This window comes from Hyphomonas sp. BRH_c22 (assembly GCF_000961795.1).
GTDB lineage: Bacteria > Pseudomonadota > Alphaproteobacteria > Caulobacterales > Hyphomonadaceae > Hyphomonas.
The window spans coordinates 1-57671 of the sequence record NZ_LADU01000049.1 but is presented as its reverse complement, the minus strand read 5'-3'; the positions used below and the strand labels follow the sequence as shown (position 1 = coordinate 57671).

44 protein-coding genes (1 of these 44 running past the window's edge) are annotated in these 57671 nt (G+C 60.4%); 19 read left to right on the top strand and 25 right to left on the bottom strand.

Annotated elements, in window-relative coordinates:
• On the top strand, positions 1-2182 hold the 3' portion of the coding sequence (locus tag VR74_RS06385; protein ID WP_045695269.1) for a TonB-dependent receptor. It extends 167 nt beyond the left edge of the window; only the last 2182 of its 2349 coding nucleotides appear in the window; its start codon lies off the left edge, out of view; the stop codon is at positions 2180-2182.
• Between the two features lie 62 nt (positions 2183-2244).
• Here the strand turns inward: VR74_RS06385 and VR74_RS06380 are convergent, their stop codons facing one another.
• The gene (locus tag VR74_RS06380; RefSeq protein WP_045695268.1) at positions 2245-2904 is read right to left on the bottom strand and encodes a TetR/AcrR family transcriptional regulator; all 660 of its coding nucleotides are present in this window, start codon (positions 2902-2904) and stop codon (positions 2245-2247) included.
• 245 nt (positions 2905-3149) lie between these two features.
• Between VR74_RS06380 and VR74_RS06375 the strand changes: the two genes are divergently transcribed.
• Positions 3150-4448: an MFS transporter gene (locus VR74_RS06375; protein WP_045695266.1), complete on the top strand. Its 1299-nt coding sequence runs from the start codon at positions 3150-3152 to the stop codon at positions 4446-4448.
• 7 nt (positions 4449-4455) lie between these two features.
• On the opposite strand, the gene VR74_RS06370 is transcribed toward VR74_RS06375, so the two are convergent.
• Genes VR74_RS06370 through VR74_RS06360 form a run of 3 tightly spaced genes read right to left on the bottom strand, consistent with a single transcriptional unit; the run spans position 4456 to position 10222 of the window.
• Entirely contained in the window at positions 4456-5856 is a 1401-nt protein-coding gene (locus VR74_RS06370) for a TolC family protein (protein ID WP_045695265.1), read from the bottom strand.
• The gene (locus VR74_RS06365) at positions 5853-8999 is read right to left on the bottom strand and encodes an efflux RND transporter permease subunit (RefSeq protein WP_045695263.1); all 3147 of its coding nucleotides are present in this window, start codon (positions 8997-8999) and stop codon (positions 5853-5855) included. The genes VR74_RS06370 and VR74_RS06365 overlap by 4 nt, the downstream gene beginning before the upstream one ends.
• Positions 9000-9019: 20 nt before the next feature.
• Complete coding sequence (locus tag VR74_RS06360) at positions 9020-10222, bottom strand: efflux RND transporter periplasmic adaptor subunit (protein WP_299949742.1); 1203 nt, start codon at positions 10220-10222, stop codon at positions 9020-9022.
• A 118-nt stretch (positions 10223-10340) separates the two neighbouring features.
• On the opposite strand from VR74_RS06360, the gene VR74_RS06355 reads away from it, so the two are divergent.
• Entirely contained in the window at positions 10341-10931 is a 591-nt protein-coding gene (locus VR74_RS06355) for a TetR/AcrR family transcriptional regulator (protein WP_045695262.1), read from the top strand.
• A 69-nt stretch (positions 10932-11000) separates the two neighbouring features.
• Positions 11001-11879 (top strand): alpha/beta hydrolase, encoded by an 879-nt coding sequence (locus VR74_RS06350; protein WP_299949740.1) that lies wholly within the window; start codon positions 11001-11003, stop codon positions 11877-11879.
• A 94-nt stretch (positions 11880-11973) separates the two neighbouring features.
• Here VR74_RS06350 and VR74_RS06345 read toward each other — a convergent pair whose 3' ends face one another.
• The 10 genes from VR74_RS06345 to VR74_RS06300 form a co-directional block, all read right to left on the bottom strand.
• The gene (locus tag VR74_RS06345) at positions 11974-12765 is read right to left on the bottom strand and encodes an SDR family oxidoreductase (protein WP_045695259.1); all 792 of its coding nucleotides are present in this window, start codon (positions 12763-12765) and stop codon (positions 11974-11976) included.
• Between the two features lie 22 nt (positions 12766-12787).
• Complete coding sequence (locus VR74_RS06340; RefSeq protein WP_045695258.1) at positions 12788-13597, bottom strand: crotonase/enoyl-CoA hydratase family protein; 810 nt, start codon at positions 13595-13597, stop codon at positions 12788-12790.
• Between the two features lie 64 nt (positions 13598-13661).
• The gene (locus VR74_RS06335; RefSeq protein WP_045695257.1) at positions 13662-14825 is read right to left on the bottom strand and encodes an acyl-CoA dehydrogenase; all 1164 of its coding nucleotides are present in this window, start codon (positions 14823-14825) and stop codon (positions 13662-13664) included.
• 22 nt (positions 14826-14847) lie between these two features.
• Entirely contained in the window at positions 14848-16653 is a 1806-nt protein-coding gene (locus VR74_RS06330; RefSeq protein WP_045695255.1) for an NAD(P)/FAD-dependent oxidoreductase, read from the bottom strand.
• Positions 16654-16810: 157 nt separating this feature from the next.
• The gene (locus VR74_RS06325; RefSeq protein ID WP_299949738.1) at positions 16811-17566 is read right to left on the bottom strand and encodes a TIGR00730 family Rossman fold protein; all 756 of its coding nucleotides are present in this window, start codon (positions 17564-17566) and stop codon (positions 16811-16813) included.
• A 67-nt stretch (positions 17567-17633) separates the two neighbouring features.
• Positions 17634-19838, bottom strand: coding sequence for a Tex family protein (locus VR74_RS06320; protein ID WP_045695252.1), 2205 nt, complete (start codon positions 19836-19838; stop codon positions 17634-17636).
• A 114-nt stretch (positions 19839-19952) separates the two neighbouring features.
• Positions 19953-20813 carry an SUMF1/EgtB/PvdO family nonheme iron enzyme gene (locus VR74_RS06315; RefSeq protein WP_299949736.1) on the bottom strand — a complete coding sequence of 287 codons (861 nt, stop codon included), beginning with the start codon at positions 20811-20813 and terminating at the stop codon, positions 19953-19955.
• Between the two features lie 56 nt (positions 20814-20869).
• Positions 20870-21355: a MarR family transcriptional regulator gene (locus VR74_RS06310; RefSeq protein ID WP_045695250.1), complete on the bottom strand. Its 486-nt coding sequence runs from the start codon at positions 21353-21355 to the stop codon at positions 20870-20872.
• Positions 21352-23361 (bottom strand): tetratricopeptide repeat-containing sulfotransferase family protein, encoded by a 2010-nt coding sequence (locus VR74_RS06305; protein ID WP_045695249.1) that lies wholly within the window; start codon positions 23359-23361, stop codon positions 21352-21354. Before VR74_RS06305 ends, VR74_RS06310 begins: the two co-directional genes overlap by 4 nt.
• 81 nt (positions 23362-23442) lie before the next feature.
• Entirely contained in the window at positions 23443-26022 is a 2580-nt protein-coding gene (locus VR74_RS06300; RefSeq protein WP_045695247.1) for a TonB-dependent receptor, read from the bottom strand.
• Between the two features lie 265 nt (positions 26023-26287).
• Here VR74_RS06300 and VR74_RS06295 point away from each other — a divergent pair, with 265 nt between their 5' ends.
• Entirely contained in the window at positions 26288-27940 is a 1653-nt protein-coding gene (locus VR74_RS06295; protein WP_299949734.1) for a BCCT family transporter, read from the top strand.
• Between the two features lie 15 nt (positions 27941-27955).
• Here VR74_RS06295 and VR74_RS06290 read toward each other — a convergent pair whose 3' ends face one another.
• The 5 genes from VR74_RS06290 to VR74_RS06270 all read right to left on the bottom strand — a co-directional run bounded on the left by VR74_RS06290 (position 27956) and on the right by VR74_RS06270 (position 35078).
• The gene (locus VR74_RS06290) at positions 27956-28393 is read right to left on the bottom strand and encodes a host attachment family protein (RefSeq protein ID WP_045695246.1); all 438 of its coding nucleotides are present in this window, start codon (positions 28391-28393) and stop codon (positions 27956-27958) included.
• A gap of 79 nt (positions 28394-28472) precedes the next feature.
• Positions 28473-29762, bottom strand: coding sequence for a 3-hydroxyacyl-CoA dehydrogenase (locus tag VR74_RS06285; RefSeq protein WP_299949733.1), 1290 nt, complete (start codon positions 29760-29762; stop codon positions 28473-28475).
• 119 nt (positions 29763-29881) lie between these two features.
• Positions 29882-30955 (bottom strand): GGDEF domain-containing protein, encoded by a 1074-nt coding sequence (locus VR74_RS06280; protein ID WP_299949730.1) that lies wholly within the window; start codon positions 30953-30955, stop codon positions 29882-29884.
• A 95-nt stretch (positions 30956-31050) separates the two neighbouring features.
• Positions 31051-33009 carry a beta-galactosidase gene (locus VR74_RS06275; protein WP_045695243.1) on the bottom strand — a complete coding sequence of 653 codons (1959 nt, stop codon included), beginning with the start codon at positions 33007-33009 and terminating at the stop codon, positions 31051-31053.
• Entirely contained in the window at positions 33006-35078 is a 2073-nt protein-coding gene (locus tag VR74_RS06270) for an alpha-galactosidase (RefSeq protein WP_299949728.1), read from the bottom strand. Before VR74_RS06270 ends, VR74_RS06275 begins: the two co-directional genes overlap by 4 nt.
• Positions 35079-35196: 118 nt before the next feature.
• Between VR74_RS06270 and VR74_RS06265 the strand changes: the two genes are divergently transcribed.
• The 6 genes from VR74_RS06265 to VR74_RS06240 all read left to right on the top strand — a co-directional run bounded on the left by VR74_RS06265 (position 35197) and on the right by VR74_RS06240 (position 41433).
• Complete coding sequence (locus VR74_RS06265) at positions 35197-36276, top strand: hypothetical protein (RefSeq protein ID WP_299949726.1); 1080 nt, start codon at positions 35197-35199, stop codon at positions 36274-36276.
• Complete coding sequence (galK, locus tag VR74_RS06260) at positions 36273-37307, top strand: galactokinase (protein ID WP_045695241.1); 1035 nt, start codon at positions 36273-36275, stop codon at positions 37305-37307. Before VR74_RS06265 ends, galK begins: the two co-directional genes overlap by 4 nt.
• 6 nt (positions 37308-37313) lie before the next feature.
• A complete protein-coding gene (locus VR74_RS06255) occupies positions 37314-38201 on the top strand; it encodes an aldose 1-epimerase (RefSeq protein WP_299949724.1) in 888 nt (295 codons plus the stop codon).
• Positions 38202-38470: 269 nt separating this feature from the next.
• Entirely contained in the window at positions 38471-40000 is a 1530-nt protein-coding gene (locus VR74_RS06250; protein ID WP_045695239.1) for a cryptochrome/photolyase family protein, read from the top strand.
• Positions 40000-40173 (top strand): DUF2256 domain-containing protein, encoded by a 174-nt coding sequence (locus VR74_RS06245; RefSeq protein WP_045695238.1) that lies wholly within the window; start codon positions 40000-40002, stop codon positions 40171-40173. The genes VR74_RS06250 and VR74_RS06245 overlap by 1 nt, the downstream gene beginning before the upstream one ends.
• Positions 40174-40431: 258 nt before the next feature.
• Positions 40432-41433 carry an HWE histidine kinase domain-containing protein gene (locus VR74_RS06240; protein WP_045695236.1) on the top strand — a complete coding sequence of 334 codons (1002 nt, stop codon included), beginning with the start codon at positions 40432-40434 and terminating at the stop codon, positions 41431-41433.
• Positions 41434-41675: 242 nt separating this feature from the next.
• Here VR74_RS06240 and VR74_RS06235 read toward each other — a convergent pair whose 3' ends face one another.
• From VR74_RS06235 to VR74_RS06215, 5 genes are all read right to left on the bottom strand, one after another.
• Complete coding sequence (locus tag VR74_RS06235; RefSeq protein WP_045695235.1) at positions 41676-43049, bottom strand: hypothetical protein; 1374 nt, start codon at positions 43047-43049, stop codon at positions 41676-41678.
• A gap of 10 nt (positions 43050-43059) precedes the next feature.
• Positions 43060-43491, bottom strand: coding sequence for a hypothetical protein (locus tag VR74_RS06230; protein WP_299949722.1), 432 nt, complete (start codon positions 43489-43491; stop codon positions 43060-43062).
• Positions 43492-43616: 125 nt separating this feature from the next.
• Complete coding sequence (locus VR74_RS06225; protein ID WP_045695232.1) at positions 43617-44108, bottom strand: tellurite resistance TerB family protein; 492 nt, start codon at positions 44106-44108, stop codon at positions 43617-43619.
• Positions 44109-44173: 65 nt separating this feature from the next.
• On the bottom strand, positions 44174-44794 hold the full coding sequence (locus VR74_RS06220; RefSeq protein ID WP_299949720.1) for a hypothetical protein: 621 nt from the start codon (positions 44792-44794) through the stop codon (positions 44174-44176).
• Positions 44795-44821: 27 nt separating this feature from the next.
• Positions 44822-46897, bottom strand: coding sequence for a hypothetical protein (locus VR74_RS06215; RefSeq protein ID WP_045695229.1), 2076 nt, complete (start codon positions 46895-46897; stop codon positions 44822-44824).
• A 390-nt stretch (positions 46898-47287) separates the two neighbouring features.
• Here VR74_RS06215 and VR74_RS06210 point away from each other — a divergent pair, with 390 nt between their 5' ends.
• From VR74_RS06210 to VR74_RS20595, 4 genes are all read left to right on the top strand, one after another.
• Complete coding sequence (locus tag VR74_RS06210) at positions 47288-48652, top strand: MBL fold metallo-hydrolase (RefSeq protein ID WP_045695228.1); 1365 nt, start codon at positions 47288-47290, stop codon at positions 48650-48652.
• Complete coding sequence (locus VR74_RS06205) at positions 48652-50172, top strand: thymidine phosphorylase family protein (RefSeq protein ID WP_045695227.1); 1521 nt, start codon at positions 48652-48654, stop codon at positions 50170-50172. Before VR74_RS06210 ends, VR74_RS06205 begins: the two co-directional genes overlap by 1 nt.
• A complete protein-coding gene (locus tag VR74_RS06200) occupies positions 50169-51062 on the top strand; it encodes a ribose-phosphate diphosphokinase (RefSeq protein ID WP_045695226.1) in 894 nt (297 codons plus the stop codon). The genes VR74_RS06205 and VR74_RS06200 overlap by 4 nt, the downstream gene beginning before the upstream one ends.
• Positions 51063-51150: 88 nt before the next feature.
• The gene (locus VR74_RS20595; RefSeq protein WP_299949717.1) at positions 51151-52551 is read left to right on the top strand and encodes a L,D-transpeptidase family protein; all 1401 of its coding nucleotides are present in this window, start codon (positions 51151-51153) and stop codon (positions 52549-52551) included.
• A 1105-nt stretch (positions 52552-53656) separates the two neighbouring features.
• Here VR74_RS20595 and VR74_RS06190 read toward each other — a convergent pair.
• Positions 53657-53911 carry a hypothetical protein gene (locus VR74_RS06190; RefSeq protein WP_045695225.1) on the bottom strand — a complete coding sequence of 85 codons (255 nt, stop codon included), beginning with the start codon at positions 53909-53911 and terminating at the stop codon, positions 53657-53659.
• A 60-nt stretch (positions 53912-53971) separates the two neighbouring features.
• On the opposite strand from VR74_RS06190, the gene VR74_RS06185 reads away from it, so the two are divergent.
• The 4 genes from VR74_RS06185 to VR74_RS06170 all read left to right on the top strand — a co-directional run bounded on the left by VR74_RS06185 (position 53972) and on the right by VR74_RS06170 (position 57220).
• Complete coding sequence (locus VR74_RS06185) at positions 53972-54949, top strand: sodium-dependent bicarbonate transport family permease (protein ID WP_045695224.1); 978 nt, start codon at positions 53972-53974, stop codon at positions 54947-54949.
• A gap of 7 nt (positions 54950-54956) precedes the next feature.
• The gene (locus VR74_RS06180; RefSeq protein ID WP_045695223.1) at positions 54957-55265 is read left to right on the top strand and encodes a DUF190 domain-containing protein; all 309 of its coding nucleotides are present in this window, start codon (positions 54957-54959) and stop codon (positions 55263-55265) included.
• A 389-nt stretch (positions 55266-55654) separates the two neighbouring features.
• Positions 55655-56329, top strand: coding sequence for a delta-class carbonic anhydrase (locus VR74_RS06175; RefSeq protein ID WP_299949715.1), 675 nt, complete (start codon positions 55655-55657; stop codon positions 56327-56329).
• 147 nt (positions 56330-56476) lie between these two features.
• Complete coding sequence (locus tag VR74_RS06170) at positions 56477-57220, top strand: hypothetical protein (protein ID WP_045695220.1); 744 nt, start codon at positions 56477-56479, stop codon at positions 57218-57220.
• The last annotated feature ends 451 nt before the right edge of the window (positions 57221-57671 follow it).

Sequence of the window (57671 nt, the reverse complement as noted above, 5' to 3'; positions counted from 1 at the left end):
CGTTCCATTGTCCGTATCCGCCTTTGATGGCGACCTGCTCTCCCAGCTCGGCGTTTCCGACATTACCGAAGTCGCCAAGGTCGCGCCGAACGTGACCCTTGAAGTGTCGCGCGGCACCAACTCGACCCTCACCGCCTTCATCCGCGGCGTTGGCCAGCAGGATCCGGTCGCCGGTTTCGAAGCCGGTGTCGGCATCTATGTCGACGATGTCTATCTCAACCGTCCACAGTCCGCCGTCCTTGACGTTTTCGATGTCGAGCGCATCGAAGTCCTGCGCGGCCCACAGGGCACGCTCTACGGCCGCAACACAATCGGCGGCGCCGTGAAATACGTCACCCGTTCGCTCTCGGACGTGCCGACCATGAACCTGCGCGCCGCACTTGGCACCTATGGCCAGAAGGAAATCGTCGCATCCGGCAGTGTGCCACTGTCCGACACGTTCCGCGTCGGTGCCGCCGTTGCGGCTCTCTATCGTGATGGCTTCGGTGAAAACATCATCACCGGCCAGGACAATTACAACAAGGACGTGGGTTCGGCCCGCCTGTCGGCAGAGTGGGACGTCACGCCTGACTTCCAGCTGCGCTTCGCCGGTGACTTCACCCGCGACGAATCGAATGCCCGTCAGGGTCACCGTCTGATCCCGGACCAGTTCCCGCCTTTCACCTACCCCGTTCTGGACGACGAGTATGACACGCGCGCCGGCCTCAATGTCGTCGATCAGGAATCAGAGGCCTGGGGTGGTTCGATCACCGCTGAATACGCCGTGTCCGACACGATCACTCTCAAGAACATCCTTGCCTACCGCGAAGACGAGAGCACCTCGCCCATCGACTTTGACAGCCTGCCTGAAGCTGACCTCGACGTTCCCGCGAACTATGCGAACGACCAGTTGTCGGAAGAATTCCAGGTCCTGTATTCCGGGGACCGCCTGAACGGCATCGTCGGCGTCTACTATCTCGATGCCAACGCCTCGACCGTGTTTGACGTTCTGCTCGGCACGACAGGCGACCTGCTCTCCCTGCCTGGCCTGAACGCCCAGACCTTCGGCGATGTCGGCACCAAGACATGGTCAATCTTCGGCGACTTCACCTATGATCTGACCGATCAGCTCAGCATCGCGCTCGGCGCACGCTACACCGAAGACGAGCGCAGCTCGCAAGTCCTGCGCCGCACCTATATCGGCGGCTTCTCCGAATATTTCGGCGGCAACCCGACACTCATCGCCACCACGTCGGACTTCAACGGTTCGGCCACGTTCGACGATTTCAGCCCGCGCGTTTCGGTCAGCTACAAGCCGACCGATTCAAGCAATATCTACGCGACTTATTCCCAAGGCTTCAAGGGCGGCTCGTTCGATCCGCGCGGCCAGACATCGGCTGCGCCGGACCTCGACCTCAGCGGCACGGTGACGGCCGACGAAGTCTTTGAATTCATGCAGTTCGACCCGGAAGAAGTCGACAGCTACGAAATCGGCTACAAGGGTAGCCAGAATGGCGGCGACCTCACCTACAGCATCGCTGGATTCTACTCTGACTACAAAGACATCCAGGTGCCCGGCTCGATTGGTGTCGATACGGATAATGATGGCGTCAACGACACCTTTACCGGCGTGACGACCAATGCCGGCGCGGCAACCATCTGGGGTGTCGAATTTGAAGGCAACGCCATGCTCGCAGAGCAGGTCTTCAACCAGTCCGACCTCTTCAACCTCGGCTGGTCGATCGGCTATGTTGATGCGCAATACGATGAATACGTCGATGCCTTCGGCAATGACGTTGCCGACCAGCGCGTCATCCAGAACACGCCTGACTGGACCGCAAGTGGCCGCCTGTCCTATGACACGCCACTGACAATCCTCGAAAATAATGGCCGCCTTCTGGTCAACACCTTGATCTCCTACCGTGGCGACTCCAGCCAGTTCGAAGCCCCTAACCCGTTCCTCGACCAGGAAGCCTTCACGCTGATTGATGCGGGCCTGCGCTGGGAAACGGAAGGCGGCCGCTGGGGCTTCAGCCTGAATGGCAAGAACCTCACCGACGAACGCTATATCGTCGCTGGCTACAACTTCGTCACGATCAACCCGAACGGCACGTTCACGCCGACGCTCGGTCTGGAAGGTACGCTGACGGCTTTCTATGGTGATCCGCGTACGGTCACGATGGGCGTGGACTACAAGTTCTAGTCTCCGGATAAACGGTTCTCATCAATGGCGGCGTGGCAATACGCCGCCATTTTTCTTGGGCCTCACTTGCCCGGGCGGATCGACTCAAATCCTGCCGTGATGAATCGCACGATATGCTCATACGCGCCGTCCAGGTCATCCGAACGGCAAAGCCCCTTGGACAGCTGGTCAATACGGCCGGTCTCGGCAAAGGTCAGCGTCAGGGCCCCCGAGAAACAATGGTATGACCAGAACAGGGCCTTCTCGTCGACATCGCCAAGGCTCAGCCGCAGGGCATCGATGAACTGGTTGATCAGCGGGTCGAAGAACTGGGTCATCAGCTTGCCGCCCCATTCGGGCGAGTTGTTCACATAGGCGATCAGCGCATAATAATGCTTCCAGCCGGGCTCGCTCACGTGAGACCCCGTCAGCAGCGGGCGCAGATAGGCCCGCACAATCGCTTCGACACTCGCCGGGTTCGGGCGCGCCTCCGACAGCGCATCCTCCAGGGCTTTCAGGCGCCACGCGTTCAGCACTTCAGCCCGGCGCATCAGCACGGCATCGAACAGGTCGCGCTTCTTCCCGAAATGATAATTCGCAAGCGCAACGTCCACCCCGGCTTCGCGGGCAATCGCTCTAAGGTTCACGCCATCATAGCCGTGCTGGGCAAATTGCGCCTCGGCCGCATCAAGGATCGCGGTTCGGCGAAGGGGCTTTGCATCGTCGTGCATTATTGAGGCCATGTATTGTTTCCGTTCGAACGCATGTGCGTCTATTTTTGAATACTACCGTCCCGGACGCATTTGTCTTGCCCCTCATGGAAAAGCAGGCCATATTTCAACACTTGTTGAAGTGGGGATCAACCTCACTCGTTCCGATTCAAGGGGAACCGATAGCTGATCGTCGCGAGACTGTAAGTGTCTCCCATGCCTTTCCGGCTCTTCCCCTTCCTCCGCCAGCTGCGCGCCAGAATACAGGTTCCGAACCCATGTCCACTGCTCCGCCTCTCATCCCCGTAAAGGCCGCCAATACGGGCCGCACCTGGGTCCTCCTCGTGCTGACGCTGGTCTACACGTTCAACCATGTCGACCGGCAGATCCTCGTCATCCTGCTCGAACCGATCAAGACGGAGCTCAACCTCAAGGACAGCCAGCTCGGCATGCTTACCGGCATTGCCTTTGCCGCCTTCTACGCCACGCTGGGCATTCCGGTCGCCATGTGGGCCGACCGCGGCAACCGCCGTAACATCATCGCCCTCGCCCTGACCGTCTGGTCGGGCATGACGGCCCTGTCCGGGCTGTCGCAATCGTATTGGCAGCTCCTCGTCGCCCGCATGGGTGTCGGCGTCGGCGAGGCCGGCGGCACGCCCCCCGCCACCAGCATGATAGCAGACCTCTATCCCCCGCAGGAACGCGCCACGGCGCTCGGCGTCTACACCACAGGCATCGGCCTCGGCGTCATGCTCGGCTTTGCGCTCGGCGGCCTTGTCTACGAGGCCTATGGCTGGCGCATGGCCTTTTTCGTCGCCGGTGTGCCCGGACTGCTGCTAGCGCTCGTCGTGCGCTTCACCGTGCGCGAGCCGGTGCGCGGCCAGTCCGAAGCGCGCCAGGACGACCGCGCCGCGCCCTCCCTGAAGGAAACCCTCACCTTCATCGCCGGCCAGTCATCCTATCTCTGGCTCCTTGCAGGCTGTCTCTTGATCTGTATCTCGGCCAACGCCTTCCTCGTCTTCACCTCCAGCCACCTCCAGCGCACCTACGGGCTCAGCCCCGGCCAGGTCTCGTGGCCGCTCGGCATCCTCATCGGCGGTGTCGGCAGCATTGGCGCCGTGGTCATCGGTCTCGTCTGCGACCGCCTGTCGAAAAAAGACCTGCGCTGGCGTCCGCTCATCATCGCGCTCTGCGCCGCGATCGCCCTGCCCTTTGCCTTCATGTTCCTGCGCGCACCCACCGTCGGCCTGGCCTATGCCTGGAACGTGGTGCCCAGCTTTGTCGGCCTCATCTATGCCAGCATCGCCTACACGGCCTCACAGGAACTGGTACGTCTGCGCATGCGGGCCTTCGCCTCGGCCTTCATGCTGTTCTGCCTGACGCTGATCGGCATCGGCTGCGGCCCGTGGATCGCCGGCGTGCTCAGCGACTATTTCGCCGCACAGGGCGAAACCCAGCCGCTCGCGCGCGCACTGGAGCTGATACTCATCTTCAACGCGCTCAGCATTCTCTGCCTGCTGATGTCCAGCCGCAACTACCGGGCTGACGCGCTGCGTGCCGCCCGGCTCGACTACTAGCCGCTCGCTACTCGGCTGTGCCGCCGACCTGACCGCCACCCAGTGCCCGGAACAGGGCCACCACGTTCAGCGCCCTGTCGCGCTCGGCATCGATCAGGTTCTGGCGCGACTGATAGTCGTTGCGCTGGGCATCCAGCACCGAGAAATAGTCGTCGATCCCGACACGAAACCGTTCCTGCGACAGGTTCAGTGTCACAGACGTATCTTCGACCAGGCGGCGCAGCGCGCCAATCCGGTCATCCACCGTCTGCGCCACGGCCAGCGCATCCGCCGTCTCGCGGAAGGCCGTCTGGATCGACTGCTCATACTGGGCCAGCGCCAGGTCGCGGTTTGCCTTTGACACACCAAGATTTGCCTTGCGGCTGCCGCCATCGAAGATCGGCAATGACACTTGCGGGCCAACACTCCACGTCCCGCCGCCGTCGAAAAGGTCATCCAGGCCCGTGCTGCTGTATCCGGCGCTGCCGGTCAGCGAGATCACGGGAAAATACGCGGCGCGCGCGGCACCGATATTGGCATTGGCCGCCTGAAGCTGGCGCTCTGCCGCCAGAACGTCCGGCCGCGACAGCAGCACATGCGACGGTGCCCCCACGGGCAGATGATCCATCAGCGGAGACGGGCTCAGAACAGCCGCTTCTGCAATATCGGCCGGCAGGTCCGCGCCGACGACAAAACGCAGCGCGTTCAGGTCCTGCCGCACCAGTCCGGTAAACTGCGCGACCTGCGCCTTTGCCGTCTCCACGCTGGCCGAGGCCCGGCGCACATCAATCTCCGTCACCACACCGGAATCGAACAATTCCCGCGTCAGTGACAGCGACGCGCCCTGACTCTCGACCGTTTCCTTCGCCAGCCGCAGGCGCTCCCGGTCGGCGGCAAGGCTCAGCCAGGCCTGCGCAACCGACGAGATCAGCGATATCTTCACGCTGCGCTCACCCTCCACGGTCGACAAGTATGTCTGCAGCGCCGCTTCATTCAGGCTCGCCACCCTTCCGAACAGGTCAAGTTCATAGGCCGTCACGCCCAGCTGCGCCCGCGCGCTGTCCGCCAGCAGGGGCGAACCATTGTCACCATCGAACGATCCGGTTTCTGTCACCGACCCTGCCGCCGATACGCCAGGCAGGCGCGCCGCCCGCGTAATCCCGTACTGCGCTTCAGCAATGGCGATGCGCGCCGTGGCCGCCCGCAAGTCCCGGTTATTCTCCAGCGCCAGCGCGATCAGGCCTTCAAGGGCCTCCGATTGCACAAGCGCCTGCCAGCCGATCACCGGCACGGCGGCCGTCCCGGTGTCGCTCACAGGCAGGGTTTCCGGAACAGGCGCTTCTGCCCGCTCATAGGCCGGCGCGAGATTGACACAGCCAGCCAGCGCCACTGACAGCATCAGCGGGGCAAGGCGAAGGGAAGGCGTCATGATATTGCTCCATCAACAGTCTTGCGCGCCCTGGGCGTGCGGGTCGTCAGTTTGCGGACCACGACATAGAACATCGGCGCCGCAAACAGGCCGATGAACGTCACGGCAATCATACCGCTCAGTACCGTCGTTCCCAGTGCCGCGCGGGACGCGGCCCCGGCGCCGGAACTGAACACAAGCGGCGTGATGCCAAAGCCGAAGGCCAGAGACGTCATCAGGATCGGCCGGAAACGCAGCCGCACCGATTCCAACGTCGCCTCGATCAGTTCCTTGCCTTCCGCCTCAAGCGACCGGGCGAACTCGACGATAAGGATCGCGTTCTTCGAGGCAAGGCCAACCGTGGTCAACAGGCCAACCTGGAAGAAGACGTCATTGTCATACCCGCCCAGATGCGCCCCGATGACCGCGCCGAGCATGCCGACAGGCGCCACCAGCAAGACCGAAACCGGCACGGTCCAGCTCTCGTAAAGCGCTGCGAGGCAAAGGAAGATGAACAGGCCCGACAAGGCATACAGCAGAGCGCTCTGGTTGCCGGAGCTGCGCTCCTGCTTGCTGATGCCCGTCCACTCAAGGCTCGTCCCGTTCGGCAACTGGGACACCAGCGCCTCCATCTTGTCCATGGCAACGCCCGAGCTTTCGCCCGACGCAGGCTGGCCCTGGATATTGAGCGCCGGTGAACCATTATAGCGCTGCAACAGCGACGCGCCGTAATTCCAGTCGGACGAAACAATTTCCGAAACGGGCGTCATGTCTCCGGTGCCATTGCGGATACGCCAGTCGCCAATATCATCCGCCTGCATCCGGAAGGGGGCATCACCCTGCACGTAAACACGCTTGATCCGTCCACGGTCGATGAAGTCATTCACATAGGTTCCGCCAAGCCCCACCGACAGGAGGCTCGTCGCATCCGCCAGGTTGATGCCCAGCGCCTGCGCCTTCTGATAGTCGAGGTTCAGTTTGAATTGCGGGCTGTCTTCCTGGCCATTGGGGCGCACACCCGTCAGGCCGGGCTCCTGCGCCGCCATGCCCAGCAGCTGGTTGCGCGCATTCACCAGGGCCTCGTGGCCGATGCCGCCCGTGTCCTTCAGGTAGAAATCAAAGCCGCTCGCATTGCCCAGTTCCCGGATCGGGGGCGGGATGACTGCGAAGATCATGGCATCGGTGCGCTGGCTGAACGCGCCCGAGGCGCGGCCCGCTATCGCAGACGATGCCTGCGCCTTGCCGGTCCGTTCCGACCAGTCCTTCAGCGGGGTGAAAGACAGTCCGACATTCTGTCCCTGTCCGGCAAAGCCGAAGCCGGCAATCGCCATCACACCCCGGACATTGTCAGGTTCAGTCTCGCGATAGTGCAGCGACACGGCGTCCATCACCTCTGTCGTCCGCTCCAGCGTTGCGCCAGCCGGCAGCTGGACAATCGTCATCACAGCGCCCTGGTCTTCGTCCGGCAGGAAGGATGTCGGCAGGCTGCGGAAACCCAGTCCTAGCAGCACAAGCATCACGCCGAACACGCCAACGAAAATCCAGCGGCGGCGCAGCACACGCGCCACGATTGCCACATAGGCATTGCGCAGGCGCGAGAACCCGCTTTCGAACAGGGCTCCACCGCGGGCGGCCAGGTTCTTTTTGGCAGGCGCGTCATGCCCATTCGCCTTCAGCAGGGTCGCGCACAGGGCAGGCGACAGGATGATCGCCACCAGTACCGACAGGGCCATGGCCGTGACAATCGTCACCGAGAACTGGCGATAGATAACGCCCGCCGACCCGGGGAAAAAGGCCATCGGAATGAACACGGCCGACAGGACAACCGCGATGCCGACAAGCGCGCCGGTAATCTGCTTCATAGACTTGCGCGTCGCATCGCGTGCCGACAGGCCCTCTTCCGCCATCACGCGTTCGACGTTCTCGACCACCACGATTGCATCATCGACCAGCAGGCCGATGGCCAGAACCATGGCGAACATGGTCAGCGTATTGATGGAATAGCCGAACACCAGCAGGACCGCGAACGTGCCCAGCAGAACCACCGGAACCGCAATCATCGGAATGAAGCTCGCCCGGAAGCTTTGCAGGAAGACCAGGATCACCAGGAAGACCAGCACGACCGCCTCAAGCAGCGTCTTCTGCACTTCGTGAATCGACGTGCTGATGAACGGTGTCGTGTCATACGGATAGACAACTGAAATATCGTCTGGAAACTGTTCCGCCAGGCGCTCCATCGCCGTTCGAATACCTTCGGCTGTATCCAGTGCATTCGCGCCTGAGGCCAGTGAAATCCCCATCCCGGCGGCTGGCTGGCCATTATACTTGGCCACCGTCGAGTAATTCTCTGCCCCCATCTCGACCCGCGCGACATCGCCAAGGCGCACGGACGCCCCGTCGCCGGTCGTTAGGATCAAGAGGTCGCGGAACTGGTCAGGCGTCGACAGCAGGGTCTGCAGTGAAATGGTCGCCGTGATCTCCTGGCCTTCAATGGCCGGGCTGCCGCCCAGCGCACCGGTGGAGACCTGCGCGTTCTGGGCACGGATGGCGGCAATCACGTCGCTCGGCATCAGGCGATACTGGTTCAGCTTGCCCGGATCGAGCCATATCCTCATCGCATAGGGCGAACCGAACAGCTGTACACTGCCCACGCCATCGACCCGGCTCAGCACATCCGTCACATTCGAGCGCGCATAGTCGCCAAGATCGGTCTGGTCAAAGGTGCCATTCGGCGAGATCAGCGCCGTCACCATCAGGAAGCCGGACGAGGCCTTGCTCACCCTTATGCCCTGCCGCTGCACCTGTTCAGGCAGCAACGGGGTCGCCAGCGCCAGCTTGTTCTGCACCTGCACCTGCGCGATGTCCGGGTCGGTCCCGGTCTTAAAGGTCAGCGTGATCGAAGCAGCGCCCTGCGAGCTTGACGAGGACGAGATGTAGTCGAGGCCATCAAGCCCCGTCATCTGCTGCTCGATCACCTGCGTGACCGTGTCCTCGACCGCCTTGGCAGACGCCCCGGGATAGACGGCGTTGACCGACACGGTCGTCGGCGCAATGTCGGGATACTGGGCGACCGGCAGGGTCCTCAGCGCGATTCCGCCTGCGATCATCACAATGATCGCCAGCACCCATGCAAAGATGGGCCGGTCAATGAAGAAATTAGCCATGGGGGATCAGCTCGGGTTGATTACTGTTTGACGACGGCTGTCGCCGCGCCGTTCGGCTGGGCCGCCGCCGTCATCGGCGGGACGGGCGCTACAGGCGCGCCGGGGCGCACTTTCTGAAGGCCGCCAATGATCAGCCTGTCACCGTCTTCGAGTCCCTCGGACACGATCCAGTCATTGCCGTTTGCCTCGATAATCGTCAGGTTGCGCACCTCAGCCGTGCCATCCGCGCCGACCACCATTGCCGTCGGATCACCCTTGACGGTGCGGGTGACGGCGCCCTGCGGCACCAGGAACACATTGTCGTAAGTGCCCGCGCTGAAACGCGCCTTCACGTACATGCCCGGCAGCAGGTAACCGTCCGGATTGGGAACCACCGCACGCAGGATCACCGACCCGGCGCTTTCGTCCACGTTCACTTCACTGAATTCCAGCCGGCCCGGTTCGGCATAGGTGCTGCCATCTTCCAGCATGATCGACACAGCCACGCTTTCGCCGTCCGCAGACTGGATCCGGCCTTCCGCAATGTCCCGCTTCCAGACGAGAATCTTCGAACTGCCCGCTGTCAGGTCCAGGTAGATCGGGTCCAGTTGCTGCACAATCGCCAGTGCTGCCGCCTGGTTCTCGGTCACCAGCGCGCCCGGTGTCACGGTCGACCGGCCGATCTGGCCTTCGATCGGCGAGGTGACCCTGGTCCGGGTCAGGTCGATATTGGCGCGCTGCAGCGCCGCTTTCTGAATGGCGACATCGGCTTCCGCCTGACGCTGCGCGGCAACCGCCTGGTCATAGTCTTCGCGGCTCACGGCATTGATCTCGGCAAGCCGCTCGAACCGGCCGGCCGTCTGGCGCGCCGCATCGGCGGTCGCCTCTGCGCGCTGCACGGCGGCTTTCGCGCTGTTGACCGCAGCGGCATATTCGGAGGCATCAATCTGGTAGAGCGCCTGTCCCTGGCTGACCAGTTCGCCTTCCGTGAACAGGCGCGACTTGATCAGCCCCGTCACCTGGGGGCGAATCTCGGCCTCCCGGAACGCGCGGGCACGGCCAGGCAGCTCGCGCGTGCTCTCAATCCGCGTCTTGTGCACGACCAAGACGTCAACAGGGGCCGCGGCGGGGGCCTGTGCAGCGGTCTGCGCAGGCGCGGCCGACTCGGATGCCCCGCAAGCCGCTGCGGCACCGATCAGGGTGGTGGCTATCAGAACTTTGATACTGTTTGATAATTTTGGCATTAATGTCACCTTGATCAATCCTGCCTATGTGTACATATCGGATAGTGAAGTTAGAATGAACGTTCGAAATAATGGTGCGGCGCAACAATTCAAGGGCAAAACTGGAAGTTTTGAAAAAATGACCCCAGCCATTGAGAAAAAATCTCCCCGTGCCCAGGCACGGCGTGAGCAGATACTTGACGCAGCGACCGCCTGCTTCGTGGAACAGGGCTTTCATGGCACCGGCATGGCGCGCATCGCCGAGCAGGCCGGCATGAGCGCCGGCCACATCTACCATTACTTCGACGGCAAGGACGCCATCATCGCGGCCATCGTCGACCGGGAAAACGGCCTCCAGACCGACAAGCTGTCCAATTTCGAAAACACGCCACCGGACCAGTTGCGCGACGCGCTCGTCGAACGGGCAGAAGAAGGGGTTCGAAGCCTCACGGACCCGTTCAAGTCGGCCCTCAGCCTTGAAATCATCGCCGAGGCCCAGCGCAATCCCGCCATCGCGGAACGCATGCAGGCCCATGACGCGATCGTCCGGGCCAATTTCTCCAGGCTGCTGCGCGACAAGCTCCAGCTCGACAATACGGACGGCCGCATCGACATGCTATTCACGCTGTTCGACGGGTTGGCCATACGAATGCTCCGCCACCCCGATCTTGATCCGGTGACGATGCTCCCCTTCATGCGCGCCTCCATCATGTCCATCCTGGAAGCCTGACGCCCCACCCGCCCTCGCGTCACCCTGCCCTCGCCGCTCTGGACAGCAAGGGGCAAAGCCGGGCAAATCATGCCCATGACACATTTCTCCGGCCCCACCTCGAACAGCTTCATCTCCCAGCGCCTGCGCCTGCACTATGTCGACTGGGGCAATCCGGACGCCCCGCCGCTTGTCCTCGTGCATGGCGGGCGCGATCATTGCCGCAGCTGGGACTGGGTCGCCGAAGAACTCAGCAAGGACTGGCACGTCGTCGCGCCAGACCTGCGCGGCCATGGCGACAGCGCCTGGTCGGAGGATGGCGAATATTCCGTCCGCGCCTGCGTCTACGATCTCGCCCAGCTCATCCACCAGCTGAAATTCGATCCCGTCACCCTCGTCTCGCATTCCTATGGCGGTGCAATCTCCCTGCGCTATGCCGGCATCTACCCGGAAAAGGTCCGCAAGATCGTCGCCATCGAGGGCCTCGGCCCGTCTCCGAAACTGCTGAAAGAGCGCTACAACAAGCCGCCCGGCGAACGCATGCGCGAATGGATCGACTCCAAGCGCGCCGCCGCCGGCCGCACCTCGAAGAAATACGCCACGCTCGAAGACGCCTACCAGCGCATGAAAACCGAAAACAGCTACCTGACAGACGAACAGGCCCGCCACCTAACCGTCCATGGCATCAGCCAGAACGAAGACGGCACCTATTCCTGGAAGTTTGACAATTATTTCCGTGTCATGACGCCCTATGACATCCCGTATGAGGATATCGAGACGCTGTGGGAAGCGATCACCTGCCCCACGCTCCTGCTCTATGGCGAGAAAAGCTGGGCCTCCAACCCGGAAGAAGACGGCCGCGCACAACACTTCCGGCAGGCCGAGGTGAAGCTCTACGAAAACGCCGGCCACTGGCTCCACCACGACCAGTTCAACCGCTTCATCGCGGACATGAAAAGCTTCCTTTAGACCGGCCAACCCGAATATTTGAAGGCACATCCTGAGCGAAGTCGAAGGAGAGCGTGGGGAAGGAGAGCGTGGGGAGAGCGGGATTCGCCCACGCTCAGCTCAGCCCCAGCGCCTCCACCGCCTCGGCCACGCCCCGCATGCGCGGCTGCATGTCATCGGCAATGTGGGCATGTGTCGGAATATAGAACAGGCCGAGATCCAGGCCCTTCAGGGCAATCTCCGCGCAACGGTCAGGCATGATCAGGTTGAGCTCCGGCCGGGCCATGCCCGGGTCCGGCAAATGCTTCGCGATCAGCGCCGTATAGACAGCGCCCGGCATCAGCACATGCACATCCACCGGCACATTGCCCGCCTCGAATTCCAGCTTCATCCACTCGGCCATGACCAGCACGCCATGCTTGGTCGCCGCATAAAGGGCCAGCCCGCTGCCTCGCACGGCGCCAGGCACGCTCAGCGAATTCTCGGACCCCGTTATCATCAGCCTCCCCCGGCCGCCCTGCGCCTCCATCCAGCGCGCATAGGCCTGCGCCATGCGCAGGTTCGCGAATAGGTTCACCTCGAACAGGCGCTCGGCCCGCTCATCCAGTTCCTGCTTGATGATCCGTCGGTTGAGACCGATCCCGGCATTCGAACACACAAGGTCCAGCCGCCCCTGCCAGGTTCCCGCATCGTGCACCAGCGTCTCCGCCACTTCATGATCGGCCATGTCGCATACGATGGCCAATGCCCGCTCGCCGAGGCCCTCCGCCGTTTCGCGCACGCCTTCTGCATCAATGTCGGCGCAGACCACTTTGGCACCCCGGGCAACAAGCGCCTGCGCCAGGGCCCGTCCGATGCCGGACCCCGCACCGGTCACCAGCGCCACCTTGCCATCATAATCGATCATGCCTACCCTCCTCCGGAGCCTGTCAGTCGGCGAAATTGCCCGCCCGCTTCTGCAGGCCCGCCATCACGGCCTCAATCTGGTTCTTGGTGCCCATCAACTCCTCCTGGAGAACGGATTCCGTCAGCAGGGCCTCGCCATCATCCTTGTCGGCAATGTGATTGTACAGTTTCTTCGCCGTCTGCACCGCGCTCGGGCTTTTCGATGCAATCTCGCGCGCCAGCGCCATCGCATCCTCATGCGGGGTCTCGGACACATGCGTCACGAAACCATATTCCTTGCCTTCCACGCCAGAGAACATGCGGCCGGTATATGTCAGCTCCCGGATAATATCCTCGCGCACCAGCCGCCGCATGATCGCGGTCGAACTCATGTCGGGCACAAGGCCCCATTTCACTTCGAGGATCGACAGTTTCGTGTCCGGGTGCACGATACGGATATCAGCGCCCAGCATCACCTGGAAGCCGCCGCCCAGCGCCACGCCGTGCACCGCCGCAATCACCGGCACGCGCAAGGTGCGCCAGCCCCAGACTGCCTGCTGCGCCCGGTTGGCAATGCCATAGGTCCGCGCCGCCAGCCCGCCGCCGGCAACGCTGTTCTCGCTGCGCTTGCCTTCAGCCATCTTCGCGAAATTGCCCATGTCCAGCCCGGCGCAGAACGCCCGGCCCTGCCCGGAAAGCACGACGCAGCGAATGGTCTTGTCCGCGTTGATCTCTTCTGCCGCCGAGATCAGCCGCGCGAACATCGCATCGTCCAGCGCGTTCATCTTGTCTTCGCGCACCAGGCGCACATCTGCGACGCCGTCTTCAACCTTGATTGTAATCCGTTCGCTCACTTGATCCGTCCTGTTCTGTGTTTTCCGAAATTCACTTTAGTCTCAGCCTGCCCCGCACTCAATGTCAGCGCGTATCCATCAGGTTGCGCGCCACCACCATGCGGTGCACCTCCGATGGCCCGTCATAGATCCGCATGTTGCGGATCCGCCCCGCAAACAGGTGCAGCGGCATCTCCTTGGTCATTCCCATCGCGCCGAAGCACTGCATGGCATTGTCGATCATCTCCTGCGCCATTTCGGTCGCGTAGTATTTCAGCATCGATATTTCCGTGCGCACGTCGCGGCCATTGTCCAGCTTCCACGCGCAATCATAGGCCATCAGCCTGGCCGCATGAATCCTCGCCGCGCCATCGGCCACCCACCATTGCACTGACTGTCTCTGCGACAGCTTCTGCCCGAAGGTCACGCGCTGGGGCGCATATTCGCACATCATGTCCAGCGCCCGCTGCGCCGCGCCAATGCACCAGGCCGCCATCTCCATGCGCCGCGTGCCCAGGCGAATCTGCATCGGTCCGAAGCCGTCGCCTTCCTTGCCGAGCAGTTTCCAGCCCGGCACGCGGCAATCCTCCAGCACTACCTCGTAAGTGTACTCGCCGCCCAGCATCGGAATGCGCCGTAGCACATTGAAGCCCGGCGTATCGCCATCCACCAGGAAGGCCGACATGCCGCCCCGCGCCCGCTTTTCGGGGTCGGTAATCGCCATCAGGATCGTGAAGTCCGCCTCCGCCGCCCGCGTGATCCATATCTTGCGGCCATTGATTACCCAGTCGTCGCCGTCGCGCACGGCCCTGGTCAGCATGCCCGCCGGGTCCGCCCCCGCGCCAGGCTCCGAAATACCGATGGCCGAGATTGTCTCGCCCCGCGCATAGGGCTCAAGATATGCCTCGCGCTGCTGCGCGTTCACCGTCGCCATCAGCATCTGCAGGTTCGGCGAATCCGGCGGCAGCGTGTATTGCGCCACTGTCGATCCCAGCGCCTCGTTCACCGCGACCAGCGCCACATGCGGCATGCCCATGCCGCCCGCATCCTCGGGCGCATCAAGGCTCCACAGGCCCATCTCCTTCGACACCGCATCAAGCCGCCTGTGCTCGCTCTCAACCAGGTAAGCGCCTTGCCCCTCGGCATCCCGCGCCAGCACGCCGGCCTCCAGCGGCATCAGCTCGTCGCGCACGAAACGCTGCACCAGGTCGCGCAGCATCCGGTATTCTTCGGCTAGCTCAAAATCCATCGCGCGGCTCCTCTTGCGGGTCTCAGGTGTGGAATTCCAGGCCCTCCATCGCGCCTGTGCTGCGCCAGCCCTCTAGGATCGCGAAATAGGCGTTGGACCCGGCCCCATAGGACGTGTTCTGCCGCGCCATCTTGCTCAGCTTGCCCTCGTTATTGTAATAGCCCGGCGTGCATTCCTCGAGGAATTTCTCGCGCATCATCGCCTTGCTGATGATCTCGCTGACCCAGGCCGCTTCGGCCTCTTTACTCACTTCGAACACTTTCGCCTGACGCTTCTCTGCCTCGGTAATCAGGTAGGCAATCTGCTTGGCCTGCTCGTCCAGAAGATGCGGATAATTCGCCGTGAAGCCTGCCTGCACCGTGCCCATCACGATCAGGTTCGGAAAGCCGTTCACCAGCATCCCGTGCAGGCTGCGATAGCCCTCGGCCCAATGCTCCGACAGCTTGCGCCCGTCGCGCCCGCCCACGTCATAGCCGGCCCGGCGTGCGTATTCCGTGCCGACCTCGAATCCCGTGGCATAGATCAGGCAGTCGATCTCATAGGTCTTGCCATTGGCAATGATCGCGTTCCCGGTAATCCGCTCCACGCCCTGCCCATCGGTATGGACGAGTTCCACATTCGGCCGGTTGAACGTCGGCAAGTAACCGTCATGGAAACAGGGCCGCTTGCAGAACTGGCGGTACCAGGGCTTCAGCGCCTCTGCCGTCGCCTTGTCCTTGACGATCTCGTCGACGCGCGCGCGCACCTGTTCCATCTTCTGGAAATCGGCAATCTCGGCCAGCTCGGCCAGGTGTTCCGGACTGAGGTCCTTGTTGCCCTCCTGCTGTGCAATGAACAGCAGGTTGCGGATGATATGCGTCCAGCCATCCATCACCAGGTCCTGCGAGGCAAAGCCACCGGACACCAGCGTGTTGAAATTCTCCATACGGTCCTTGTGCCAGCCGGGCGTGAGGCTTTTCGCCCAGTCAGGATCGGTCGGCCTGTTGTTGCGCACATCAATCGAGGATGGCGTGCGCTGGAACACGTAGAGCTGCTCGGCGGCTTCCCCGATATGCGGCACGCACTGCACGGCTGTCGCGCCTGTCCCGATAATGCCGACCCGCTTGCCCTTCAGGCCCGTCAGCCCGCCGGAGGAATCCCCGCCCGTATAGTCATAGTCCCAGCGGCTCGTATGGAAGCTGTGTCCCTTGAAACTTTCCACCCCCGGAATGCCCGGCAGCTTCGGCCGGTTCAGCGGCCCGTTCGACATGACCACATGATCGGCCGTCATGCGGTCGCTCCGGTCCGTCTCGATCACCCAGACAGCGGCGTCATCGTCCCAGTTCAGTCCGGTAATCTCGGTCTGCAGGCAGGCCTTGTCATACAGGTTGTAGTGCTCGGCAATGCGGCGGCTATGCGCCAGGATTTCCGGTGCGCGCGAATATTTCTCGACCGGCATGTAGCCCGTCTCTTCCAGCAGCGGCAGGTAGATATAGCTCTCGATATCGCAGGCCGCGCCGGGGTAGCGGTTCCAGTACCAGGTGCCGCCAAAGTCGCCGCCCTTCTCGATCACGCGGATATCCTTGACGCCCGCATCGCGCAGCCGCGCCCCTGCCAGCAGGCCGCCAAAGCCCCCGCCAATGATGACAACATGCGTGTGATCGGTCAGCGGCGCCCGCTCGACGCGCTTGATGTACGGGTCTTCGATATAGTGCGCGAACTCGCCCACCATGTTGACATATTGCTCGTTGCCGTCGCTGCGCAGGCGCTTGTCGCGCTCTTCACGATATTTCGACCGCAGTTCGTCGGGATCGAGTCCCAGCTCTTCTATTACGTCGCCTGAGGCCATAACCTGTCACTCCCGTTATCAGCATTGCAGGCATCACCGCGCGCGCCTGCGGAGGCTTGCGCACATAGCGTCGCCCCTCTGGAAGACCAGTCTAGCTCGCTATTCGGTCCTGAAAATCTGTTCCCTTGCGGCACCTGACCCGGCGCACGCGGATTGGCTAGGCGTCAGCAGGCCAGATGGCCAGTCCTCGCGACACAAGGCTTTCCCACGCTTCTTCCGCGCTGTCGGCGAATTCGAAGATGTCGAGATCCTTTTCCGCAATCATACCCGCCTCGAACAGGGCCTCGAAATTGATGATCCGGGACCAGAAGGCCCGGTCATACAGCACAACGGGAATGGGCGGGGCCTTGCCGGTCTGGGTCAGTGTCAGCAGCTCGAACAGCTCATCCATCGTGCCGAAACCGCCCGGATAGATGACCAGCGCCCGCGCCCGCATCGCCAGGTGCATCTTGCGCATGGCAAAATAGTGGAACTGGAAGCACAGGTCCGGCGTGATATAGGGGTTCGGTTCCTGCTCGAACGGCAAGGCGATATTGAAGCCAATCGTCACCGCGCCCGCGTCCATCGCGCCCCGATTGGCGGCTTCCATCACGCCCGGCCCGCCGCCGGTCGCGATCACGTTTTCCCGCAGGCCGCCATTATGGCAAAGCGCGCCGCCGCGCTCCGATGCGATCCGGCCGAACTCACGGGCGGACGCATAGACCGCCGCCTGATGTGCGTCGCCGTCCTCGCGAACCCTGGCGCTCCCGAACACGACAATGGTCGAGATAATCTTCTTGGCCCGCAAATGCTCCTCGGCCTTGGAATATTCCATCATGAAGCGCGCGCCGCGCATCGAGTCGCCGAGGATGAAATCGGTATCCAGCGCGGCGAGCTTGTAGGTCTCTTCCCGCCCGTCGTTTTCGTCAGGCATCATCGTCCCTCCTTCACAAAGAGATGCGAGTTAACCCCGCATGCCCCCATCCGGCAATGCACAGGGGTCACTTGCCCTCCGGGCTCTTCATGCTGAGGGCGATCCGCTTGCGGCTGACATCGACATCCTTGACGAGAACACGCACCACCTGGCCGGCCTTCACCACGTCATGCGGATCTTTGACAAATGTGTCGGCCAGTTCGGATATGTGCACCAGGCCATCCTGATGAACGCCCACGTCCACGAAGGCACCGAAGGCGGTGACATTCGTTACCACGCCCTCAAGGCGCATGCCCGGCTTCAGATCCGATATTTCCTCAACCCCGTCCTGGAACGTGGCCGTCTTGAATTGCGGCCGCGGGTCGCGCCCCGGCTTTTCCAGTTCGGCGAGGATGTCGGTGATGGTCGGCACACCGAACTCCGCATCCGCAAAGGCCGCAGGCTTCAGCGTCGACAGGAAGGCCTTGTCGCCAATGATGCCTTTGACCGGACGCCCGGTCTTTTCCGAAATGCGGGTCACGACCGGATAGGCTTCCGGGTGCACCGCCGAGGCATCCAGCGGGTTCGTGCCATCCATGATGCGCAGGAAACCGGCGGCAAGTTCGTAAGTCTTCGGCCCCATGCGCGGCACCTTCTTCAGGGCCGCCCGCGTCCTGAACGGGCCGTTCTTGTCCCGATAGGTCACGATATTGGCCGCAATCGTCGGATTGAGGCCTGACACCCGGGCCAGCAGCGGCGCAGAGGCCGTGTTCACGTCCACGCCGACGGCATTGACGCAATCCTCCACCACGGCATCCAGCGAGCGCGCAAGCGCCGCCTGGTCCACATCATGCTGGTACTGGCCGACGCCAATCGCCTTCGGCTCGATCTTGACGAGTTCGGCGAGCGGGTCCTGAAGACGGCGCGCAATCGACACAGCCCCCCGCAGGCTGACATCCAGCGTCGGGAATTCCTTCGCCGCCAGTTCCGACGCCGAGTAAACCGACGCCCCGGCCTCTGACACCATGATGCGGGTCAGTTTCAGCTCCGGCATCCGGGCGGCAAGTTCCGCGACCAGCTTGTCCGTCTCGCGGCCTGCCGTGCCATTGCCGACGCTGACAAGCTCCACCTTGTGACGCTTGCTCAGCTCTGCCAGCTTCGCCATCGCGCCCTGCCAGTCCTTGCGCGGTTCGTGCGGATAGATCGTTACGGTCTCCAGCAGCTTGCCGGTGGCATCGACCACCGCAACCTTGCAGCCGGTGCGAATGCCCGGGTCGATACCCATGACGACCCGTGGCCCCGCAGGCGCAGCCAGCAGCAGGTCATGCATGTTGCGGGAAAACACGCGGATGGCCTCGGAATCGGCGCGCTCCTTCAGGCGGGCAATCAGGTCGCTCGCGCTGGACGCGGCCAGCTTGGCTTTCCATGCCATGCGGGCCGTATCGGCCAGCCATTCATCCCCTGCCCGGCCCTTCTTCGCGATGCCGAATTCAGACATGATCATGCCCACTGCCGGGTGGTCCCCCTTGGGTTCATGCGGCACGTCCAGCTTCACCTTCAGCACGCCTTCCTTCTCGCCGCGCAGCAGCGCCAGCGCCCGGTGCGAAGGCATCTCCTTGATCGGTTCATCAAACTTGAAATAGTCGGCAAACTTGGCGCCTTCCGCCTCCTTGCCCTTGACCATGCTCGAGCCAAGCCGCCCGCCAGTCCAGACATTCTCGCGAATGGTGCCAACAAGGCGCGGGGTCTCGGCCATGCGCTCGATCAGTATCTGGCGGGCGCCTTCCAGCGCGGCCTCCATATCAGCCACCCCCTTCTTGGCAGACACAAATGCGCTGGCTTCCTTGCCCGGCACAAGCGCCGGATTGGCGAGCAAGCGGTCGGCAAGCGGTTCGAGACCGGCTTCACGGGCAATCATCGCCTTGGTCCGCCGTTTCGGTTTGTAGGGCGCATAGATGTCCTCCAGTGCCACCTTGGTCTCCGCACCGGCGATCTGGCGTTCCAGGTCGGGCGTCAGCTTGCCTTGCTCCGTGATGGATTTGAGCACGGTTTGCCGGCGCTCATCCAGTTCGCGCAGATAGGTCAGGCGCTCGGCCAGGTTGCGCAGCTGCGTATCGTCCAGCCCGCCCGTCCGCTCCTTGCGATACCGTGCAATGAACGGCACCGTCGCCCCATCATCAATCAGCGCGATGGTCGCGATGACCTGCGCCTCCGACACGCCCAGTTCACGGGCGATGATGCGGCTGACCGGGACGGCCGGGATGGTTGTGGAACGGGCGGTGGCAGTGGACATGTGAGGGCCTTGTGCAGTTTCGGAGGGGCATGGGATGGCGCACAAAAACGCCAGACCTCCGTTTGCCCGCCAATTCGTTCACAGCGCGTTTACTTTAACGGCCCGGACCGCGATTTAGCCATCATACGCGACCCGGAAGCCGATATGCGACGCGGAAAATCCGGCATCCTGTTCCTGCCGCCCGAACGGATTGGCATTCCGGCAGAAATTCTCGGCGCAAAGGTAGGAGCCGCCAACCAGCAGCCCCTTGCCCGCCCGGTCACGGCGCGCATCCGGCTGCACCCATTCCCAGACATTCCCGCTCATGTCCCGCAGGCCATATCCGTTGGCCGGAAAACAGCCGACCGGCGCCAGTCCGGGATAGCCATCGCGCGACAGGTTCTCCACAGGGAACAAGCCCTGCCATGAATTGGCATCAGGCGCGTTGTGACGCCCTTGCGGCCCCACCTCAGGCACCTCGTCGCCCCCATGCGCCGCATATTCCCACTCCGCCTCCGTCGGCAGACGCCCCCCTGACCACGCCGCAAAGGCCTCCGCATCGGCCTGCGCGATGTGCGTCACCGGTTCCAGTGGGCCCGGCTCATGGCCTCCCAGCTGGCCGTCCGGGTCTTTCCAGCTGGCCACGGCATCAAAGACCCACCAGTTCATTTCCCCCACAGAGACAGGCTTGCGGAACACGGCCGACCCGTTGCGCTGCCCATCCTCCAGCACCCGCTCAGCCAGTGTGACATAGCCCGTTTCCGCCACGAATTCAGCGAACCGCGCCGACGTCACCTCGGTCACGTCCAGCCTGAAGGCGGCAATCTCATATGTGTTTCCGCGCAGCGTCAGCGTCCCCGCCGGAACCTCGGCAATGCCTTCCGCACTGTCGCACACATCACTCGCACCTGCTGGCGCAGCAATGAGTGCCTCAGGCTGAGGCCCGGTTTCGGCCTTGCCGCAAGCGGACAGGCTGACCAGCTCAAACGCCAGCAACGCACAGCCCAAATGCCATGAGACGCAGCGCCTGCCCGCAGGGATCCCCACTGGCCTCAACCGGTCACAGCCTCGTCGAGTTCGCCGACATCCAGCGCGGGTGCCGCATCAAGGTCATCGGCGTCCAGCAGGCCGGACACCTGCTCCAGCGCCGACACGATCAGGGATTGCTGCCAGTCGGGCAAATCATTGAAACGGTCCGAAAACGTCTCCTGAAGCAGATCGGGCGCGTCGGCCAGAACTGCGACACCCGCTGGCAAAAGCCGCAGCCAGACGCGTCGCCTGTCCTCGTCGCAGCGCCGCCGGGCAATCAGCTCGCGCGCCTCCAGCTTATCGGCCAGACTTGTAATCGTGGCCTGCTTCAGAAGCGTAGCTTCGGAAATCCTTCCCGATGACAACTCGCCAGACTTTTCCAGCAACCGCAGGACAGCCAGTTGGGAGGGCGTCAGACCAGCCGTTGACGCAAGGCGCCGGGAGGCGAGTTCGGTCACCCGCTGTATCTTGCGCAGGGCAATGAGGGCATCTACAGACCGCTGGTTCACTGGACCTGACCTTGTTCGGGCGCCGGACCGGCAGGCCCCAACGCAAGTTTCAACGCAGTCAGATGTGCCTCATAGGGCCGCCACTGTTCAAGCCCGTTCTTGTTGATCGGCTGGCGGACCTGTTCGGAACTGGCCGTCCGCACGGCGCGCCGGGTCTGGTGGAAGTCCACACAGCGCTGGTCGAAGGGCAAGCCGCAATAGTCCAGAATGCGCCGCACCTGTCCCTCGATATCATCCAGAACATCCTCATGCTGGACGCGCAGGATCCGCCCCTCCGGCAAGACAGCGTCCCAATGGTCCATCAGGTCGACATAGGCGCGATAATAATGCCCGATCGTATCCAGGCCGTAGGTGAACTCCTGACCTTCCGCGAACAGCTGCTTGTAACCGGACCAGCAGCAATCCATCGGATTGCGGCGCGCATCAATGATCCGGGCATTCGGCAGGATCAGGTGGATCAGGCCGATATGCCGGAAATTGTTCGGCATCTTGTCCGTAAAGAAAGGCGCATCCTGACGATGGATCCGCGTCGTCTCGATATATTCCTGCCCCAGCGCCGACAGGTCCGCATCCGGCATCTCCTGCAGGACACGCGGATAGCGTTCGCGATCCGAAAGGTTCTGGCGTCCGCGAAGCCGGTGGGACAGGGCCAGGATGTTCGGCAGTTCAAGTGTGCCGTCCACCTCAGGGTGCGAGGCGAGTATCTGCTCGATCAGGGTCGAACCGGCACGCGGCAGGCCCACTATGAAAATCGGGTCCGGCGCGCCGTACCCCTTCCCAGTCCGCGCATCGAACAGGGCTGACGTGCAGATGGCCTTTTGCGCCGCGAACTCGTCCAGCATCTGCTCGGTCGTATAGCGCGTCGTCTGCTGCTTCAGCGCATTGCCCTCGGCAAAATGCGCAAAGGCTTCATCGTATTCTTCCCTGTCCTCCAGCGCCTTTCCCAGGGCAAAGGCAATATGGATGCGGGACATGTGGTCCAGTTCACCGGAAGCCACAGCGGCCGACATGCTGCCCAGTTCGCCATCGCTGAAGTCGTATGTCTTCAGGTTGGCCAGCCCATACCACGCATCGCCCAGCTGAGGAGCCACGCGGGTCGCCGCCTGATAGGATGCGATGGCCTCGGGCGTCTTGCCATAGGTCTTCAGGGCATGCCCGCGTGACGTCAAAGTCGCGGGGTCATCCGGGACCAGGGCGAGGACTTTTTCGAATGTCTCCAGCGCCGTTTCATAATCTCCCGCCTGCATGCTCTCAATCGCGAAATGTGACAGGAAAACCGGGTTGTCCGGTTCCCTTGCCGTCAGCCACCGGGCCTGTTCCAGGGCATCCGCAAACCTTTGCTGCTTGCGCAGCACCTGTATGAAATCGAGGCGCAGCTGGATATTTTCCGGGTCGAGCTCAACGGCACTTTCCAGAAGGAAATGTGCATCCTCCTGGACGCCGAGCCGCCCGCCAATGTCCGCCAGCAGGCGCATGGCCTCGACATGGGTAGGGTGGCGCTTCAGGAACGCTCTGACCAGTTCCTCCGCCCGGAAGGTGCGGCCTTCATGGATATGGTTCGTGACAGCCAGCAGTTCGCGCGGCAAGCCGCTGAGGCGCTGTGCCTGGGCAAGGGAGGCCGATGCGGCAGCGGTATGTCCCTGCGCTGCCAGAAGCTCAGCCTGCGCGTTCCAGCTTGCGATCAGGACCGGATTGTAGCGTGTCGCTCTCTGATAGGCTGCCAGGGCGGCCAGACTGTCCCCCATCTTGCGCCGTAGATGTCCCTCTTCCTGATAGGCGCGGCCAAAATCGGGAACGACCGACTTCAGGCGCGCCAGATAGCGGAGCGCATCATCGTCGCGATTGTCATACCGGGCACATACGGCAGCAATGTAGAGCGCATCGCGATTGTTCGGATCCTGCGACAGTGCCGCCTCAACCGCGCCGGTCGCGCTGTCCAGATCACCGGCCTGCAAGGCCTTCTGTGCCCGTTTGATCGTGTCGTCGATGTCAGCAAGACTTGGCATGAAGGGTTTCAGGTGCTCCAGAAAAGACCGGCGCCCTGAAGGTGTCAGGGCGCCGGCATCAATTCAAGTCGGATCGTGTGCCTAGTATGAGAAGGACACGCGAACGCCGACCGTGCGTGGCCGGACGGGCGTCACCCGTTCGCGGTCAAACACGAAATTGTTCGCAAGTTCTGCGTACTCGTTCGTCAGGTTCGAGCCGAACAATTCTGCCGTCCATTTGTCGGCACTCACTCCGAGCGTTGCGCCCAGTGTCACCCAGCCATCGATCTCTGCCTTGTTGATTTCGATAATATCGCTGAAGGAACTGTCGGAGAATACGATCTGCGGCATCACATGCGCCCGCAGGGACGAACCCGCCAGGCGGCGTTCCATATCCCATTCATACCGTGCACGAATATTGCCCTGATAGGCCGGCGCAAAGGCCAGCTCGGACCCAAGCAGGACGTCATCCGTTGGCGTGATGACTTCCGTCACCTCCGTGTCGAGGAACGAAAACGCACCGGCAAGCGTCAGGCCGTCAACCGACGCAGGGGCCCAGGTGAACTCACCCTCAAGGCCCTGGATTTCGGCATTCGCCGCATTGTCGGAGAAGAACAGGTTGACGATGGACGGATCGAAGATTGTCGTCTGCAGGTTTTCGATTTCGACAAGGAAGGCCGAGCCGTTCAGCCGGAGGGAATTGTCGAACAGTTCGGTTTTCCAGCCGATCTCGTAATTCTTCACTTCATCGGTATCAAGTGCATAGGGAACCGTATATCCGTTCGGGCCTGGTGCGCCGCCGGGACGGTTGAGCAAGCCGGGCCGGAAGCCTTCAGAATAGGTTGCAAAGAACAACATATTGTCCGTTGGCGTCCATTCACCCGTGATCTTGTAGATAAAGCCGTCTGTCGCGGCCTTGTCTGGTGCACCCACGGCATTGCCCGGAGCGAACTGCGCCGAGATGTTCGTGCCGAAGGCCTGCGCATCATCGGTCTGGCCGAGATTGGAGAAGGACGAGTTCGCGCTGCCATCGAGGTCGACTTCGATATCGTACCAGCGCGCACCCACCGTCAGTGCGAACTGGTCGGTGAGGTCGAACGTCGCTTCACCGAAGAGGCCGAGCTGCTTGTCTGTACGCTTCACGTCATTGCGGAAGATGACGCCCGCCGGAAACGGGCCGGGTTCGCTGAAATAGCCCGGCGATGCGTTCCCGACAGCCCCGGTGACCGCCGTATTGGTCAGCGGATAGTTCGGCGCAAAGCCCACCTCACCGTTGAAACCGAGAATCTGTGTCGAGCCAGGATAGGTGAAGTCATTCAGTTCGCGCAGCTCCAGGTCGCTGAAGAAGCCGCCAAAGGTCGCGCGGATGCGGTACGTGTCCGGCGTGTTGAAACGGAGTTCATGCGTCTGGATTTCGGTTTCGGTGCTCGACTTCACGAACAGGCTCGGGGCGTAGCATGTACCGCTGGGTGCGGCCGCACCCGGATAGCTGACAGAGCCGTCGCAGATATAATATGGCAGGTATTGAGCGACGAAAAGATAGTCGGAATAATCGACAATCTGGTCAGTCGTCCGTTCCGTGTAGGCCCCGGTATAAACCGCCTCAAGCGCCCCTATCCGGCCATCCAGTGTCCAGCTCGTATTGTGGTAGCTGTCTTCGATCTTGTCTTCGCTGAACCTCACGACATCGTAATCGTCGAGTTCAGGATCGGCGAAGAAAACGCCGTCCGCATCAAGCCTCTGCTGCGCATGGGCCACATTGAGCCGCCAGTCGGCACTGAATTCATAGAGAGCGCTGAGGCGGAAGCCCTGATAGCTGGTATCATTGATGTTCTTCTCGGCGATCGACGCGTTGTTGGCCGAAATGAAGTTCACGTCCGACAGGTCTGCGCCCGCCTGGAAGCCTGCACGATTAGGCTGAACAACCGTACCGTTTTCGCGCACCGTTCCGGCAGGCCGGAAGCGCGCCGACTGCGACGCGTCCAGCACGCCGCCGACATTGTCGATATAGCCGCCCTGATTGTCGGTATAAACGACACCGCGCACGGCAAAATTGTCCGTGACAGGCAGGTTCATGACCGCCTCGACACTGTTGCTCATGTCGCCGCCTTCGGTGAACGAGGTCGACGCTTTCACCTTGGCCTCGAACCGGCCGAGCTGCGGCTTGTTCGTGATCAGGCGGACCGTACCGGCCTGCGAGCTGGCGCCGAACAGGGTGCCCTGAGGTCCGGAAAGCACTTCGACGCGCTCAAGGTCTGCGGCATAAACGTCGAGATTGCGCCCTGGCTGCGAGACAGGCTGTTCGTCAAGGTAAAGCGCCACATTGGGCGCCAGGCCGGCAACGCCTGCGGTGGTCAGGTTCGGCGTGGTCGACGCAATACCGCGAATATAGATCGTGCTTTGTCCCGGCCCGGAACCGCCCGCCGTGACGCCGGGAAGCTGGACAAGGTAATCGGTAAAGTTCTTGACCCCCAGATTGTCGAGCTCGGTTTCTCCCAGCGCAACCACAGCAACCGGAATGCTCTGGGCGGTTTCGCTTCGCTTTGTTGCCGTGACAGTGACAGCCTTGAGGCGGCGAGTTTCCTGTTTCGGCGCCTTTGGCGCGGGCTCTTGCGCAACAGCCATCGGAGTAAGAAGGCCAGCCATTGCCGCCAGCGAAGCGCCATACATTAATTTGTTCATTTGTCGTCCCTTTAGGTCAGCTCCAGTCGTCACCCGCGCCATTGCGAGGCGCGACAAGTGAAACGACGACTGATCGATAGGCTTTCGGGGCTATCATAAACTTCGACAATAAAAAGGCTTTTGCCGTGCGCTTGTCCGGAGAAGCCACGAACTGTTGCATTTTAGCCCCATTTTACGCAGTTTTTCTGCCATAGGCGCTGGCGGGCGCTGTCATCAGTGCAGCATTTTACTTTGATAATGGAATATTATCCTGCAAAACCCGGCCATGACCATCGAATCAACGACTCCAGAGCCTGACGCCCCGATCACCGGTGAAGAACCGCTGTTTGAATACGAGACTGACTACGAAGTCGGTCAGGACAATATCGAAGTGCTGGGCTTCGATATTCACAACCCTGTCTTCTTCCTCAGCGCCGGCCTGGTCCTGCTCTTCTCAGCAGCTACGCTGATCTTCCCCGAGTCCTCGACACAGACACTCGTGGCGGCCAAGACATGGACTCTGCAGAGCGCTGACTGGCTGTTCGCTATCACACCCATCATTGTCCTGCTCTTTGCATTGTCGCTTTGCGTGAGCCCCCTTGGCCGCATTCGCCTTGGCGGCCCGGATGCCACACCCGACTTCAAGATCCATTCATGGATCGCCATGCTGTTCGCCTGCGGCGTCGGCATCGGCTTCATGTTTTACGGCGCGGCAGAGCCGCTGGCCTATTATACTGACTGGTATGGCACACCGCTGGGTGTCGAGCCCGGCACGCCGGCGGCTGAGCGGCTCGCCTTCAGCGCCACAATTTTCCACTGGGGCCTCTTCCCCTGGGCCATCTACGCGACTGTCGGCCTGTCTCTCGGCTTCTTCGCCCACAACAAGGGACTGCCGCTGAGCATCCGCTCCACCTTCTACCCCATATTGGGCGAGCGGATCTGGGGTTGGCCCGGGCACATCATCGATCTGTTCGCAGTGGTATCAACCATCTTCGGCCTCGCCACGACAATCGGAATCGGCGCGACGCAGGCAGCGAGCGGGCTCGCCTACCTCTTTGGGTTCGAGCCCAATCCCGGCCTGCAGATTGGCTTGATCGCCGCGATGACCGGTTTGGCGGTCCTGTCTGTCCTCCGGGGACTGGATGGCGGCGTAAAGCTGCTCAGCAATATAAACATGGGCCTGGCCTTCGCCTTGCTGATGTTCGTCATCATTGCCGGGCCGACCATCGCGATCTTTACAGGCATCGGCCAGAATTTCCTGTCCTATGTCGGCGACACACCTTCGCTGACCGGCTGGATCGGACGAACGGACATTCTCTGGTTCCACGACTGGACGATATTCTACTGGGCCTGGTGGATTTCCTGGTCGCCCTTTGTCGGCATGTTCATTGCCCGGATTTCCCGCGGCCGCACTGTCAGGCAGTATTTCGCAGTCGTCTTGCTGGCGCCGTTCACGATCTGCGTGATCTGGTTCTCCGCCTTCGGCAAAACCGCGCTTGCCCAGCACCAATCCGGCACAGGTGAGCTGGCAGGCGATATGACCAGCGCATCCCTCGTCCTGTTTGAAATGCTTGCGGGAATGCCCTTCCCCGAAATCACTTCGGCCGTGGCCATCATGCTGCTTGTTATATTCATCGTGACATCGGCTGATTCCGGCGCACTGGTTGTCGACACGATAACGAGTGGCGGCAAGACGGATTCACCTGTCGGACAACGCGTGTTCTGGGCGACGGCGCTTGGACTGACAGCGTCGGCACTGCTGTATGGCGGCGGTACGGATGTCCTGCAATCGCTACAGGCAGGTACGATCACGGCAGCTTTACCGTTCACTGTCATCCTGCTCGTCTGCTGCCTCAGCCTCTATATGGGCATGAGGGACGACCAAAAGCAGATGAATGCCGAAACAGTCGACAAGGCGGCAGAGCCTGCCGGGTCCTAGCGCCGGTGCGAGCTCCTACGCTTTGGCGAGTGCGTCTTCGATGAATTCGATGGTGCGATGCGCATAGTCTTTCTGGATTTCCGCCAAAACGCGCGTCTTCACCTGTTCTGACAAGGCGGTGCGCAAGACACCCATCGTCCGGCTGTCGGCCACGATGACAAGTCCGTCGAACCGGTCCTGGCCTGCCCATCGGTCCAGCCGGTCTGCAAGATCTTCTGCAAAACGGATTTCTCCGAGCGCATGCCAGTCGGTCTCCACGGTGCTGCCGCGTCGATCCGAAGTCTTCTGGAACCGGCCCGGTCGGGCCGTTCCCTGTTCGCTCGTCCTCGGATTTGCCACTTCCTCATGGTCGACCACGCGCAGGTCCATCACATCCTGATCGCCATTGTTTTCGAGCAGCAGAAACTTGCCGGCATCGCAAACAATTACCCAGGTTCCGTTTTTGAGCTTCATGAGTATTTCCTCCGGCTTTCGTCCAATTATCTTACGCCCAGTGGCAAGGCGTCACTACGTATTGCTCCCCAGCTGTTGCCTAACCGGCCGGAACCTCGGTGAACCGTCCGCCATCCCGCGCCAAACGCTTCAGGGACTCTGCCGGCGCAAAGCGCTCATCGTCAGCTCCCAGCCGCTCCATGGTCGCCAGTACCGTCTCTGCCCCCACCATATCGCCATACAGCATCGGGCCGCCCTTGTCGGCAGGCCAGCCATAGCCGTTGAGCCAGACAACATCGATGTCCGAGGCGCGCTGGGCCTTTTTCTCCTCGAGGATTTTCAGGCCCTCATTGATCATCGGATGGATGCAGCTTGCGATGATCGCCTCGACAGACGGGGCCGCCGCGGAATCGACCCCCGTAATATCACGAATGATTTCAGCCGTGACGCTGGACGGGACTGGGTTCCGGTTCTCGTCATAATCGTAATAGCCCGCACCTGTCTTCTGGCCGCGCCGGTCGATCTCGCACAAGGCATCCCGGATCGGATTGGCCGTTTTAGCGCCTTTTTTCCAGCCAATGTCGAGACCGGCCAGGTCGGACATCTGGTAGGGGCCCATCCGGAAACCGAACGTGTTCAACGCCGCATCGACATCCCACGGCATGGCGCCCTGATAGACCAGCTTTTGCGCCTGCGCCTGCCGCGCAGCGAGGATCCGGTTCCCGACGAATCCGGGGCAAACCCCGACCAGAACTGCAACCTTGTTAATCTTTTTCGCAAGGTCCATGCAGGTCGCGATCACGTCGTCAGCCGTGTGATCGGCGCGAACGATTTCCAGCAGTTTCATCACGTTTGCCGGCGAGAAAAAGTGCAGGCCAATGACATCCTCCGGGCGCTTGGTGGTGCTGGCGATCGCGTCGATGTTCAGTGCGGATGTATTCGTGGCCAAAATCGCACCCGGCTTCATGATCCGGTCCAGATCGCTGAAAATCCTCTTCTTCAGGTCCATGTCCTCGAACACGGCCTCGATGACGAGATCGCAATCAGAGAACGATTCCATGTCGAGCGTTCCGGTAAGGAGGCCCATGCGAACGCCAACGTCCTCCTGCGGGAAGCGGCCCTTGTCGGCGCTGCGCTGGTAGTGGCCGCGCACCACACCAAGCCCGCGATCAAGCGCCTCCTGCTTCGTTTCAAGGATGCGGACCGGAATCCCGGCCGTTGCGAAATTCATGGAGATGCCGCCGCCCATCGTGCCGGCGCCGATCACGCCAACCGACCTGATCTCGCGCAGCGGCGTATCAGCCGGAAGGCCTGGAACCTTCCAGGCATCGCGTCCGGCCTGGGCGATATAGGCAGAAACCTGTTCGGGAGACATGATGATTGCAGGCATTGTGGCTGGCTTTCAGATGGGTGTTCTACGATTGGGATTGCGCTTGAATAGCATAACTCTCCTACGCTACGCGCCCCGGCCATCAACCTCAAGAGTGGTAAGAATGCGCTGGCAGACGGTCAGGCAAACCCGATTGCCTTGACGCGATTGCGCCCGGCCTTCTTGGCTTCGAACAGGTAGGTGTCAGCCTGATTGATCAGATCTCGCACCGTCATGCCCATCTCGAACCGTGCAACACCGAATGAGGCCGTCACCGTTGTAAACGTCCCGTCGCATCCATCGACTGGAATTTTCAACTCTTCGAACTGGTGCTTGATCTTCACAAGGAGATTATAGGCCGACAGGACGCTGGTTTTCGGGAAAATTATCGCGAACTCTTCCCCGCCATATCGCGCGACCATGTCCTGGCCCTTGATGTTGTCACCGATGAGTGACGCAAACCTGCGCAGCACTTCATCGCCGTGCTGGTGGCCGTACGTATCATTTACCATCTTGAACTCATCAATGTCCGCCATGGCAAGGCAGAGTTGCTGCCCTGACGCCTCCGCCTCTTGAACCTCTTCCATGATCCGCCTGTCGAATGCCCCCCGGTTCCAGAGGGACGTGAGCGGGTCGCGCAGGCTTTGGATGCGGGCGCTGGCCAGCTCCTGGTTCAGGGTCTGAATCTGGCTTTGGGATGCAACGAGACTATCATTCATTTGCCGGGTCGCATCGGCCATACGCTGGTTCTCTTGAACAAGCTTTGACACGATCGCATCAAGGTCTTCGCTGGTCTTTGAGCCCGGCAAGCTTTTCTGGACATCGCTCAATGCGTTCCTGAAACTGTCGCTTCGCTCGGCGCCAGATGCAATGACCTTCAGAATGCCTTCAAGTTCCTGCTCCACGGCCTGGCCAACATTTTTGGTGTCGATATCCTGGCCGCCCTGCGCCTCCAGCGACAGACAGAGTTGTTCGATATCGTAGGGATTCAGACCGCCATTCTTCGCCAGGAAATCGTCGATCCGACTGATGAGTTCGCAATCCGTGCCTGATACATAGGCGTACCAGAGGGCATAGGTACCGGGAAAAGGAGGCGTCCGGTAGCGCTCGATCAACCCGAATGCCTTTCCGGCATTCTTGTACACTTCGACAAAGTCGAGTGACGCCCTGTTCTGGCGCCTCGGGGTCTCGTTTTTGCGCAATGCTGCCTGCATGGAACCGCTCCAGTCCATTACCATTTCATTTCCAATATAGAATCAAATACTGGAGCATGTTTTCCTACTCGTTAACGCTGCGGCACGGCAAAGCCCTACTCCTGGGACAGACGCCAGGCTGATACCCCGGCGCACGGGATATGCGCGCTGCCGATCAGGAAGGCACTCTCGTCAGCCGGGGCGCCAATTGACCTCAAATCGCAGGCTGCCGGGCCATAATTAAACGCAAATTGCACGTTTCCGGCGCGGCGCAGCCGGAGCCCCGGCCCGGTGTCGCGTATCGGCAGGTGAACCTCCTCACACAGGCGGCGCAAGACATGATCCAACAGCTCATCGCCGGGCCAGCATGCCAGGTAGTGATAATGCTCATGCTGCAGCCATACCGGTTCGCCATTGGCGAATTGCGCGCGAACATCTGCCGGACTGGTCACGGACTCGCGCCAGAGACCGGCATCGTAGACCTTGCCTTCCGCCTCGACATCCAGCCGGATGAAGGGCGCGAGGCTTTCAAAGCGGTCAACCCGCATGGGGATCAAATCAGTAAAGGCCCCCGGCGCCAGTCCATCGGGTATATGCCCCTCTCCGGTCCGTGAACCGGTCAAGGGGGTCGCCAGCACGGCCGCGCCTGACTCCCCCAACCGCCGGACAAGATCGTCATCCACAATCGTCAGGCTTGGCAGAAGGATCAGTCTGTACCCTTCAAGGTCAGAACGCGGCGGCACGATATCGACGTCCAGCCCGAGACGGCGGCAGGCAGAATAGATGGACCGGCTCATTTCGAGCACGGACCCGGCCCGCCCATGCGGCTGGATCTCATGCTGCCACAGACTCGGATAGTCGTAGAGGATCGCGACGGGCGCGCGCACCCGTTCCAGCGATCCGATCCGTTCCATTTCGTCTTTTACCTGCCTGATTTCATCAATGGCTGGCGAATCGCGGCGGTCGGGCCCCAGCAATCCTGCATGTGTCTGCTCCTGGCCAAATGGCACCTGCCGCCAGCGGAAATAGCTGACGAAATCAGCGCCATGGGCAAAGGCCTCCCATGTCCACAGCCGGACCATGCCTGGCGCCGGCGCGGCATTGTGCGTAGCCCAGTTTACCGGTCCCGGCTGCTGCTCCATCACGCCCCAGTTCGGCGAACAGTGGCGGAAGACATCATGATTGAAGGCGGCAAAGTCCGGGTGGCCATTGCGCAGCCAGCGGGCCTTGTCCGCATGGCTGTGATCGCCTTCGCTGAGCAGGCCGATCGGGTAACTGTCCCAGGTGGCATAATCCAGCGTCGCACCGATATCATGATGATCGAACAACGTGAAATCGCCGATATAGTTGTGCGCGATGGGTCGCCCGGGGCTGAGTTCGCGCAGGATATCGACCTGCATCTGATTATAAGCACAGATTTCGTCGCTGGAGAATCGCCGATAGTCGAGGCGATGGGACGGATTGGCCTCGGTCACGGTGGCATTTGGCGGATCGACCTCATCAAACGACCGATATGTCTGGGACCAAAACGCCGTTCCCCACGCCGCATTAAGGGCGCTGATCGTCTTGTACCGTTCTTCCAGCCACACACGAAACGCCCGGACCGCATCCGGCGAGAAGCTCTCGTGCGTACCATGGTGGCCAAACTCATTGTCGGTCTGCCACATGATGACCGCCGGGTGCTCGCCATACCTGCTGGCCAGCGCAGTCACGATCCGCGCGCTCTCCCGCCGGTATGTCCCGGAGGAGAAACAGTAGTGCCGTCGCGAGCCGAACCTTTTGGGGTGGCCATGCCTGTCGCAGGGAAGGATATCCGGATGCCGGTCCACCAGCCATTTGGGGGGTGTCGCTGTTGGCGTACAGAGAATGATGCCAAGGCCTTCGCCATGAAGCACCTCAATCGCCCTGTCGAGCCAGTCCCAGTCAAACTGTCCGGGCGCTGGCTCCATTCTGCTCCAGGCGAATTCGCCGATCCGGACCCGGTCCAGCCCCAAACGCTTCATGCGGCGCGCATCGTCCGCCCAGTCAACTTCGGGCCAGTGTTCCGGATAGTAGCAAACACCGAGGCCTGTCATGCATTCTCCGTGATGCGTCTGAGGTAAAACAGCCTGCCCTGATTTGGTTTGATAGGGTCCATGTCAAGGCCGGTCCAGGCGAGCCCTTCGGCAGATGCGATACCGAGCCCTGTATCGGTACCACCATCAAACGAGACTTCCGCGACAGCGAATGATGCGGAATGATCCAGCCCGGGAATAGCGATATTGGGATGGAGAGAATAAGGGGCCATCCCTGTTCTGAGTACTCTGACAAGGGCGTGGTTACCATCGGCTGACTCTATCAGGGTGATATCCAGATTTGCGTCGGCACTGGGAATCGCGCGGACATGCCCCGAATGCATCCACGGCCGGAACCGCTTGTGTACCTGTATCGCATGGGCAAGCGCTGTCCTGTCGGATGCCGACAGTTTGTCAGGGTCGAGCTCAAGGCCAAAGTGTCCGAACATGGCAACCAGCGCCCGGAAGCGGATTGAAAATACCCTGCCTGTAATCGGATTGGGCGCCGGCCCGACATGGCATCCTAACATCTCCATTGGAATATAGGCCGAAAGTGAACGCTGGATGCGTATCCGGTCGAGGGCGTCTGTTGCATCACTTGCCCAGAACCGCGTCACGCGCGGCAGTATCCCGAAGTCGATCCGGCCGCCACCGCTCGCGCAGCTTTCGATCTCGATCTGTGGATATCGCGCTCGAAGCCGGTCCATCAGGCTGTAAACGCCGATCACGTGACGCGTGCCGCGGGCAACGCCATCAACCGTGTCCGGATAGATCTCGCGGTTGCAGTCCCATTTCAAATATTCGATGGGCGCAGCATCGAGACACGCGGACAGCCGCGCGTACAAGTGATCCTGAACATCCCTGTTGGAAAGGTCCAGAACCAGCTGGTTTCGTCCGGTCGGTGCGTCAGGATCCGGGTAGCCCAGGACCCAGTCCGGGTGCTGCTCGTGAAGCCGGCTCTTGCGGCTGACCATTTCAGGCTCGACCCACAGGCCGAATGACATGCCGAGCTCGCGTATCCTGCCGGCCAATGGCGCCAGGCCGTGCGGAAAAAGGTCCGGGTCCGGCTCCCAGTCGCCCAGACTGGTCGTGTCATCCCGGCGGCCGGCAAACCATCCATCGTCCAGTACGAAGCGCTCAGCACCAAGAGCAGCCGCGCCCTTGGCCAGCGCGACAAGTGCGTCCTCGTTCAGGTCGAAATAGCGTGCTTCCCACGTGTTAAAGTGAACTGGCCTGAAGACCTCTCTTGATAGTCTTCGTGCGAGGCGGTGAAGACGGGCTTGCAATTCGTCAAACCCGCTCGTTCCGATCACGACGATGAGCTCGGGTGTCTCCAGCTGCTCCCCCGGCGCGAGCCTGATTTCACCAGGCTCATATTGCGCTTCGGCGCAGATTTCGCCGGAGCCGTCAGGCAGCCGCTCCACGCTGATGGAATGGCTTCCGCTCCAGGCCAGGTGCAAGGCCATTACGCGTCCACTGTCCGTGCCAGCGGCACGTTCGCAAATTGTAACGGCGGGAGACCCATCAAAGCCGCTCCGCCCCAGACGCCCCACGCGTTGCACCCTTCCAGCCCCCAACGGACGCCGTGACCCGTGCCCTTCCCGCGCCCATCCGCCGTGCGTCATGACGGTATCATCAGCCCAATCCGGTAAGGGGACCAGGCCGGCGACGCATCGGTGGAGGTCAACTACCTCGCCCCCGGCGTTTCGGATAATGGTCCGGATTTTCAATACGCCGTATTCGAGGCTGAGCCTGGTTTCTGCTTCGACGCCGCAGGTTTCATCTCCAGCGTGCAGCACGAGTTCGGTTTCAGACACCTGCGTCATGTGTCTGGGCGACAGATTGATCCGCCGGCCCGAGGGCTGGCAGATCGCGTCGACCAGGCCAGCCCCGGCATATCCCGCGCCCCGCGCTGCCATAAGGCTGGGACCGGGAACATGATCGGGGCTGGCGGGCAGCACGGCGGGGCGCACGTTCTGGTGCTTGTCTGATCCGGCAGCCGGCCCCAGATAGGCCAGTTTGAAGCCCGAACCCGGAACGAGCGCGATTGTGCAGCTGACGCCGTCACTGGTGAGAGAATTTGTTTGCAATCCGTTCCCCTTCATCCGGTGCGGCGATCCCCACGAACGCAGCGCGGAGAATCCTGTCGCAATCCTTCATGCATGCGTTAGTTACATGCAAATGAGAACTGTATAAGTAGTACACTCCATGACCGACGATTCAAACTACGTGACACTGCAAGGCCGCTCACGAACCCTGTTCCGACGCCAGCACATGAAGGCCGATGGGCGGTCTGTTTCGCTCTACGGCTTCAAGCCCCATTCGGGGCCAGCAGGAGAGGAGCTTGTCAGGACGACAGGCCACCATTCGGAACTGCGGCGCGACCCGCTGCGTGGCACCTGGTCGGTCTATACGCCCCATCGTCAGACACGTACATTCTTGCCTTCGGCAGCGACCGATCCCCTTGCCCCGTATCGGGTCGGAGAAGTGCCGACTGAAATCGCCTTTCCAGACTTCGAACTGGCCGTTTTCGACAATCAGTTTTCAAGCCTTCAGCCAAGCACGGCATCGACGATGCACAGCCAATGGGCAGATGGCCCGGCGACCGGCCAGTGCGAGGTTGTCGTTTATACGGCAGCGCAGGAAGGCAATCTCCACAGCGTAGGCCAGGATCGCCGGATCCTGTTTCTCGAAGCACTGATTGACCGATACGAGACCCTTTTCCGGAATGGTGCCGCTTACGTCCTGCCCTTTGAGAACAGAGGTGTGCAAGTAGGGGTCACACTCGCCCACCCACATGGCCAGATCTATGCCTTCCCCTTTGTTCCCACCCCCCAGGCGGTCGCGGCCAAGGCGTTTGAAGACGGCTATGATCTGGTTTCGGACCATGCAACCTGGGAGGGGATTTTCACTGTTGCGACTGACGGTGGCCTCACCGCTTTCTGTCCGCCCTTTGGGCGCTTTCCTTATGAAACATGGATCATGCCGACCCGGCCGTGTCGTGGGCCATGGGACCTGCACGCGTCCGAAATCGAGAATCTGGCGCAGCTGTTGGGCGACATTCCACGCCGTCTGGACGGCCTGTTCGACGCACCAATGCCTTACATGATGAGCTTCCAGGCTGCGCCGCGCGACGCTGGCCCGGATTTCCAGTTTACAGTTCAGTTCTATCCGATCATGCGGGATGCCGGGCGCTTGAAATACCTCGCGAGCGTCGAGCAATTCACGAACGTCTTTACGGTCGACATCATGCCGGAATACGCCGCTGGAAGGCTGCGCGAGCTATGACCCGGCCTCAAGATGCCATCTGGCAATCTGCCACAGTGCCCTGCAGGGTCAACCTGATTGGAGAATGGATCGACTTCAATGGCGGAACGGTCCTGCCCATGGCCCTCACGCCATCGGTCAGGGTCGACATCCAGTCCAACCAGTCCCAAAGCGATCAGGTCTCCTCTGAACAGTTTGATGGTCCACGGGCCTTCGGCATCGACGCGCCCGCGACCGACCACTGGTCTGACTATATTCGCGGCGCTCTTCAATATGCCCGCAAGCAGGAATGGATATCGGCTGGACAGGACGTACATGTCAAAAGCGCGATACCGGTCGGCGCGGGGCTCTCCTCTTCAGCTGCGATCATCGTCGCCGCCCTGAAAGCCGCGAGGCCTTCGTTCGCTACGGTCACGGACGCCAACCTTGCCCTTGCCGCAAAGGAAATCGAAAACCGTTTCATCGGCGTCCCTTGCGGGATAATGGACCAGATGGCGGTCGCGCTGGGCAAGCCCGGCACGGCCTTGGCCCTCGATACACGCGATTGTTCCTACGAGCTTCTGGACATTCCAGATTCATGGTCGATCGTCGTTGCCCATTCCGGTCTCCACAGGGCCTTGACAGATGGCCGCTATCGCGCGCGACGAGACGAATGCCTGGAAGCGGCAAGGCAAATTGGCGCCGCGTACCTTTGTGACGCGAGCATGGATTTTCTGGATGCACTCGACCCAATACTCGCGAAACGGGCGCGGCATGTCATCAGCGAAGGGAAGAGGTCAAAGGAGGCGGTTGCGGCCTTGCGCTCCGACGACCGTGCTCGCTTTGGGCAATTGATGATAGAAAGCCATAACTCCCTGCGCGACGACATGGATGTGTCTGTCCCGGGCATCGATCAGCTGGTCGCCCACGCAATCGATCTCGGAGCGGAAGGCGCGCGCATCACAGGCGCGGGTTTCGGCGGCTGTGTCGCAGCCTTGATCGATCCGTCGATTCTCGCGAACTGGTGGACGGGGCTGACGGCCCTCCATCCGACGATCAAGCGGATTTCGTGAGGTATAATGGCGCCTCTGGTCGAGATCAATGCACATGGATGGCAGATTGACCTCGACCCGGTGCGGGGCGGACAGATCGTCCGATGCAACTGGAACGGCCAGGCAATTCTGAAACCTGGAAATGCAGGATACTGGCCGGATAATATGGGAAGCGGTTGCTTTCCCCTGCTCCCCTTCTCGAATCGCATTCGCAACGGCACTTTCGATTTCGGCGGCAAGAGCATCCGGCTCGCAGGCGCAGACTTTGTGACGCCCCACGCCTTGCATGGTTATGGCTGGCGTCACACCTGGCAGATCACCAGGTCTAGCGCGGAAAAGGTGAACATGATTCTCGAACACGCCGCGGGAGAGTGGCCCTGGTCCTATCGCGCGCACCAGACCATTTGCGTCGGGCCATTTGGTCTCACGCTTTCACTCTGTATCGAGAATTTGAGTCCGGACGCGATGCCGGTCGGGATCGGCTTTCACCCCTACTTTCCCCGCCGGAGAAACACATGCATCAAGATGGAGTGCGACGGCTACTGGATGACGGAGCCAACCGACCCGGGCCTTCCCGTGTGGTGGCGCCCCATTTCACCTGCAGCAGACTTCAGCGAAGCCAGGCCCATATCTGGCATCGATCTCGACAACTGTTTCACCGGCTGGAAACGACATCTCCAGATCGATTACCCGGACACATCCCTGCTTATATCCCTGTGTGCGAGTGAGGCGCTCGACAATATCGTCGTCTACTGCCCTGCCATGGGGAGTGATATCCTTTGCCTCGAGCCCGTATCGCACGCGACGAATGCCATCAACCTGCCGGATCTTCCAGCAGGACAGGCCATGGATGTATTGGCACCGGGAGAACGCTTTAGTGCAGAGATTCTGATTTCCGCGCGATACGCATGTTGATTTTCACACGCCGTCTCCTGCTGTCGGCTGCAGGAGTACGTATTTTGTCCTTTTCCCCCAGGTAACCCGGGTCAACGCACGTCGCTGAGTTTGCCGAACAGATAGCAAACCATGGCGTGACATCCTGCGCATCGACAAGGCTTTGAGCCATGCCTATGTACGCAGCAAGCCTGAGACGATTGCCTGCCTGAACTGGATATTCTCCCCATGCCTTTGTCCACGATTCCTGACGCTGCAAGGGCGTTTGTCCGGCTGGCTGCGGAGCTGAGATGAGCGGCACGCGCAACCTCATCCTGGTCCTCGGCGACCAGCTTACACCAACTTTGTCCGGCCTTGCCGCCGCAAGTCCGGAACACGACCGTGTGCTGATGGCCGAGCTTCATGACGAAGCAACCTATGTGCGCCATCACAAGAAGAAGATCGCCTTCATCTTTTCTGCTATGCGCCATTTCGCTGAAGAGCTGCGCGCATCTGGCTGGACAGTCGACTATGTTTATCTGGATGCGCCCGATAACCTGGGAAGCTTCTCAGCTCAGGTCGCTCAGGCCGTTTCCAGACACCGGCCTGAGCGTGTCATCGTGACAGAAGCCGCCGAGTGGCGCGTTTCGCAAATGCAGGCTGGCTGGCAGACGCAGCTTCCAGTGCCGGTCGACATATTGCCGGATGACCGTTTCCTTTGCACGCCTTCCGCATTCAAGGAGTGGGCCGCCGGCCGCAAGCAATTGCGTATGGAGTATTTCTACCGCGACATGCGCCGAAAGACCGGACTGCTGATGGATGGTGACAAACCGGCAGGGGGCAAGTGGAATCTCGATGCTGAAAACCGCAAGGCCGCAGCTGCCGACCTGTTCATGCCCCGGCCCAAGGCCTGTCGACCGGATGCGATCACACAGGATGTGCTGACATTGACCGAATCCCGTTTCGGCAGTCATTTCGGCGAGCTTACGCCATTCTGGTTCGCAGTCACCCGCACCGATGCCGAAGCGGCCTTTGACTCATTCGTCGAACAGGCCTTGCCGTATTTCGGGGATTACCAGGACGCTATGGTCGAGGACGAACCTTTCCTCTATCATTCCGTCATCGCACAATATATGAATTGCGGATTGCTGGATCCTCTGCGCGTCTGCCGGCGAGTTGAGGCTGCCTATCGTGAGGGCAAGGCGCCGCTCAACGCCGCCGAAGGGTTCATCCGCCAGATTATTGGCTGGCGCGAATATGTGCGCGGTATCTATTGGCTGAAGATGCCCGGCTATGATCGCAGCAATTTCTTTGGCCACACACGTTCAGTACCGGATTTCTACTGGACGGCCGAGACCGACATGGCCTGTACAAAAGCCGCCCTGACACAGACAAGAGATGAAGCCTATGCCCACCACATCCAGCGCCTGATGATTACAGGCAATTTCGCGATGCTGGCGGGTATTGATCCGTATGCTTTGCACGAATGGTATCTGAGCGTCTATGCCGACGCCTATGAATGGGTCGAGTTGCCCAACACGGTCGGCATGAGTCAGTTTGCGGATGGTGGCCTGCTGGCATCGAAACCTTATGCGGCCAGTGGCGCCTATATCAATCGTATGTCCAACTACTGCAAATCGTGCCGATATGATGTGAAGATGAGAACTGGACCCGATGCCTGTCCCTTCAATGCGCTATATTGGGACTTCATCGCACGCCATCGCGATAAGATCAGCAATAGTCCTCGAATGGCGCAGGCCATGCGGACCTATGACAGGTTCACAACCGCTGAGCAGCAGCGCATCGCCGGCAGTGCAGCGAATTTCCTCGCAAGCTTGTGATGGAAAAGCGTTACACCAAGTCCAACCTGCCTGAAAAGACCTGCGCGGCCTGCCGCAGGCCTTTTGCCTGGCGCAAGAAGTGGGCGCGCGATTGGGACAATGTCAAAACCTGCTCAGAGCGCTGCAAGGCTGAATTGCGGCGCAGGACCCGCAAGGATGAACAGCAGGCATAACCTTGTTTCGGCACAGGCGCCGCAGCAACGGTGCAGACGTCAAGTCTCAGTACGCAACGCAGGGCTTTCAGGGATTCCCGGCAGGGCAGGACAGATCTGCGTGCAATTTGCCTGTGCTGAACAGTCGAGTAGCGCTTCTCCATGCGTGTCACCAGCCGTTGCTGTGGTTGAATGCAGACACCGCATCTAGCTTAGTATACAGACAGCCATGTGCGTATTCCGTATTGGTTCGTCAAAAGCCCAGGTATGTGAGGCAACTTGTCCAATATCGATATAGACAAACCCGAATGGGGATACGATGAGTTGCGCCGCGCCATTGATGCGGCCGGCGTTTCCTTATGGGCATGGAACGTCGATTCCGATGATTTTGCCATGGACCCGCATGGGTTCAAGCTTTGGGACGTACCGCCTGGTCACGCCATCACATTTGAGCGCCTCTCCGAAAAGATTCACCCTGCAGACCGGGACCGGGTGAGAGCCGCCTTCTCTGCCACCAGGGCGACCGTGGGCGCGTATGAGATCGATTTCCGCACCCTGGTCGGGCCGGACGTCAGGTGGATTTCCGCGCGCGGGCAAGGCGATGATGCTGGAATGGTAAAGCGCGTGGTCACCGGCATCTTCCTCGACATCACGGGCCGCAAGCAGGCCGAAGAGGGCCATGAATTGCTGGCCGGCGAGATGAGCCACCGCGTCAAGAACCTCCTGGCGATCGCGACAGGCCTGACGCGGATCACTTCCCGGTGTTCGACCTCGATCGAGGACATGACGGATCAGCTGATGAACCGCCTGACGGCGCTCGACCGCGCCCATGATCTTGTTCGGCCGTTGCCGGGCGAACAGGGAAAGACCGCCCTGCTCGGCGATATATTTGCCGTTCTTCTGGCGCCCTATGACGACGAGGGGGCGTTTGCCGGGCGTATCAGGGTGGCGGTCCCGCGCATGGGGGTGGGCCAGGACACAGCGACCGCGCTGGCGCTTGTCGTGCATGAACTGGCGACCAATTCCGTGAAGTATGGTGCGCTCTCGACAGAAGGCGGCACCCTTGACGTTTCCGGCGCCATGGTGGGCGAGGATGTCCAGGTCTGCTGGACAGAGCAAGGCGGCCCGGACGTGGATGATGCCCCGAACATGAACGGTTATGGCAGCAGACTCGTACGGCAGACGATTGAAGGCCAGCTTGGCGGATCGGTGACCTATGACTGGTCAAAAGGCGGCGCGCTTGTCACCCTGATCCTGAATGGCAAACAAATTGTCAGCTGAACCAGGCAGCATGTCGCCGTCAGGCGGATACCTCATGGGTGTCAGCAGGCCGACGCGCTGGATTGTGGATCCGGAACCGAAGGAACTTGACGACTGCTTTCGGCAATAGACTTGTCTTCGCGCCAGACTGAGTAGCGGTCCAAGACCGATTTCGCTTGCAGATTGATCATGGCTCGCCGTTCAACCAGGTTGGATAGTCGTGGCATCGCTGTAGCGCGAAAGCAGCGCGTCGATGACCCGAGCTAGTTACACGCGACCTCAATGCCATCATGTTCACTCGAAATCAGGGCGCGCGCACTTTCGTAGACCTCCGGCGTCATCAGCGCCTTCAATTCGCACGTATTGAATCCTTCTGGCTCAAACATGGACACGTTTCGCCGGGCTTCACGCGCGATACCTTCGTCTCCGACTGCTTCAGCTGATAGCGCCCGGACGAGCTCGTTCCAGGCAAACAGCCCTGTCTTCTCAACTTCCCTGGAGTGAGCAAGGGCTCCAGGGAAGTCACCGTCCCGCAAGTAGGTGAAGCCTTTGTTCTCGGCGGATCCGCTCTGCTGGTTTTCAGTCTGACCGAGATCAACCCTCAATGCGATCGCCTTGTCGAGGCAAGCACGCGTCAGCTTCATCAAGGCCGATCCGTCCCCGGCGCCGCCCGAACCGCATACCCGCTCTGCCAGTGCGCGCGCAGCATCAATCCCTTCATCGGAGGGCAGGTCCGCAGTCGTGATCAGAACAGTCCCGAGCCCGTGAAAGGCATTCATCTGGATCAACTGCTCTGCAGGATCCGGCGTATCAGCTGCCGCTGGATCGACCCGGTTGAGGGCAAGCGAATAGTCGCTGAGCGCCTCCCGCGTCCGCCCGAGCTTCCGGTTGCATTGAGCGCGCCAATAAAGCGGCTGGAGGCCTAGCATATCGTCATTTCCAATCTGACCAACTGTCGCGTCCACCCTCTGGCAATCGGCCAGCGTGTAACTCGACCGGGGTGACGAGGCTTCAATGAAACTGATCCAGGCGAGCCCCGTTTGTGCGAGCGGCTGCAATGCCGGATCGGCCAGAGCGGTATTGAAAGATTCCTGTGCCGCCTGCAGGGGCTCCGGCAATCCGGTGTCACCTTTCTTGATTTGTGCGCCACTCCGTTCCCAAGCCAGAAGGCCGGCTGCGCCTTTCAGCAAGGCGCCCTCGGCTCCCTCCCCTGGCTTGGCGGACTGTATCTCTATCAATCGCTCGTCTGCGAGCGAGTGACGCCCGCGTTCGAGGTAGCCTGCAACCACTGTCAGCACCTTGTCGAGCGCCTGCTCCTCTGCCGATCCCGCATACATTTGGCGCATCTCGTCATAAGCCCGGCGGATGGCCGCTTCCTGGGCCGCGACGCGATTGTTCTGCTGATCGATATCACGGCGCATTGTGAACGCGTGCCGCTCAAGACGGTCGGAGTCGGCTGTCAGGCGCTCTGATTTGACTGAAAGGTCCTTGGCAACGACGTAATAATAGACGCCAAGCCCGGCCGACATCATGACAACGAGAACAAGCGTCGTGATGCCTGCGACGAGAATAGTTCTCAGGCCGCGCTGCTCGCGCGATACAAGTTCGATCAATTGCCGATCAGCTGCGTCCGACATGGTTCCTGTCCTATGCTACGATTGAGCCAACCATGTCCAAAAGGAGGCTACGCTTCTTCTTGCTCGCACACTGGAGTTCGCGGACGAAACCTTCGAAGAGCTTGTATCGCTTCGCCTGGGCTGCGTAGAGCGAGCGATCAATTGAATTGATACAGTTGTGGGCCGCACACCAGCTGGCGAAGAAACCGATCATCGCGGCGGATAACGGCGCCAGGACCTGCAGGATCATGGGGGATGCGCGCTCGCCCCCGCCCGGGGTGCCGACAATGAATGAGAAGCCGATAACGCCCATCGCGCAAAGCAGCAGCACGAAGCTGAAAACAAACATGCCAAAGCACAGCGACCGAATATGACAATGTCCCTTTCGCTCCTGCTGAAGGATCGCTGCGAGGACTTCGATATCCCCTACTTCCGCCTCTTGCTCGTTCGACGCCGGTTTCATCCTCATTTACCCAATCAGATACATTTCATCCCGTATTTGACCCCTGCATTCCAACCTCGACCACCAATCCGCGGCCCGCCCTCTCCATGTTCGTTCACAGCGACTTCAGCCTCCTCGCTTCCCCGTCAGTAGCGGTTCTTCAGCATGATCACCGTCAGCACCTGTTTCGCCTTGTCGGCTTCCAGGCGCATCAATGCTGTGACCTGGTTCAGGAAATCGGCCTCAGCCTGACGCAGTTCCCCATCCGCCAGCACGATATCGACGCAGTGCGCAAATACGGAAAGACGCATGTCGCTTGGCAGCGAATTGCAGGCTTCCTTGAGACCTTCGGGGCGTGCCTGCAGTCTTTCATTCACAATCGCGTTGACCTTCGCAAGTTCAGCCTGATCGAGACGCTTCATTGTGCGCGAACGCATGACCAGCGCAGCAATTTCCTGACGCTCTTCCGGCGCGAGTTCACCATCGGCAAACGCGGCTGATAGAATGAGGGCCATATAAGCTTCCGGAATGCTCCAGTCGGTGTCCGGCGGAAATCCCTCCCCCCATATATCGTTCAGGTCGAGGGGCTTCTCCTTTTCGGTCGTTGTCGGCGCGAAAATGATTTGTACGTCGCTCATGTCGGTCTTCCTGGTTGTTGTGGTTCAGCCATCCCTAGGGTCTCAGGCTGATTAATCTGTCTACTCTATTGCGGCGTTCCGGAAATCGTTCCCTCGACGGGCTTCGGTTTTACCGGGCGCGGGCCAATGACTTTTACCTTGTGTGCCCTGAGCGCGTCGACATGCTTTTGAAGGATTTCGATGGCGGCATCGTCCCATGTTTCCGGGATCGTCTTCAAGCTGGCGGGAATCGGTGCGCCGCCTTTGCGCTGATCTGCCAGCAATTCTTCGATTTCAGTGATCAGCGCAGCACTTTCACCCACGAGCCGGCCGATGTTCTCGTCAAACATTGCCTGGCTTTCGCCGATGGTTTCCACCTCGACCCGGAGCGCATCGCGGTCAGCGGTGAGCGCGGCGATCTTCGCGTTGAAATCATCCGTCAAGGCTTTATCGCCCTCGGCTTTGATCGTATCAAGCTGACCCTGCAACTGTTGCACCTGGTCAGTACTCTGCCACACGAGGTAGCCCAGTCCGGCACACGGGACGAGCATGAACAGGAAAATCAGAATGGGTACGACAGACCCGCTCCGGTTCTTTGAAAACTGTGCATCAATGACCGGTGCTTGCGGCGGCGGGAAGAGTGTCCGCTCCTCGAACACTGTCGGCATACTGCCACGTGGAAGCCCTTCAGACCTAACGATGTTCATTTCTGTTCACTCCTGAAATATCTTGCACTAGCGTGTGCATGCTCCAACCTGGAAAAAATCGAACTGGCTTGCTGCGGCATTCACATCGGCTGGCGGCAGGGCAAGGTTCACCGACGCCCCATTGCACGCAATCGCTTTCGCCCTGCCAAACTCCAGCAAGGTCGCGATCGACATCGCAGGCGGCGCTTTTGGCCAATCGCTTTCGAAAACGGTCACTGGGCCGCCAGCTGTTTGCCCTATAAGGCCCTTGCCCTGGATGAATGCGCTCTGAGCTTCGTCGCGCAGAGCGTTCCGTCGTGACGTGGGTGCCGTTTGTGCGATCCGCAAATAGTACATCCCAAGCAGGAACTGGCCATCAGCGCCGCCGATGCCTGAACACCAGCTGGCATTGCCCGGATCAGCTGCAGTTGGCGTGAAGGTCACGATATAGGACAGGCAGGCTGCCTTTTTGTAGCGGACTTCGGCACCGTCGAGTGAAAAAGCATCCCGGGCATACTTGATGCCGGCTGCACTGGTCTGCGCGCGTGTGGCAGAACTGCTTTTCAGTGCTTCTGCCCGGCCCAGTTCATAGAAGGCTTCGGCCCGTTCTTTCTCGCGGCCAACGGATGGCGGGCCGTTCGGACCGCCGGTCGCGTTCACCACATTCAGGAACGCCGTATTCGCCGCCGCCCCGTTAGCTGGCGGCGCAAGATGAAGCCGCCCCACTTTCAGCGAGGCCTCGATCAGCGAAGGCTGGGCGGCCAGTGCCGCATTCAGGAGACTGAGCGCAACATCCTTGCGCAACCCGTTGGTCACCGATCGCGCTTCGTAAAGCGCCATGATCGCTTCGGCGACGCTGCGCCGGTCTTCCAGTGACGGCAGCGCAAACACCTTTTGCTGGAACAGAGGCCCGACCGGCGACTGCCAGTCTGCTGCAATCCAGTCCGGATAGGCCAGTTCCATCGCGACATATTGCCTGTACGCTTCGCTTGCCCGATCGGGCTGGGTCGCTTTCAGCGCGTTCGCGAGCATGAGCTGCGCTTTTGCATTACCGCCGCTTCCGCTTGCGGCCTGCGCGTAGGCGTCAACTGACGCCTGCTTGTAAAGCAGAATATTGCCGTCGCCCGGACTCACCTTGGCAAGTTCCGCAGCAGCCACCGAGAGCGACTCCCCAAGTCCGAGGAAGACAAGGGTCTGGTCCGCCCCGGCAAGGCCTTTGGCCGCATCGAATGCATTGCGGGCAGACAGGCAATCCGTCACCCGTTGCGCCGGTGTCGTCGACGTCTCACGGCAAAGCTGCAGATATGATTGACCAAGACCTTCCTGCGCCCGCCCGCTGTCGGGCTTGGCGACCAGCGCAACGGAATAATATTTGATGGCCTGGCCGAGAGACATGCCGCCGCGCGCACGGTTTTCGTCAGCGACTCTCAGGGCCATCGCTTCCATCGCAATGGCTGCATCGGATTTGCGCTCAGGGCGACGGCTACTGAGCACCGTCTTGAAATTGTCGATGGCCATATCTGTATCGGCCAACTGTCCGCGGGCCTGATAAAGCGCGCCCCGGCGAAAATAGAATTCATTGTAGCGCCAGTCGCCCTGTGCCGATCCACGGGGCGCGAAAGGTGCCGCAATTTCCTCGCTCGCGAGCCGGGTCAACGCCTTGCTGCGGCAATCCTGCTGGCTTGAGCACACACTGGTGGCAACGAAAGGCGCGGCATTGGCGAGCCCCTCCAATGCGCTTGCATAGGCAAGCGAACGGTCAAAGCGAAACCCCGCAAGGGGCGCCTTTTGCCATTTTTTCCATTCCTTCTTGCTGAAACCGAGCGTTCCCCGGTCGGGGCTCAACAAATCCGTGTCGGTCAGCCGATTGAAGGACGTGCTCAGCAACTCTGCCGCTTTGACGAAGTGACCGGTAGAATTGGCCGCGCCGGAAGCCTGGCCCAGATAGGCGCGCGCAGCATTGAATGAAGCGATGCCCGCCTCATAGCCCTTCAAACTCGGGCTGGCAGCGATAGATTCGCATTGTTGGCTGATCTTGGATTCAGGGGCCGAAATTTCCAGGCAACCTGCCGTTGACGGCGCAGCGTAGGCAGGCATCGCAAGCGCGAACAACAGTCCGAGCATTACAATTCCGCTATTCAGTCGTCCCACGTCTCGTTCGCATTTGGTCACCGGAATTCCCCCTCTGGCTACCTTGCATTAATCATAATGGCTGAGTGCGCACCAAGGTCAACGCAAAACTCCAAAAGCGACTGAAACCTTCCCGGCATGCTTCCTGGCGACCTGTTCGAGCCGGATTTCGCCGGTGCCCGGCTAGACCATGCGTCCAGTACGAACCCGCCTTCGCTATTCGCGGAACAACCTATTGACAGCCGGTACCCCACGTTGCCTTCAGTGTGAGGCGACGGGCTTGTCGATACCTGCTCGACAAGGTCTCATGACATCAATGCATATCGAGCCGTGCGTATCGGCGCGGCCCAATACGGCTGGTGCGAATACCGGGAGAACCAGAACATGCCACTTCAGCTCACGTTTCTCGGCGGCGTCGGCACCGTCACCGGATCAAAATACCTGGTCGATACGGGTGAGGCCCGCCTGCTCGTAGATTGCGGCCTGTTTCAGGGCTTCAAGCAACTGCGCCTTCGCAACTGGAAGGATCTTCCAGTTGATCCAGCCTCGATTGATGCCGTCGTCCTGACCCATGCGCACATCGATCATTCCGGCTACCTGCCCGTTCTGGTCAAGCAAGGATTCAAAGGCCGGATTCATTGCACCGACCCGACATATGACCTTTGCAGAATCCTGTTGCCGGACAGTGGTTACCTGCAGGAGCGCGAAGCCGAGCGGGCGAACAAGTATGGCTATTCGAAGCACAAGCCTGCCCTGCCGCTATATGGCCAAAGAGACGCACAAAGGACGCTCGATCAGTTTGACACCTCGCCTTTCGATATGCCCGTCAGTGTGGGCAAAGGGGTCAGTGCGACCTTCCGGCTGGCTGGACACATCCTCGGCGCGGCGATTGTCGAGCTTCAGGTCGGGAAAACCAAGATTGTCTTTTCTGGCGACCTCGGCCGCCCGAACGATCCGATCATGCATGATCCCGCGATCATCCGGCAGGCCGATTACCTTCTAGTGGAATCCACCTATGGCAACCGCCTGCACGGGCAGCGAGACCCTCAGGATGAACTGGCCGAGATCATCAACCGGACCGCGAAGCGGGGCGGTACGGTTCTGATCCCCTCCTTCGCCGTCGGGCGGGCCCAGACACTACTCTATCACCTGTACCAGCTCAAAATGGCATCCCGCATTCCCGACCTGCCGGTCTATCTCGATAGTCCGATGGCGATTGATGCCACCGAAATATTCTGCAAGCATTCCGTCGTTCACAAGCTGAGCAAGCAGCAGAGCCGCGATGCCTGCCACATCGCCAAGTATATCCACGAGGGCGAAGACTCCAAGGCACTCGACCTTGATACGATGCCGAAAATCATCATTGCGGCGAGCGGGATGGCAACAGGCGGACGCGTGCTTCACCATCTGAAATACTTTGGACCCGATGCCCGGAACACGATCCTTTTCGCAGGCTTCCAGGCGGGTGGGACCCGCGGAGCCGCCATGGTCGCCGGCGCCGACAAGATCAAGATCTTCGGGGAATACCATGACGTGCGCGCAGAGGTTGCAAACCTCCATATGCTGTCCGCTCATGCAGACGCTGACGAAATCATGGGATGGCTGGGCGGATTTGAAACGCCGCCACGACAGACTTTCATCGTGCATGGCGAGCCTGAAGCGGCCGACACCCTGCGCCATAGAATCGAGGAAGAACTGGGCTGGCCGGTTATCGTCCCAGAGCAGAATGAAACGCGGGACCTCGACTGATGGCACCGCCTGGTCCGAAACCGCCCAACGCGCTCACAGCGCGCAGATTAGGGTTGGATACCCAGGATGAAGCCATGGTGTTTGTTCGTTCGGACAGTCCTGTCTGCCGGTCGGAGGGCTTTTCCGCCCATTCCCGAGTCCAGCTGACGAACGGCACGCGCTCGATCATTGCGACGCTCTACCAGACGTCGACCAACCTCGTTTCCGATCACGAAATAGGACTGTCTGAGGCGGCCTGGCGCCTTCTCGGCCTTGTGGAAGGCGGCCAGATTTCGGTCAGCCATCCCGCACCACTTGAATCACTCAAGATGGTCCGGGGCAAAGTGTTTGGACAGAGGCTCGATGATGCAAGTACGCGCGCGATCATCTCCGACATCGTCGCCGGGCGCTATTCAGACATCCACCTCTCATCCTTCGTCACAGCATGCTCTGCATTGCCGCTGGACCTCGCTGAAACCATCGCGCTCACCCGGGCCATGGTCGACACCGGCAGCAGGATCACATGGGGACATGCGCCGATTGCCGACAAGCATTGCGTTGGCGGCCTGCCTGGCAACCGAACCACACCGGTGATTGTGGCCATATGTGCGTCACTTGGCCTGACCATTCCGAAGACATCCTCGCGTGCGATCACGTCACCAGCCGGAACAGCCGACACGATGGAAGTGCTGACCGACGTCGACCTTGACCTTGAAAGCATGCGGCAGGTGGTCGATCAGGAAGGCGGATGCTTCATCTGGGGCGGCGGCGTCCAGTTCAGCCCCGCTGATGATGCCCTGATCCGTATCGAACGGGCCCTCGACCTCGACAGCGAAGGAGCGCTGGTTGCTTCGGTCCTCTCAAAGAAGATCGCAGCCGGGGCAACACATGTCGTGATCGATATTCCTGTCGGGCCAACAGCAAAAGTCCGTAGCCTCTCGGCAGCCAGCTCCCTGCAATCCCTGATCGAGAAAGTTGCGAGCGAGTTCGGCCTTGCAGTCCTGGCGCTTGTCACGGATGGCACCCAACCGGTCGGACGCGGCATAGGCCCGGCGCTTGAAGCGCGTGACGTTCTCCAGGTTCTCCGGAACGATCCGGATGCACCTGCCGATCTCGCTGACCGTGCCTGCCTGATTGCGGGCGCGTTGCTCGAACTGACCGGCAAGGCTCCATCAGGCACCGGTAAAGCGATGGCGCTGAACGCCCTGCGCACAGGGACTGCATATTCCAAGTTCGAATCCATTTGCCGGGCCCAGGGTGGATTTCGCCCCCCCGTTCTCGCAGAGCACTATCGCCCCTTTCTGGCGCCTGCGCCCGGCCGCGTCGCGTCCATCGACAACCGCCGGCTCGCCCGGGTGGCAAAACTGGCAGGCGCACCGGGCGACAAGGCGGCCGGTGTCGATTTGCATGTCAGACTCGGAGATACCGTGAAGGCCGGACAAGCATTATATACACTTTACACTCAAACGCCCGGCGAGCTTGCCTATGCAATCGACTATGTGACGGCCAATCCGGATATCATCGAGCTGACCCGGCCATGAAACCACTTCTCGTGCCCCTTCAGGACACAGCCCACATGCACGAAGCGCTGGCGCGTGCGCTTGATGCCGAGATCGCCGATACGGAGCTGCGCCGGTTTCCTGACGGTGAAACGTATTTCAGGTTCGACACCTCGCCCGCGGGCCGGGATGTCATCCTACTGGCGGGGTTGGCGCGGCCCGATGAAAAACTGCCCGCCCTGATCTTCGCGGCCCAAACGGCCCGCGCCCTCCAGGCAAAATCGGTCGGGCTGATTGCTCCCTATCTGCCCTATATGCGCCAGGACCGGATGTTCCGTCCGGGCGAGGCAATATCCTCTATCCATTTCGCAAAAATCATCTCAGGCGTTGTCGACTGGCTCGTCACGCTCGATCCGCACCTCCATCGCTGGAAGGCATTGTCCGACATATATGATGTGCCGGCCGAGGCAGCACATGCTGCGCCAGCAATTGCTGACTGGATACGGCGCGAAATCCAACGACCCGTCCTCATCGGCCCCGATGCGGAAAGCCGGCAATGGGTGTCCCGGATCGCCAGGCTGGCAGGCGTGGATCATGTCGTCATGAACAAATCACGCCATGGCGACCGCAAGGTCGAGATCACGTCTCCGGATCTTGGCCGCTGGCGCAATCACACGCCTGTTGTCCTTGATGACATGATCTCCACTGGCATGACCTTCATCGCCGCTACGCGCGCCGTGCTTGAGCAAGGCCTGCCTGCTCCGATCTGCTGCGCCATTCACGCAATCTATTCAGACGATGCCGACAATGCCCTGCACCAGGCGGGGGCCGCCCGCATCGTCACGACGAATACGATTGCACACTCAAGCAATGCTATCGATGTCAGCGCCATCCTCGCCGCTGCAGCGTCGGGCCTCATTTCAGCCCGATGACGGGTTCGGGCACGTACCGCATCCCCTGCGCTCACGAGTCTGCAGCGCCGCACTGGTACAGGACAGTCTCGAATGGCAGACTTGAGACATGAAAATGAAAAGAGTGACGTCCGCACGATCTCGGCCGGAGAATCGCCATGTCCGGCTGGCAAAACTGCTTTCATGGCCGCTGCCAGCGAGCCTCCTCATCCTGACAGCCAGCTGCGTGCACCCCGGCCAGTCGATTGAACCGCCCGTCCCCAGCGAGCGCGCCACGCTTACAGAGCCAGTCGAGGAAGTATTGGGGCCAACACAGCCGGCCGGCAAAGATAGTACGATCACACAGCCGATCGTGGATCCGTTTGTTGATGCCATTTCAGGCCTGGCCGGGCATGGGCTGGATCCGGAGGACTATCACCTTTCCCGTATCTTGAGCCTGACGGATGACCCTGTCGCACGGCAAGCCATTCTAAAGCAGGCCTGGACGCTGGCGGCGACGCATTTGATGCGCGGCCGGGTCGATCCTGAAACCTTGCTTCCCCGTCGCCACGCAGGCTTTGAGCAAATGGCCATGTTCGAGCGGCTCTCGGTACAAGGCGGACCAGCCACCCTGGCTGGCGTCCTTGAAAATCTCGCACCACAGCACCCGGCCTACATTGCGCTGCGGGCGGAGCTGACGCGCGAACGCAGTGCGATGGCAATGGCAAGCGATCCGGCAGAATGGGACGCGCACGCCGCCTCGGTCAACACAACCATGGTGAACCTCGAGCGTTGGCGCTGGCTGCCTCGCGACCTCGGCCAGCGTTACATCATGGCAAACATTGCCAGTTTCCAGGTCGAGGCGAGGCAACAGGATATTGTGCAGGAGGTTCATACCGCGATTTTTGGCAAGCTGACGCGGGAAACGCCGGTCTTCTCGGACAGCATCGAATTCATCGTCTTCAATCCCTGGTGGGAGGTGCCGACCAGCATCGCTCGCAATGACAAGCTGCCACAGTTCAAGAAAGACCCCGGCTTGGTGAAACGCCTAGGCTACCAGATTCTCGACACCTCGGGACAAGTGGTCGATCCGTCCGGGGTGGACTGGCCCAGTCTGAACGCAGTAACCTTCCCCTACCGGATCCGGCAGGCACCGGGCCCGCTAAATGCCCTTGGACAGGTCAAGATCATGTTTCCCAATCCGTACAATGTTTACCTGCACGATACGCCGGACAAGGGTCTTTATGACGCCGAACAGAGAACTTTTTCATCGGGCTGCATCCGTGTGGGCGATCCCGTGGGCCTGGCGGAATGGCTGCTTGAAGACACACCGGGATGGAACCGCGAGCAAGTTGATGCGGCTATCGCGTCAGGATCCGAGATGCGTGCGGACCTGCTGGCCCCCGTTCCAGTCCATATCGTCTATTTCACAGTGGCCGGGGATTCCTGCGACGGTGTTCAGTACCTGAATGATGTCTATGACCGGGACGGCGCCGTCATGAAGGCTTTGCGCGCTCCGTTACAACCTTAACCCCCAGCATATTTTCCCGGCCATTGCATTGCCAGGACATCATCATCGCCGGGAAGGCATGCACCCGTGACGAACATGGCTATGCGGTCCGTTCGGCACGTCATCGGAATGCACTATTTCCGATACGATAAAATGCTTCGTGCAACGCGTTACACCTACCCGGAATCTTGTCGCACGGGCCTTTGGCCCTGGGGGCATATATCGAACGGGACCCGGTCCTGTCTTGCACAGACCCTTTTGACCGGCGCTTACGGCCTAATCTGAACCGGTCTCCCGGTTTCGAAAGACAAGAGATCCTTGGCAACCCTGCTCTTGGCTGATGCTGCAATGCGAGTGTAGCAGGATGATTGCCTCCTGGCGCAAAGGGGCAACAAGCTCGCACTGGCCTGAAGCCGCTGTCGGTCGGGACGAGTGCTTTGAAACGAGACAGGGCACCCGGAACCCGGCTATCCAGGCATGCAAGGCGCGGTGCGTCTCTTCCAGCCGACCGGATCGTGACATCTAGACGTCCTCTTTTTCCATGCAGACGAGATGGGCGTCGGGCAGCCATCATTCAAATCGAACAATTATCTCGCGACCATCACCAAAAATTATGGCCAGAGGCTGACACCTGAGCCAGGTCGGCCTGGCCTGAAGCCAATTGCCTGCGGGATCGAACCCAGCCGCAGGCTGAACCGCACCTCGTATGACGGCGGATCCATAAAGGAGAGAGCTAACTTCCATAGCAAACGGCTATCGCTTTGCATTATTTTTTCTAATTTTTTTAATTCCGGTTTGGGTTATCGTAACGACTGCAAGAGCTGGGCAGGAGACCAATTCATGATGTCGAGACAAGTCGGCAGACCCGAACGGCTACATCTGAATGTGGTTTCCGACTTTGTTTTCGTCACAAATCGATCTTTACCCCAAGCGATCGCGATCGGAGCGGCAATACCGGTCGGGCCTTGTGGCTCGCAACCGCGCAGATCGCCTTGGGCCTTTTTTAGCAAATCGGGCGTTTGGGTGACGACTGAAGAATGTCATGGCGCACTCAGGAGCTCTCGATGAGAATTTAAGTATTTGGCATCCTGAGGGCGCTTGGGGCTAGCGCGCATAATCGAACCAGTCAGGCGTTCAGACCCCAAAGGATTGAACGCCGGTCCGCGCCTTGCACTCTGGCGTGGACAGGGAAAACGAGTTCCACCCCGGCTTCTTCAAATCGGGATTGTACGACAGGTCTGCACCCTTCGTTCTGATGAAAGGCCCATCGCGGCACATCTGCATCGCCCGCCTTGCCTGCCATGCCGGATCCGGCGGGATGTGCATCCCAAAGGAAGCCCTTCTCCGAATAAAAAAACAGGACAAAATCGATAAACCTCACTCGGCCTTTCCGAGTGAGGCCTTTCCTTGAACGGAATAATGCTGGAGCCTTTTTCGACTTATGGACCTTTTACTTTCCACCCTGTTGTCTCCCATGGTCCTGTTCTTTGCGCTGGGGCTGTCAGCGGCGCTGCTCAAGTCACAGATGACGATCCCCGAAGCTTTTGCCAAAGGGCTTTCTGTCTACCTGATGATGGCCATTGGTCTCAAAGGTGGCGTCGAGATGGCCCGCAGCGAGATATCGCTACATGTCTGGTCGGTTTTCGCTGCCGGCATCCTGCTTTCATTCGTCCTGCCTCTGCTTGCTTTTACGGCCCTGCGCCTGACCAGCAAGCTCGACCGAATCGATGCTGCGGCAACAGCTGCTCACTATGGATCGATCTCCATCGTGACATTCGTCGCCGCAACGCAAGTCATCTATGCGGCAGGCCTCCAGACTTCCGGATACATGGTGGCTGTTGCGGCACTGATGGAGGCGCCAGCGATAATGACAGCCCTCCTGCTCGCGCAGTGCGGGCAACAAAAACCACCGTCAGTCGCAGGTTCGGAATCCGGCGAACTCTATCGGGAAGTCCTGCTCAATGCCTCTGTCGTTGTCCTCGTTGGTGCGCTCGCCATAGGATGGATAAGTGGAGAATCCGGGATGGAGCGGATCGCGCCCTTCTTCGTCGATCCGTTCCAGGGCGTTCTCTGCCTTTTCCTTCTGGACATGGGCTTGTCAGCGGGCAGAGGATTGCGCCAGGGCTGGCGACAGCTGGACTTCAGCGCGCTCGTATTCGGCCTCTACATGCCGCTCATCTCTGCGGCCATCGCGAGTGGGATTGCCTGGGTCCTCCGAATGCCGACGGCTGATATGGCACTATTGATGGTGCTGGCAGCATCCGCTTCCTACATCGCCGTTCCAGCGGCAATGCGCCTTGCACTGCCGAAGGCCAAGCCGTCAATCTATCTTACGCTGTCTCTTGGCGTAACCTTCCCATTCAATCTGGCGGTAGGTATCCCGCTTTACCTGTTTATCGCGAAACTTATTCAAGGCTGAGGATGACATGATGCATGAGAAGATCCGGTTGGAACTCATCATTGAGCGCATGGCGATGAGGCGGGCCTGCCGCATTCTCGAAACAGCAGGCGTGCCGGGCTATACCGTACTACCCGCACTCTCCGGGTTTGGGCGAGCAAACCACTGGCAGCGCGACAGGGACCTGTCTGCAAGCCAGGATATGGTCGTGATCATTTCCATCAGTGATGAAGCGCCAATCGCGAATGTTCTGCTGGAAATGCATGCCTTGCTGGACCAGCATATCGGCATCCTGAACACGTCCCCGGTCCACGTCCTGCGACCCGATCGCTTTTAGTCTGGACTGGCGCACACGGACGGCTGGCGCAGATTGGATTTCGTGCGGACAAGCGTCGTTGCGATATAGGAAAATTGTATCGTAATGATCAAATCATACGATTTGAACGATGATTGCGCTGGAACCATTTCCTGAGGATCGACAACGAACGGCTTGGCTGTTCTTCAAGGGTATTTTCTATGTTTCTCCAGACATCTCGTTCTATGGGCCTAGCCGGGGCTGCGAGTTTTTTTGCGCTCGCAGTTTCTGGATGCACCACGCCAGCCCCGCAGGCTGCTCAAGCAACCTCGGCGGCAGCGGAGGTGGCGGCCACCGCGTCCAGTGGGACGCCGTCAGAGCCTGGCCTGTGCCTTGCATCAGGGCCGCAAACGCCCCGGGACATCGCAAGCGTGTACGGACTCAACCCGATCAAGTTTGATATTGCGCCTGGGCCCGAAACGCTCAACCTCTGCAATATTCACTCTCACACCAATGCTGAACACAAGGCACCGGGTTTCAGCGTTCTTGCGGGTGACAGATCCTCAGGTGGCTACCAGTGCAACGAAACGGCTGAGCTGACCGAGGCCGAGCTCGTTGATCCAGCTGGCGGTCAAGGAGCCTTCAAAGGTGTAAAGCCGGGCGATACGATTGAAGTCCACTGGGTCTACTCGTCCTGTGATGTCACCCCCGGAGAAGGCCTCGGATCATGTCTGAGCGATTCATGCGAAAACCCGACATTGCGTGTAGAAGCCCAGGCTTTCCTCGTGGTGAACGACACTTCGGCGATCAATTTCAATGACTATGTATACGACAATACGGTCATCAACGGCCGCCACCAGCCAAAGGCGCTGCCAGTCGGAACCGGAACACCGGTCGTGTTCAGGGGATCGACGACAGGCCCCGCCTTCGATCAGTCTACATGCTCGCCGCTGCAGGTGACATGGAGTGTCCGCCCCATGTGTGCACGAGTCGACATCAACTCCCTCAATCAGTGGGCTGCCAAGGGCAATGTCTTCAAAGAGACGACGTCCCACGGTGTGCGCGAACTCGTGACGGCACCGGAACTGCTATCTCAGATCGAATAGCCGCCTGTGCCATCGTTGCGTGCCGACAGGTCGATCGACCTGTCGGCACGCTATTGCTTGCGTCATGTCGCCAGACCGCAAGACGGCCCCCCGATTCGTCTGGCCCTGGCAGTGGATTCGCTATCTGAAATCATTGAGGTTTAAAAAATGTCACTGGCATCGAAACGCCTGTTTTCCATTTGCGCGACTACCGCATTGGCAGGCATGGCAAACGCACAATCCCTGACCGGCAATGTCGGTTCTGCGAACATCAATCCGGGCGAACAGGCCGCCGAATGGCGTATTGGTGTGGACGATAAAGGCTCAGCGCGCAGCCGTATCCATTATGAACGGGCGCCTACGGACTGGTACCAGGTACGGGCGATCGCATCGTTCCGGCGAGATGATGGCGACACATGGGACTATTCCGGTTTCACGCTCGAAAACTGGTTCCAATGGGCTGCTGAAAAGAGTGATGGCGCGGGCTTCAATGGTGGCCTCCGGTTGGCATACACGTTTGCAGATGGCGCCGCTAGCGATGACCTGACGGTCCGTTTCATAATGACCGATCGGTTTGCGGACGAGTGGGAATGGCGAGCCAACATGCTCGCACAAGTCGAGACGAACAATCAACGCACTGACGGCGCTGAGCTACAAAGCCGCTTTCAAGTCACGCGAACGGTTCCGCTCACCCTCCTTGGCACGCAAGATTGGCGCATGGGTGCAGAATGGTTCAGCGAATATGGCAACACTGAAGACCTTTTCGGATTCCAAAACCAGGCTCATCAGGTCGGTCCTGTTGTCAAGGCGGCGTGGCGTAACGGCATCTACTTGCAAGCTGGCGTCAGGACCGGGATCACAGATGGATCCGACGACCGTATGGCTAAAATCTTCCTGGGGCGAGAATTCTAGGTGCTTGCTGGCGCAAAGCAAACGCGCCAACGGCCAGCACAGCGTCATGCCGGCCAGCAAGGCAGCGCCTCACATCTTGCCTGCCGGCGCGGCAACCCCATTCAGCGCGCAGGGCCCAGAAAAATCAGTAATACGCGGACAAGCACGGCAATATAGTTTCGCCATGCAGGCACCAGAAAGGGACACGCATCGGCGAATCTTTATTCTCCAGTTTGCAGGCCTGGCTTTGAACGTCATCGACCACCTGCCGGGCAATGGATCGCCTGTTGACCTGCCGGGTCCATTCATGTCTTGCGCGCCGCACACGATCGCAGGCCCTTTCATGCCTTAAACGAGTGTGGTCCGGGCGATCACGATAACCACGTCCTGTGGATTCCGCTCCGGCATCCAATAAAAAAGCCCCCCTGGCAGGCTACGAAGGCTGCCTGCCGGGGGGGGGGGGGGGGGGGGG

Coding starts and splice junctions, on each gene's coding strand:
- VR74_RS06380 (WP_045695268.1), bottom strand. CDS start 2,904: ATGGCCTCAATAATGCACGACGATGCAAAGCCCCTTCGCCGAACCGCG.
- VR74_RS06375 (WP_045695266.1), top strand. CDS start 3,150: ATGTCCACTGCTCCGCCTCTCATCCCCGTAAAGGCCGCCAATACGGGC.
- VR74_RS06370 (WP_045695265.1), bottom strand. CDS start 5,856: ATGACGCCTTCCCTTCGCCTTGCCCCGCTGATGCTGTCAGTGGCGCTG.
- VR74_RS06365 (WP_045695263.1), bottom strand. CDS start 8,999: ATGGCTAATTTCTTCATTGACCGGCCCATCTTTGCATGGGTGCTGGCG.
- VR74_RS06360 (WP_299949742.1), bottom strand. CDS start 10,222: ATGCCAAAATTATCAAACAGTATCAAAGTTCTGATAGCCACCACCCTG.
- VR74_RS06355 (WP_045695262.1), top strand. CDS start 10,341: ATGACCCCAGCCATTGAGAAAAAATCTCCCCGTGCCCAGGCACGGCGT.
- VR74_RS06350 (WP_299949740.1), top strand. CDS start 11,001: ATGCCCATGACACATTTCTCCGGCCCCACCTCGAACAGCTTCATCTCC.
- VR74_RS06345 (WP_045695259.1), bottom strand. CDS start 12,765: ATGATCGATTATGATGGCAAGGTGGCGCTGGTGACCGGTGCGGGGTCC.
- VR74_RS06335 (WP_045695257.1), bottom strand. CDS start 14,825: ATGGATTTTGAGCTAGCCGAAGAATACCGGATGCTGCGCGACCTGGTG.
- VR74_RS06330 (WP_045695255.1), bottom strand. CDS start 16,653: ATGGCCTCAGGCGACGTAATAGAAGAGCTGGGACTCGATCCCGACGAA.
- VR74_RS06325 (WP_299949738.1), bottom strand. CDS start 17,566: ATGCCTGACGAAAACGACGGGCGGGAAGAGACCTACAAGCTCGCCGCG.
- VR74_RS06320 (WP_045695252.1), bottom strand. CDS start 19,838: ATGTCCACTGCCACCGCCCGTTCCACAACCATCCCGGCCGTCCCGGTC.
- VR74_RS06305 (WP_045695249.1), bottom strand. CDS start 23,361: ATGCCAAGTCTTGCTGACATCGACGACACGATCAAACGGGCACAGAAG.
- VR74_RS06300 (WP_045695247.1), bottom strand. CDS start 26,022: ATGAACAAATTAATGTATGGCGCTTCGCTGGCGGCAATGGCTGGCCTT.
- VR74_RS06295 (WP_299949734.1), top strand. CDS start 26,288: ATGACCATCGAATCAACGACTCCAGAGCCTGACGCCCCGATCACCGGT.
- VR74_RS06290 (WP_045695246.1), bottom strand. CDS start 28,393: ATGAAGCTCAAAAACGGAACCTGGGTAATTGTTTGCGATGCCGGCAAG.
- VR74_RS06285 (WP_299949733.1), bottom strand. CDS start 29,762: ATGCCTGCAATCATCATGTCTCCCGAACAGGTTTCTGCCTATATCGCC.
- VR74_RS06280 (WP_299949730.1), bottom strand. CDS start 30,955: ATGCAGGCAGCATTGCGCAAAAACGAGACCCCGAGGCGCCAGAACAGG.
- VR74_RS06275 (WP_045695243.1), bottom strand. CDS start 33,009: ATGACAGGCCTCGGTGTTTGCTACTATCCGGAACACTGGCCCGAAGTT.
- VR74_RS06265 (WP_299949726.1), top strand. CDS start 35,197: ATGACCGACGATTCAAACTACGTGACACTGCAAGGCCGCTCACGAACC.
- galK (WP_045695241.1), top strand. CDS start 36,273: ATGACCCGGCCTCAAGATGCCATCTGGCAATCTGCCACAGTGCCCTGC.
- VR74_RS06255 (WP_299949724.1), top strand. CDS start 37,314: ATGGCGCCTCTGGTCGAGATCAATGCACATGGATGGCAGATTGACCTC.
- VR74_RS06250 (WP_045695239.1), top strand. CDS start 38,471: ATGAGCGGCACGCGCAACCTCATCCTGGTCCTCGGCGACCAGCTTACA.
- VR74_RS06245 (WP_045695238.1), top strand. CDS start 40,000: ATGGAAAAGCGTTACACCAAGTCCAACCTGCCTGAAAAGACCTGCGCG.
- VR74_RS06235 (WP_045695235.1), bottom strand. CDS start 43,049: ATGTCGGACGCAGCTGATCGGCAATTGATCGAACTTGTATCGCGCGAG.
- VR74_RS06230 (WP_299949722.1), bottom strand. CDS start 43,491: ATGAAACCGGCGTCGAACGAGCAAGAGGCGGAAGTAGGGGATATCGAA.
- VR74_RS06225 (WP_045695232.1), bottom strand. CDS start 44,108: ATGAGCGACGTACAAATCATTTTCGCGCCGACAACGACCGAAAAGGAG.
- VR74_RS06220 (WP_299949720.1), bottom strand. CDS start 44,794: ATGAACATCGTTAGGTCTGAAGGGCTTCCACGTGGCAGTATGCCGACA.
- VR74_RS06215 (WP_045695229.1), bottom strand. CDS start 46,897: ATGCTCGGACTGTTGTTCGCGCTTGCGATGCCTGCCTACGCTGCGCCG.
- VR74_RS06210 (WP_045695228.1), top strand. CDS start 47,288: ATGCCACTTCAGCTCACGTTTCTCGGCGGCGTCGGCACCGTCACCGGA.
- VR74_RS06205 (WP_045695227.1), top strand. CDS start 48,652: ATGGCACCGCCTGGTCCGAAACCGCCCAACGCGCTCACAGCGCGCAGA.
- VR74_RS06200 (WP_045695226.1), top strand. CDS start 50,169: ATGAAACCACTTCTCGTGCCCCTTCAGGACACAGCCCACATGCACGAA.
- VR74_RS20595 (WP_299949717.1), top strand. CDS start 51,151: ATGAAAATGAAAAGAGTGACGTCCGCACGATCTCGGCCGGAGAATCGC.
- VR74_RS06185 (WP_045695224.1), top strand. CDS start 53,972: ATGGACCTTTTACTTTCCACCCTGTTGTCTCCCATGGTCCTGTTCTTT.
- VR74_RS06180 (WP_045695223.1), top strand. CDS start 54,957: ATGATGCATGAGAAGATCCGGTTGGAACTCATCATTGAGCGCATGGCG.
- VR74_RS06170 (WP_045695220.1), top strand. CDS start 56,477: ATGTCACTGGCATCGAAACGCCTGTTTTCCATTTGCGCGACTACCGCA.